Genomic DNA, 57350 nt, shown 5'->3' with positions numbered 1-57350 from the left:
GACCTCGCCGAAGCTGCCGCAGTCGCTTGGGCTTCCGTCGGTGACCAGAACGACGGCCGACTCCTCCGATGGGAACTGCGCTTTCAGCTCCTTCGCGTAGTCGATGGCGCCGGTGACGGCTGGCAAGGTCGCGGCGTTCCGCCGAGCGGCTGATGCGCGTTGAACGAGGTGATGAAGGGTCGGGTTTGGCAGCGCCGTCAGCGGCACCTCGGGCGTCTTGTAGGCCTTGGCTTCGCACCAGTCTTTCGAGCGGAAAGTATTGAGCGAGGCGCGGACGCTGCTCGAGGCGGCGTCGGCGAAGAATCGCTTCATGCCGTTGGTGATCGGATTCCAGCGCGGCTTTGGTGAAGCCAAAGATGGCGCCGTGGGCCTCGTCGCCTGCTGCCCGATTGGTCGAACATGCAGACCAGGTTCACCGGCTGAGCTTGGCTTGGTGCGCGCGTGACGCGGTCGCGAAGCCTCCCGCGTCGGCGAACGTGGAGGCTCCACCGTCGGCCTGCGCCGAGGCGGTGCGTGGCGGTTCGTCTCGTCCGCTTGAGCAGGCGGAAGGCGGTCGCGACGAGCGCGGGGAGGAGCGCGGACGAGAGCGGCTTTTCGACCCGACAGTAGACCGCGACGGCGTCCCCGCCAGTCGAGCCAGCCGCAGTATCGATGACCAGTGTCTATGCCGCGACGCGCATCAATGGTCCGCCGATCTCGCGGCGAAGTCGGGCCGGTCGACGAAGGGGTTCCGGTTCTTTTGGTAGGTCTCGATGGCGTCGTTGCGCGCCTGCTCGACGGCGTCAGGCGCATCGCTGTCGTGCCACGAGCGAAGCGCGGTCTCTTCGAAGGCCTCGATGGACTGGTCGTACCGAACGGCGAAGTAGAAGAGTGCGCGAGCCAAATCGCCGCGTCGGACGGGTCGGACCTCGAAGACCTCTTCCACGCCCGCCCAAGAGCGGTCCCTTGCGCGAGCCGCCGTTGTCGTACGCGCAGGCGCTGGTGCAGCTTGTGGCTGCGAAGGGAGGTTGCCGCGCGCGTTGTTGGCGAGCTCGTCGACGGGGGAGAGGTGGTGCAGATCGCTTCGAGCCGGCTCGCTGCCAGCGCCGAGGCTCTGCGGCCCGTGTGCTCGGTGTTGAAGCCGTTGGGCGTGCGCGTGCCGTCGGGCGCGGCCTTCTTGCCCGTGTAGACGCACTCGAGCATGCCGCCGGTGAGATCGAAGTTGCCGGTTACGCCGAGCATGACGTCGCGCGCGCCGTCGTACCCGAGTGACGTATGCCCGCTGATGAGCGTCTTGAGCGCCGTCCGAAAGGCGGGCCCCGAGAGCCCCTCGATGGCCGCGTAACCACCGCCGTCGAAGCTCGACGGTGCGTCAAACGACGAACCGTCCTTGGACGCGCTGCCGTCGCGGAGGCCACCGTCGCCAGTGCTCGCGTCAGTCGACGTCTCGCTCGGAGCTTCCTCGGCCGCGTCGACGCGTGAGGGGACGGGAGCCGGCGTGATGTCGGCGGTGCCGCACGCCACCGCCAACGCGAGCCACGCCAACGCCCCAAGGCCAATTACTGCGCGCACTCGCTCAGGCTAGCACCGTGCCCCAAACCGGCGACCGGGCATTTGGTGTTCGGTGCGTCGCTCCGCATTCCGCGCGCCCGTTGCCGCTGTGCCCTCGATGCGATCCGGGTAGGCGGTCCTTCGCGCACTCGCGCGAGTTGCCCGCAATCATCGCTGCGCAACGGTCCAGCCGGGACCGACGCCCAGCTCGTAGTCGGCGCGAAGTCTCTCTCCGTCCCGCAGCACGATGCGTTCGCAGCGGCCGAAGGATGTGCAGAGATCGTAGGTGCCCGGCTCGGCCGCGACCTCGTAGAAACCGTCGTTGCCGGAGCTGCGAATCGCGTATGGGGAGGAGCCGCCCGCCGGAGCCCTTGGCTGGAGCTCGGGCGCCAGTGGCGTGGCTGCGCAGGGCGCGCTGCAGACGTCGTCGAGGCGTGACGACGCCGTAGACGCCGTGCGCAATCGTGATTCGTGCGGCCGGATTCGTCTCAGCCTCTTTTGACTGCGGGTTGACGCCGCACCCGATGGCGAGCAGTGGGGCGAAGATCGAGGCGACGAGAAAACGTGAGGTATGCATGGTCGTCGGCTTCGCAGGACTCATGCCGGACTGGGCACACGGTATCCGCGTGTCCGTGAGAGGTGACGCAACAGATGGGTCTGATCGCGTCGTCCGACTGTGCCATGCGGCGCAACGATGGCTGCCGAGGAAAGAAGGTTGGGGGCGGTCGCGTGCCAGAGCGCTGGCTCCTCCTTGCGTCACTGGGTGCGTGGGGCGGCCACACGTCCGCGCAGAGGCGCCGACGTGCGTTGGCCCGCGTGATGAACCTTCAAATCGGCGCGCCAAGCACAAAAACCTGACGCCTTGGGAGGCTCGCCGGGCACTAGGTTGGCTAGGCCACGAACCCCCCCAGGAGGTTTCCCATGAAGACCCTCGCACCCTTTGCCCTCGCAACGTTGTCGCTCATGATCGCCGCTTGTTCTTCTGCGGACTCGGACTCAGGTCCATCGGAACCGTCGCAAGATCCGCAAATTGAGGTCGAAGGGAACGTTGCACCGCAGAGAAACCCCATCGGTCCGGGCTTCATCGAGTAGTTCGACGCCGAGACCACTGACGGCGCTCCGCGCCCCGCGCCTCGACGCGCTCCCGTCGCAAACCCAGTGGGTTAGACTCCCTCGCCCATGACGACGCCGCCGACGCCCGAACCCTTCAAGGTGTGGACCGACGGCGTTCGCGGCTCGCGCTACCTGCACGGTACGAAGGCCGACCTCAGCCGGGCGACTTGATCGAGGCGGGGCGCGCATCAAACTTCGGTGAACGAAACGCCGCCGCCTTCGTGTACCTGACGGAGACGTTGGACGCCGCCACCTGGGGCGCGGAGCTGGCGGTTGGCGATGGGCGCGGCCGCATCTACATCGTCGAACCGACGGGCCCCATCGAGGACGACCCGAACCTCACGGACAAGAAGTTCCCTGGCAACCCAACGAGGTCGTACCGCACGCGGGAACCCCTTCGCGTCACAGGAGAGCTCGCCGACTGGAAGGGACACTCGCCGAAACAAATCCAGGCGATGAAGGACGGCCTCGCGCGTCTCGCCGCGCAGGGCATCACGGCCATCGAAGACTGACGCGCATTCGCCTACGCGCGACGCGCTGCGGCGCGCGCCCATCGATCACTTGCCGCAGAAGAGCGCGACGTAAGCCTTCGCGCGCTCTTCAAAGGTCCCTTCGAGGCACACGGTCGCTGCGTCCGGTAAGTCGCCTTCCAGGCAGCGGGTTGCCGCGTCGTTGTGCGACGCACACGCGTCGTTGTCGGCTTCCGCAAAACACTCCCTCCGTGCGTTGAGGGCTTTCGAATCGTCTTTTGGCACCGGACAGTTGGCCGCGCACGCTGTGTTCGTGCACTCGCGTTGCGCTTGGAGCTTTGCGCCGCATCCGGCAGCCGACACATTGCTCGTCGCGTGCGCGATGCATCCGGACAGGTTGAGCTCCAGGAGGGAGCCTTCGCGGACCACCATCGGGCCGTAGACGCTAGGGGCTGGCTCTTGCGTTATCGCGCACGACACGCAGGTGCCGTTCTCGTTGGCGGTCAAGAACTTGTCGCAATCGGCGAGGTTGGCGCTCGGGTCGAACAGGCAAGCTGCCAGCTTGCTGATCTGGCTCGCGTCGCACACACCTTGTTTGGTTGGGCTAGGCGGGACCCACTTCGGCGTGAAGCTCGACATGTCGTCGGGCGCGCAGCTCTTCGTCGGCGACGACGTCCGCGCGTCGGGTGTCGCGGCGTTGGAAGCGCCGCCGTCCTGGTCCGCCGGCACAACCCCGGCGTCACGAGGGACATCGGCTAGCGGGTTGGAAGCGGCGCTGCACGCCGTGCCAGAGACGATCGCGCAGAGCATGGAGGCGAAACGATTGAACGTGGAGGAACTCATGCGCGCGCGGAGCGCAACGTTCGTGCCTTACGGCGATCGCGGGTTGCTCGCGGATTCGGCATCACGAGCGGTGCGCGTGGTGACGCGGTGCACGACCTCACCGTTACGAATGCGCGAATGCCGTGCGCGAACAGGGGCGATCGCGAGCGACGCACCCGGCCAGGACGGCCGACGATCTGCTCAGTCGTCCAAGGTCCAGCGCGCAGAGGTGAGGTCGGCTGCGTCGCCTCCGCCGTCGCTCACCGTGACGACCGCAGCGCAACGGAGGACGGGCGTTTCGAAGCAGCCGTCGCTCTTGCGAGCCCCTTGCCCGGGGTACTGGCAGCGAAGGCCAACGTTCGGGCAAGGCGAGCCCCAGACGGAATCCGCGTAGCCGAATGGGCACCCCGCCTCGTTCTCGATGTTCGGGTAAGCGCAGGGGCCCGGTCCACTGCCTCCACCCATGGTGCTCGAGTCGCAGTTCGGCACGGAGTCGTGGCGCCACTCGAGGCAGCCGTTGGCGTCTCGCTCTCTGCGCCAGTTGGTGGTGCACGGGAAGTCACAAGCCCGCCCGCAACTGCGCGAGCCGCCGAGGGCCATGCAGCCCGACACCGCGGGGCTGATGGGGCAGCAGCCGTTCTCGTCTTTGCCTTGGGCGTCGGGGCCGGCGTCGAGGGCCGCCGTGGACTCTGCGGCAACGGCGCCGCAGGCGGTGAGGAGAAGCGAAACGACGAGGCGGGCGACGATGTGCTGCATGCACGCGTCTCCGCAATGCTCGGACCAAGGCGACGTGCGCGGGTCTCCACACGAATCCCCCAAAGGGGGTGCCGCCATGTGCCCGACGGGATCCGGGGATCGGCGGATGGAAATCGTCACGTCCAAACGCTCCACACCGGCGCTCGCGCTGACGGACTTCGTGCGCGCCGCCAAAGTCTCGCCTGGCACACGGCGGCACACGGGGCCGCGTGGCTAAGTCCACGGGACGCCACGATCTCGCTCTGGCATCGCCTTCGCAGCGGCAGGCCCATGCACTCCGCTCGTGTCCTCACGATCCTCACATCGGTCGCGGTTAGCTTTGCCGGTGCGCTGTCCGGCTGCAGCGGGCAAGGTGGCGCCTCTCACCCGGGCGAGCCCGGCCAGCTCATGGACAACGGCTTCGAGTCTGACGACCCCACGGGCCGGAGCCAAGCGCGGGCCAGCGGTGGCGCCGACAGCGCAGATGCCAGCGCGAGCATGGCGACGGCACCCGGGGCAGCCGCAAGCGAGAGCGCCTCCAAGGACGCGAGCCGCGCCATCGAAGAGGCCGACATCATCAAGGTTGAGGGCACGCACCTCTACGCGCTCTCGCGCTACGGCGGCCTTTCCATCGTCGACGTATCGAATCCGGACGCGCTGCGAGTCGTGGGGCGCAAGCGCACCGAAGGCACGCCGTTCGAGATGTACGTCCGCGGTGGGAAGGTCCACCTCATGCTCAACGAATCGAGCCGATACGTCCGCTCCTCGGGCGGCGCGGGCGCGGCCATGGTTGGGCAGTGGATCCAGACCAGCGCCGTCAGCGTCCTCGACGTGACGAACCCGGCGGCCATCGTCGAAGTGACCCAATACGACGTGCCCGGCAGCATCGCCGACTCGCGCCTCGTCGGCGACGTGCTCTACCTCGTCACCCACGAGAACGGCTACTGCTGGAGCTGCCAGCAGCAGCCGGCGACCATCGTCTCGAGCTTCAACGTGGCCGGGCCCCAGGTCACGAGGGTCGCTTCCCTCGCCTTCCCGGGCAACACGTACACGTGGCGTCGCAGCGTGAGCGCGACGAACCAGCGCATGTACATCGCTGGCCCCGAATACACTTGGAACGGCCAGGGCCAGAGCGGTTCGGTGATTCAGGTCGTCGACATCTCCGACGCCGGCGGCAAGCTCGTGAAGGGCGCCGACGTGGCGGTCGCAGGCCAGATCAACAGTCGCTGGCAGATGGACGAGCACGCCGGGGTCTTGCGCGTCGTGAGCCAGTTCCAAAACGGCGCCGGCGGCACCGCCATCAACCCGAAGGTCCAGACCTTCACCGTCGCGAGCGCGAGCAGCGTGACGCCGCTCGGATGGACGGAGCTCGTGCTTCCGAAGCCGGAGATGCTCCAAAGCGTGCGCTTCGACGGCGAGCGCGGCTACGCCATCACCTCCGAGCGGACCGACCCGCTCTTCACCATCGACCTGTCGAATCCGGCGGCACCAAAGCAAGCCGGGGAGCTTTCCATGCCCGGGTGGATCTTCCACATGGAGCCGCGCGGCGATCGGCTTGTGGGCTTCGGCTACGACGGGCCGGGGCGCGACTCGCCGCTCGCCGTGTCGCTCTTCGACGTGTCGAAGCTCGACAAGCCCACGATGCTGAAGCGCGTCACCTTCGGCTCGGGCTGGAGCCAGCTCCCGGAGGATCAAGACCGCGTCCACAAGGCGGTGCGCGTCGTCGACGAAGAGGGGCTCATTCTCGTTCCCTTTGCGAGCTACGGCTCATGGATCGGTTCGACGTGCAGTCAGCCGGAGAGCGGGATTCAGCTCATCGACTACTCGCGCGACGGGCTCGCGCTGCGGGGCCTCGCGCCCCAATACGGCATGCCGCGGCGTGCCCTCATCCACGGCGGTCGCCTCCTCGCGATGAGCGATCGCACGGTGACGAGCTTCGACATCACGGCGCGTGACCAGCCCGTGAAGAAGCACGAGATCGACCTCTCGAACCCGTCGTATCGGTCCGTTGAGGTCGGCTCGCACGTGGCGACCGTGACGAACGACTGGTGGACCGGCGCCGTCTCGCTGGCGCTCACGCCAAAAGACAACGCCGACGACGCCCAAACGACGGGGCGCGTCTCTCTCGAGGCACTTGCGCCCAAGACGCAGGGCTACTGCGGCGGCAACCGCTCCGTGTGGACGAGCTGGTACCAGGCCCGCCTGTTCGCCAGCGGCAGCACGGTCGTGCTCACGGTGCCGGTCTACACCTACGACTACAGCTCGACGGGGGGGAGCAAGCAGTCGGCCACGCTCATCGTGGCGACGCTCGACGCGTCGAACCCAGCGGCCCCGAAGCTCACCGGCACGACCACGTTGGCGCTCCAGACCAGCAAGAACGGCTACGGCAGCTACGGCTTCTGGGACGGTTACGGGTACTACTCATATTACGGCGGGCAGTTGACGGCCGGTGGTGACGCCGTCGTGCTCGATGGGACGCGGCTCGCGTACCTCGAGGTGCAGAACGAGTGGACGCCGATCTCGCCGCGGCCCACCACGGGCGCGACGCAGTCTCTCAAGGTGAACCGCCGGCTCCACGTCGTCGACGTCGCCGACGCCACGGCGCCGACGGCGCTCGCGGCCATCGACCTCGGCGAGAGCCTTGGCTCGTCGCCGCTCGTGGTGTCGAACGGTGTGGCGATGACATCGCGCTGGCTGCCGTCGACGAAGACGCCGGGCAAGGTGCGCTTCTACGTCGACCGGGTGCGCCTCGGCGACGCCGTGCCGCAGCGGCTCTCGTCCCCCAATGTGCCGGGCTCGCTCGTCTCGGTGGACGAGCTCACGGGTCGCCTTCTCACCACCGACTACTCGGTCTCTCACGTCCCAGCGAAGGACTACGCGGATTGCCAATGGCCGGGCTCGCGCGCCTTCTTCGACTACGAGGGGAAGGCTTGCGTGACCGTAACGCGGACTTTCGCGCTCTCGGACGTCTCGGCAGCCTCGGTCACCCTGCGCAGCACGCTCACGCCGGCCGCGCAAAACTTCTCCGGCGTCACGGCGGCGGAGGATCGGCTGTACGTCGCGCGCTCCGCTTCGTATGACTACTCGACGTGCACCAGCAGCACGGGCGGCTCGCCGTGTGTCCCCACGCTCCGTGAGCCGGGGGGCCTGTGGGCCATCGGGGGCATCCGCGACGGCGCCCTCGCCATCGTAAGCTCGCTCGACGGCGACACGCGGTGGCCCGTGGCGGCGCGCGGCTCGAAGGTTGCGATGTACACGGATTCGGGCCTGACGATCTACGACACCAAGACGAAGGAGCCGACGGTCGCCGGCGCCATCACGCTCCGCGGCTACGGCTACACGTCCCACGTGCTGATGACCGACACGCAGGCCGTTTGCTCGCTCGGCGAATGGGGCCTGCAGTCGGTCACGTACTGATGAGTCACGCAGGCCTACGCCGGCGTGACGTCGACCTCGTAGGTCATCGATTCGACGTCGAACGCCTCGGGTAGGTCAAGCTTCCACACCGCTTCCCGCAAACACGCCTCCACAGCCACGTCTCGCGCTGGCGTGTGCACGATGCGCGTGACGTCGACGATCTCCACCGACGTCGTCTCGAGGGTCACGTGCATGCCGCCGCGCGCGCCACAGGACTTGGCGAGCGGCGCGAGGAGCGTCTTGAGGAGGGCTTCGTGATCGACGTCCGCACGACGGTGAACCGACGTCGCGCCCATCCGGATCGACGGGCTCTTCGTGCGGAAGCCTTCGCCCGCACCACTCTCCTCGAGGCCATCGGTCGACGGCCGGACGCCGGGCTCGATCGCCAGGTAGCTCGTCACCGGTGAGACGGCGCCCCCTTTGAACGCCAACGCCGTCATCTCTGCCGGGCGGAGCTCACCCAGGAGCGACGAGCCGAACGCGAGCGCCGCCGAGCGCCGCACCTCCGCCGGCTCAGCACCGATCCGAAATCGCGTTGGTGTCGACCAGAGCATGCCGTCGATGGTGAGCTCCTTCGCCTCGAGGGCGTCGACGGACCAAGCTTCCAGGCCCTGCCCTTCGTGCAGGGCGCCGTCCGTCAGGGGTGCGAGCGGCGTCTCCAGGCCGGAAATCGCGACGCCGTCGATAGTGACCGGACGCGCGAGCGCCTCCATGGCCGCGCGCGACGCCGCGTCGACGCGATCCGGGTGGGACGCCTGCCAATAGACACCGCCGGTCGCCTGCGGGAGGCGCGCCCACGTGGAGTCGTCATCGCGCGACAGCGCCGGCCTACCGTCGCTGACGGTTGCGACGTGGACGATGGCGTCGCTCTTGCGCTTGGTGAGGGCGAGGCGCGTCACGTCGAGCGCTGTGCGCGTTCGAAGATCAGAGACGAGGAGGAGGCGCTTGACCCGCTCCGGTCGCGCCGAGAGGAGCGCGTCCGCCTCGGCGAGCGCGTCGTCGACGCGGCTGCCGTTGGCGACGGGAATGGCCGCGTAGAGAAGCGCGATCGCTGCAGCCGTCGGCACGGGGCGCGGCGTCAGCCGGTGGACCGCGCGATCGAAGGTGAGGACGTCGACCGAGGCGTTCTTGAAGTGGGACAGGTACGCGCGCACGAGCGCGGCCTCGCTCGCGATGGTCGCTCTCGCGGATCGTGACGCGTCCAACACGACCACGACTGCCGCGCCGTCCGGTACCTCGGAAATGCGCGCCGCGACATGCACGCGCGCGTGGGTCATCACGCGGTCCTTCGCCATCGTGAACGATGCGAGGCTCCCTTCGAGCGGGCGACCGGCTCCGGGCTTCAGCTTGACCGTGAGGTCGGCGTCGAGTCGAACAGGAGCCTCCGAAGCCGGCACCCCGTTGACGAACACGCGATCGCCCGGGCGTGCGGCGCGCACGAACACGGCCGCCGTCGCCGTCGCCGTCGCTGCCGCATCGCCGGACGGCCCCGGCACCGTGAAGCCGTGGAAGCCGGATTCGTACCGCGTCGGAACGAGCATCGTGTACTCGACGACCTTCTCGCTCTTCGGGAGCACGGGAAACACCTGCAGCGCGAGCAGACTCTGCGAGCGCCACGAGAGGAGCGCCGGATCCTTCGGGGTGAAGCCGCCGAGCCCGGTCAGCTCCTTGTACTTTGCAGCGGCCGCCTCGGCCTCCATCAGCTCACCGTTGAACCACATCGGCGCGCCGCTGGACGACGCTCCGAGGGTGCGGAGACCGGTCGCCACGCCCCCCGCCGGGACGCCGAGCCAATACGTCGCCTGATCGCTGCGGGCGCCGTCGTTCTGAATCGTACGTTGGACGACGATGCGCGCGAAGCCGCGGTCGACCGTCACGGTGGCGCGGTGGGCCCTCTCGCGAAGCTCGAAACGTGTGCCTTCCAGCGAATCGCCCCGCACCGGCACCGACACCAAGACCGCCCCGATCAGGATCGCCGACGACACGAGGCGCATGGCCGAGCGACACACGCCGCGGCGCGCGAGTTCCCGAAGGGCGACGATTGGCTTGAAATAGCGCGCGAACGAAGTCTTCTAGCCTCAGCGGAGCGTCACGCCAATTCACGCAGGCGAATCGTCCGCGCCGAGCGCTGCCGGAGCACGAGCGGACACGGAGCCGGCTTCGCCTCTAGGGCTCGCTCACGCGTCAGCGTGATGGCGCCGTCGCGGGTCAGCTTGAAGAAGTGCTCGCGGTGGCCGCAGCCCGTCGACTCAACGCGAAACACCCAGCCGTCGGAGGCCGACTCGAGGTTTCGGTCTCCACATCGAAGGGGGCCGCGGTTGACCTGGAACCACGCGACGGCCTCCTCGACCGTCTCGAGCGGCGCGACCGCCACGCGGAGTTCCTCGAGGGTCGCGATGGGGACGACGGCGTCGCCACGTGTGACGAACCCGAAATCACGGTCGTGACGAAAGGCGCCCGAGTCGGGCGGGTTCCAGCCCGACGTCGCTTGGAGGGAGCGCTCCGTCACCTCTCGCTGGCAGGCGTCCCGATCCCGGGCTCCGCTGCACGGCTTGCCAGCGGCGCCCAGTGTCACGACCTCCGGCCGGTTGAGGCCCTGCGGTTCGTCGGCGTAGAAGAATGCGATCCCATCGACGCCCGACGCGGGAGTGAGTCCCGCGTAGCGGTCGAGCGATGCTGGAGAGGCAACACACGGTGCCGTCTCGGGCAGCTCGGTCGCGTCGAGGTCGCCGTTGCATCCGGGGAGCAGCAGGAGGGCAACGATGCAGGTCGTCAGGTGCTTCATGACCCCGACGCAGCAACCCGCGTGCCGCAACGAAAACGCCGCGAGCGAGCGCGCCCTCCTGATCTCGCCCTGAATTTCCTGCCCTCGGCGGCACAGTGCGGCGCAGGCCGAGGCCCCGTTACGCGGGCTCGTGCGGTCCGAGCAAAACCTCGAGCGCGTCGAAGGAGCCGGTCCAGCCGAGCGTCATCCCCGACCGCTCCTGCACGAAAGCCTCGACCTCCGCGGCCGTCGCTTCGCCATGCGGCTCCGTCGTCACGGTCACGCGCGTGCGGTCCGCCGCCTCTTCCGTCAGGAGCACCGTGGTGAGCAGCATCGCCGGCCAACAGTCCGCGCCGGGCGCGGGTGCAGGCTCCTCGCGCTCATTGACGAACTGCTGCACGTACACGACGCGCCGCGGCGGCTCGATCGCGAGGTACTCGGCGCGCACGTGCATCGTGCCGTGCGCGCCCGTGATGGCGAAGAGCGCGCTCTTGCCCACGGCGATCTCCGGGCGAAGGAAGCGCATCGTGCTCCCCGTTGGCGGGAGCCACTTCGCGAGGTGCTCGGGGTTCGTCCACATCTCGAAGACGCGAGCGATGGGCGCCTCGAAGGTGCGGTTGATGACAAAAGTCGCCTTTCCCGTCGTGCCCTCTTGGAGATGTTCCGCGAGCCGGTCCCACGTCGCGTTGCCGCCGGCCTTCTTGATGAACCTCGCGGTTTCGCGCGCGGCCTCCGGCGTCGCCAGCGTCATGCACATCTCCATCGTCGTCTTGCCGTTCGCCTCGTTGAACGTGACGTTCACGCGGAAGAGCGGCGGCGTCGTGTCGGTGGCACCGTGGTCGTAGACGAGCCTCTTGTACGGCTCGACCACGAAGTACGTTGCGATGTTCGGGTAGTCGACGCCGTCGGGGCCGTGCATCGTGTAGCGCCACGTGCCGCCGGGGCGGAGGTCCTTCTTGTGCGTGGTGAGCGTGAAGCCGCGTGGGCCCCACCACTTCTCGACTTGCTCGAGCACCGTCCACGCCTCCCACACCACGCGCACGGGAGCGTCGTAGACGCGCGTGAGCCGAATTTCGTTCGAGCTATTTCCTGAACCCATGGCGCCGTCCCTTTGTCTTCGAGGTCTTCGCTTTCGCGCGGTTGGTCTTCTTGGTCGCGGTCTCGGGGGCAAGCGCCGAGGCCTCTTTCATGACGCTCTTGAGGTGCGCATCGAGGCGGTCGAGTTGGTCTTCCCACATCGCGCGGTATCGCTCGATCCAATCCGCCGCGGGCTCGAGCGCCTTCGCTTCGAGGCGGCACGGGCGCTCGCGTCCGTCGCGGCTGCGCGAGATGAGTCCGGCGCGTTCGAGCACCTTGAGGTGCTTGGTGACCGCCGGGCCCGACAGCGCGAAGGGCGCGGCGAGCTCCTTCACCGGCGCTTCGCCGTTCGACAAGCGCGCGAGGATGGCCCTCCGGGTCGGGTCGGCTAGGGCCGAAAAAACCATCGAAAGGTCGCTCGCGAGCACGGCTCATTGTTTACCGAATGGTTAGATAACCTGCAAGTGAACTGTTGCGCCCCCCAAGGCCCCGTCGGCTCGATGATTGCTTCGCGCCGTGGCACCAGGCGACGGAGGAAACCGATGGCAGCGAAGAAAAAGGCCACCAAGGACCGAGAGCTTTTCCCGAGCGAGGTCGCTCCGCGCGTTCCTGACAAACTTCGCGAGCAATTCACGTCGACGCTCCCGCAGTACGAGGGCTGCAGCGCGTACGGGCTCCCGTACCGCTCGGCGACGGACAAGCTAGCGGTCGCGTTCGACCCGCACGGCGCGTGGGACCTCATGGACTCCTACGGTGACAGCTTGCCGGAAACGGCAACGTTCGTTCCCCTCGCCACGCTCCGCCGGGGCGACACGGAGTGCTTCGCCGTCGATCCAACGGCGGCGGGATTTCCGGTCTATTTCTTCGAGCACGAGGCGGGGTATCACCCGTTCGCCCCGTCCCTCGAGGCGTTCTTGAAGCAGCTGCTCAAGAAGGGCGAAAAGTCTCCCTTCGACAAACTCGAGAAGGCCGTCGAGAAGGCCGAAGCGCTCCTCGAAAAGGAGAAGAACAAGGAGGTCGTCGCCCTGCTCGAGCCGGCACTCGTTGGGTTGCCGCGCGTGAAGTACGGCGACAACGCCGCCGACGACGTCGCGCGGGCCTACAACCAGCTCGGCCTCGCGTATCGAGAGGTCAAAGAAGACGGCAAAGCTGCCGCGGCCTTTGAGCGCTCGAAAGAACTGGGCGAAGACAGCGCCACGTTGAACCTCGCGAGCCTCTACGAGGACAAGAAGGACTTCGCCAAGGCCATCGAGGTCGCCGAGGATCTACGCGCCCGCGCCATCGTGGGCCGCGATCCGTACGAATGGTTCTGGGCTCGCAACTACGCCGGGCGCGGCTACTTGCGCACCGGAGACGTGACGCGCGCGATGCGCGCCTACCACGAGATTCACGACAAGCTCGCCGGCAAGCACCTCAAGTACATCGCCGAGGCCAAAGAAGGTCTGGGCGAGCTCGTGGCCGAAGGTGGACCGAGCGCCGAGGTCGCGCGGTCCATCGCCGTGTGGTTGACCCGCGTGCGAACGCCCACGCCGGGCGAGGTCGAAAAGAACCGCGCTCTATGGACGGCGCTGCCAAAGTCGGTGCGCGAGGCGCTCGCCAACGGCGCCGGGCTCGAGGCGAAGCCCAGCGACCAAGATCTCGCCACCCTCGTGCGCTCCACGAGCCTCGACCTCGACGAGGCGAAGGTCTCGGACTTCTCGTTCCTCGCCGCGTTCACGCGACTCGACCACCTGAGCGCCGACAAGAGCGCCGCAGAAGACCTCTCGACGCTGCCGGCGCTGCCGAAGCTCGAGTACCTAAGCCTGGACGAGGGCAAGCTCACCTCTCTTGCGGGCATCGAGCGAGCCCCCAACCTCGAACATCTGCAGATCAACAAAAACCGGCTCACCGACATCGGCCCGCTCGCCAAGGTCCCGCGCCTTCGCGAGTTGCAAGTTTCGAACAACAAGGTCGTGGAGCTGGCGCCGCTTTCGAAACACGTCGAGCTGGAGGAGCTCGCGATTCGCGACACGGCGGTCGTCGACCTCACGCCCCTCGGTGGCTGCACGGTGCTCGAGAAGGTGGAGTTTCTCACAGCCAAGATCGCCACCGGGCTCTCGGCGCTCGTGCCGCTCACGCGGCTGCGCGAGCTCGACGGCGTCAGCTGGAAGGTGCCCGACAAGGACGCCCGAGCGTTCCTCGAAGCGCGGCCCGACGTGGAGATCGACATCGACGGATACAAGCGCTGGCCGCCGCCCGAGACGACCGACGCCGATCGCGCCTGGTGGAAGACCTTCGCGAAGAACCCAAAGTTGCGCGACGCCATTCGCAGCGATCGCATGGGGACCGATTCCGTCGACGAGCAGCTCGGGAAGCTTCACGTCGAGGACTTCCTCTCGATGAGCGACTCCGGCATCGAGTCGATCGCCGAGCTCGCGACGTTCGCGCAGCTCGAGTTCTTGGACGTTTCGCGAAATCCCGTCGCCGACCTCGCGCCGCTCGCCGAGCTCGCGCGGCTAAGGCGTATTCGTGCGGCAGGCACACGCGTCGAGATCATGGCGTGCCTCCGGAGGCTCACGCGCCTCATCGAACTTGGGCTTTCAGGCTCGCGCCTGGCTTCACTCGACGGGGTCGAAGGACTCGTCAGCCTCGAACATCTGACGCTCGACGACACCAAGGTGGCATCGCTTGAACCACTCGCGACCGTCGGGGCGCTTCGGCACGTAACCTTTAGCGGGGCGCCCATCGCGAGCCTCGCGCCGCTTTCGAAACACGCCCGCCTCGCGTATGTCGATTGCAGCGCGTCGAAGATCACGGACCTCAGCCCGCTCGCCGGCTGCACGCGCCTCACAGAGGTCCACTGCTGGGGGCTTCCGGGGCTCGCAGGGCTGATGAAGCTCGCGGGCCTGCGGCAGCTCAACGCGGTCTACAGCCGAGGCTCTTTCAGCGCGGCGGAGCTAGAAGCCTTCGCCAAAGAGCGGCCCGACGTGAACGTCGACTGAGGAGGTTAGGACCATGTCCGAAAGGTTCGTGCGGGGGTGGAAGCTCAGTGTCGCCAAGCTCGCGGGTCTCATCGGCACAGGCGCGCCCACCGCCGCCGAAGTCCTCCGCAGCGAGGCGAACGCAAAGTGCCTCGACGACGTGCTTGCGAGCCTCGGTCGTGGCCACCAGGCCGATGGCGCTGCCAAGGCAACGCAGGCCTTGGAGGACATCTTTCGAGGCGTGCCAGCGAAGGAGCGCGCCGCCGACTACGCCCGCGTGACCGAGCTCTGCCTCAATCACCTGGGCGAGCCGCTCGCCGTGGCCTACGAAACTGAGTGGCGTGAGCCGACGGACCAAATCGTCTTGCAGGTCACGTATGACCTCCCCAACGACACCCACGGGCGATGGAACCCGGTGCTCGAAGCGTGCGGTCTAACGAAACTCGCCGCGACATGGGCTCAGCCGAACCTCGACTTCCCCTGGGCCAGTGGCCAAGCTCCCGAGCGCGGAAGGTGGCCCTGGCCGGTGTGGACGGTCGTTGGCGCCTCGATGCTCGGCGAGCTTGAGGCGGAGCTTGGGGGGCTATCGCGGGCAACGGTCGATGCGCTGCCGGACGAGTGCCTCGCCGACCCGGTCTCCGCAGAGTGGGCCGCGAGCTGCCGGGAGGAGCTATGGCTGGGGCTCGACCGGCTTCGGGCGTGGGTGGTGTCGGCTCGCGCCGCGACGCTGGAGCCCACGGGGCTCGCCGTTCTGCCCTCGGCAAACGATCTCGTGCTCTTGATGGACGGCGACCAATAGCGCCTCGGCGTCGTGTGCGTCGCCCCGAAGGTCGGCGAGCTGGCGTCGCTGGCGCGAGCCTTCGGGGGTGCTCGTGACCCCGTCTACCTGCGCAACACCACGCACTTCATCTCGCCCGCGGGGATCTTGTCCCACTGCGAGGCGAACTCGACCACGAGCGTGACGCCCGTCTTCTTGTCGGTCCACTCGAGGTCGTCGTCGTCTTCTTTCGTCGGTTTGCCGAGCAAATTGATGACGTCGCCGCGGGATTGCGTGAACGCGAGCCCACGAGGTAAGGCGCCGGCGAACTCGGAGAACGAGACGTCGCGGCCGAGCGCGTAACTCCACCAGCGGTTCTTGGCGCGATGAAACCGAACGCTCGCAAAGGTGCGAACACGCGGTGCCTTGTCGTCTTCTGGCATCGGGAAGGCGAACGAGTAGCCGTGTTTCGCGACGAAGAGTCGGTTCAACTCGCTGTCGTCGGTGAGCGCGGCGAGGTCGATGCCGAGCTCGTTTGCGAAGGCCACAACGGCCGGGGCGTCCTTGGGTTGACCGAGCAGCGCCATCGTCCGCTCGGCCATGTCGGCGGGGGGCTTGCCAACGGCGCCGACCTTCTTGGATGGCGGCCTCTTGGCCTCGGCCCGGACTTTCGCGACCCATGCCGCGATGTCCGGCGCCCTTGCCGTGGAGGGCTTCGCGCGTCCTTTGACGAGCCAGTCGCGGAACGACGCGAGCGTGCCCTCGTCGCCGCCGCCTAGTTCCGCGATCCCCGTCTCGCCGCTCGCCCATGCGAGGAGGAACGTGTCGAGATCCGGTGCGACGTTGCGCCACGTCGACTCGTCGACGCGGGCGATCACCGACGGCGTGGCGCCGCTGTGCTTCCAGAGTCCCACCTCGGTCGTGACGTCGTCCACGAGGTCGCGCGCGGCCATGAAGAGCACGAGCACCTTTCGGAGCTCTGCGTCGACGGCGTCGTCGCCCGTCATGGAATGGCGGTAGCCGAAGAGAGAGAGCTCGTTTTCCGTGAGCCCGCCTTCCGGCGCCTTGGCCAACCACTTCGCGAACGGCTCGAAGCGCGGAGGGAAGGCGAATCCCTTGGGCGCTTGCGCTCTCACGGAAGCGAGGTCCACGCGGACGCGCTCCGCTTTGGCGAGCGCGGCGCTGGCGGCGCTCGCGAGCTTCTTCTTTCTCGCCGCGGGCGACGCGTCATCGACGGTCTTCTTGAACCACGACTTGAACGACGGCGCCGTCGCGCTGGACCTCTTGGCGCCCTCGGCGGCGAGCCACTTGGCGAGGGCGGGTCGGGCCGACTCGACGTCATCGTGCTCCTCGTCGAGATCGCCTATGCCGCACTTGCCGCGGCTCCACGCGAGCAAGAACGAGTCGAAATCTGGCGCGACGTTCTTGAGCTCACCTTCCGAGCCCAGGAGCACGACCGCGGGGCCCTTGCCCCCGTGGTTCCAAAGCGCGAGACGCGAGCCGTCACAGAGCGTGAGGAAGATGCCGAGGGAACGTCGGAGCACGTCGGTGGCCGCGGCGTTGTCGGTGTAGGTCACGTCGAGCGGCTCGCTCGACAACGCGTCGAAGTAGCCGAGGGCGCCGCGAGGCACCTTCCCGAGCCACTTGCCAAACGCCAAGAGCCTCGCTGGCGGTGGCATGTCTTTGGGAAAACCCTTCTTGAATGACGCGAGGTTCACGAGGACGCTCATGGCGCTGCATTGTGCGCGTGCGCGGCTCTGCGCTCAACCGGCCAGGCTCGCCTCGGACAAAATCAAGCCGCCCAGTCCCGCGCGACGCGTGCTGCTGGTCCACCCCGTTTCAGGAAGCGTAGGATCGTCGCGATGCGGTCACCATGGAGGCGCGCGCGCTTCGCAGGGGCGCTGGCGGTTGCCCTGCTCTCTGCGGGGGCGTGCCGTGCGCCGACGCAGATCACCCTTCGTCTGACGACGGATGTGGCCTGCGCCGACCTCAAGGGCACGTCGATCTACAAGGGAAGCGCGGCAGGCGACTCGACTCCGGTTACGTCGACGCGCAACTGTGAGAACGGCGCCTCGCCAATGAACATCGGCACCTTGGTGCTCGTGCCTAGCGGAAGCGACAAGAACGCGCTCGTGACCGTCTCGGCCGTGGCCGGCGTCGACATTCCGAGCGTCGACTGCGCAAAGGCCGACTTCGCGGGTTGCATCGTCGCCCGTCGAAAGCTCCGGTTTGCGAAGCATGAGCCCGTTGAGCTGCCAATCCTGCTCTCCCGCTCTTGCGTCAGCGTTGTCTGCGGCAAGGACGAGACGTGTGTACCATGCACTGAGTCGCCCTGCGCGCCGCCGCGTTGCGCGCCGGCGGAAGAGCCCAACGCGTGCGATCGGCCCGGGGGCCAGTGCAACGTGGCCAGCGCCAGCGGCAGCGTTGACGCGGGCGGCGTGGACGCTGCGGGCGACGCAACGCTGAGCGACGGCGGTGCGAAGTCGTTTCGACTGGCCATCGTCGAGGACAGAGTTGGACGAACTAGCCGTGCCCGCGGGTTGGCCGCTACGCCGTCCCGACTCTACTGGACCTACGGCACGAAGCTCCGGTCGGTGGACCTTAGCGGTGCGCTGGACGGGGGTGGTGCCACCGACGAGCAAGATCCGTTTGCCCTGCCCGCACAGCTCGGTGCAGTTGACGCGGTGGACTTAGCCGGTGGCCCATGGGTCGCCGTCAGCACGGGGGTCAGCGTGGCCTTGCGCGACCTGACGCAAGTCTCCGGCACCGACTTCGGCGATGCGGGTGCGCCCGCCGTGGCGTTCACGGACGACGACGTCGGGCGGATGTTCCTGACCGGGAACGTGCCGCGACTGTGGGAGCCGAACGGCGCCGGTGTGATCGACCTCAGTGGCATCCCGGGTAGCCCTGGCGGTTACGCGCATCGCGTCGCGCCGGGCATCGTGCTCTTCGGCGCCGGCGGCGCCGTGGGCCGCTACGCGCCAGCGATGAACCCCGCCACCGAAGACGCCGGCGCTGGGCCCGCGGGGAAGACGGTGCTGGCCGCCGCGATGAGCAACGGCAACGTTTACGTGACGACGCAGCCCTCGACGCCACCCAACGTCTTCGTGCGGCGCGGCGTCGACGGTGCGTGGAGCCCCGTGGGACTCGGCCCACAGAGCGCACCAGGATTTGTACCCGACGCTGAAGACCTCCTCGTGCTTCGCGATCTTCCGGGAGCGCCCGGCGCCCATCTCTTCGTGGCCGGCCAAGAAGGAATTTGGGTCCTGGAGGGCGTCGAGTGAGGAGCGACGGTCCTCGCTCAGGGGCCGGCTACCCCGTCGCCGGGGACGACGCCGTCTCCGGGAGAGCCTCCGGCGCCATGCTCCGGCGGTCCCGACAGCGCCGCAAAGAGCGCCATGAAGAAGCTGATAGGGAGCCCGCCACTCACCTCCGTGAGCTCCTCTGCGTCGAGCGGTTCCAACGGTTGGACGAGAGCGTTTCGATTGTTCATGCGCGATCTCCTTCGGCTCTCGTAGGTGCACGCGACACGCCACCGGCAACCCCCTGAAAAGCGCGGGGCGACGGCGACGCGCCCCACCAACGCCGCTGCACCTCCGGTGCAAAATGCACTCCGTGCGCAACGGTATTTTTCAGGATCGCGCCGCATTTTCGGGAAAAAACAAGCCGGAATCGTGGGCACGGACTCTGCTTCGTCGTCACGCAGGAGAACTGATCATGAACCAGAACCTCGTCCAGCTCGAAGAAGCCGATCTCGAAACCGTCAACGGCGGCAACATGATTGTCCGGTTCCTCCTCGAGCTGGCGGCGACCTACGCGCTCGAGGGCATCGCGAGCTCGGGGCCCGATACCAGCGGCTACAACCTCGGCGACCTCAACGCGCCCTGAGCGGAGCCGTCCCGGCGCGCCCGCGCGGCGCGGCCCGTCGTTCTCAAACAGGGATCCCCAAGAGCGCAGCGCGCCATGAAGGGGGAAGAATATCGACGGGCCCGCGCGCGGATCGGGGTGGCACGGAGAATGGAAAGAGGGGGCCATCATGCGCCGCTTGCTCCCTACCTTCGCCCTCACGCTGTTGGCCGCCTGCTCCGCCTCGACGGACGAAGACACGAGCGATGACGCCGTCTCGGACGAGGTCAAAGTCTTCTGGGCCGACGCGACCGATCTCAACCTCTCGGATCTGAGCGGCGTTCCTGGCAAGCTCGCCACCGATCAGTTCAACACGCTCTTCGATGAGGCCACCGGCGCGCGCCTCGACGAGACGAAGGTCTACGCGGCGGCGGCGGAGCCGAATCGCCTGCTGCCCGACTCGGTGGAGGTTCACGGCCTCGACACGATCGTTCCGCTTCTGGAGCGCGATCTCGGACAGCCCGAGCTTGGCACGAGGCTCAACGCGCTTCGTCTCGCGCAGCTCCGCTCGGGGGCCGCGAAGTATTACGTGGAGTCGGGCTTCGCGCTCAAGCTCGGCGTCGACCACGACTGGTCTTTCAACACGCCTGGCCTCGCCGGTGGCGCGGCCTCGGTGGGCATCACGGCCGGTACGGCCATCGAGACGCGCGTGCTTATGGCCAGCGACGATGCGCACGTCGAGGCCGCCGTCCGCGCGCCCCTCGCTGCCGCGAAGGCCCTTCGGGGCTTCGTGGCGCCTCGCTCCATCGACGACGTGCGTCGGATGTTGCCGGGCGAGGCCTTCGCGCTTCGCGGCAGCGGCAAGCTCGCCACCAACCTCGGGCTCGGGGTTCCGGTCTTTGCCGCCGGCGGGCCGCTCTTGAACTACCAGATCGCCGTTTCCGCCGGCATCGCCGCGGCCATCGAGGGGCGCGTCGACGTGCAACTGATTCGTCTCGATGGCGACGAAGTCATCGTCGACGTCGGCGTTGACCGCATCAAGAGCCTGAAGCTCCACGCGGCCGTCGAAGACGGCTTCGGCATCAAGGCGCGCTGCAAGGTCGACGGCGAAGACAACGGTGAAGACGGCAAGGGCAAGCCGTGCCTGCGCGACGTCAACCTCGGTGGTCAGGCCGTGAACCTGGCTCGCTTCGTGGAGCGCGGCGTCGAGCGCCACCTCACGAATCACTTTCAGTCGCGCGCGTCGGTCTCTTACGAAAAGGAGAACGAGCGGGTTGGGCTCACGCGCATCCACTTCCACTTGGACCGCGGCGATCGGGCCCAGGTGGCCACGGCGCTCACGCACGCGCTCAAGTTCGACCTTCGGCTCGCGGAGGCGATGGCGAACCGTGACTTGGGCCAAGCGAACGCGGCCGTCACCGTCGACTTCGACGCGGTCCGCAAGGCCTCGTCTTCGACGCTCGACTTCGGCTTCAAGCTCGCGGGGATCGACATCTACGATCGCACCGTCGCCAAGAAGACGGGGACGTTCGTGCTCCAGACGCCGGAAGGCGCCACGGTTCTCTCCTTCGACACGCTCCAGAAGAGCCGCAAGCTCTTCCAGACGGATCACGGCTACACGCGCGTCGGCGTGGGCGCGCTGTCGATCACCCCGAAGGGCTCGAGCAGCGCCACGAACCTCTTCGTGCGGACGCAGTTCGGCGACGCGCACGTGCACGACGATCGCTTCACCGACGGGCTCGACGCCGTCCTCCGGGGCGTCGGTGGCGCCGCCGCCGTTGCCTCGCTCGACGCGGCCGGCGGAGAGCTTGAACGCACCGTGTCTTCGCGTTGCGCGCCGGCCATCAACGAAGCGGGCCAGGCTGGCAATCCCGACGACGAGTGCAACGTCGCGCTGCTCGCCGACCCGAGCATCAAGGCCCTCCGCGATCGCGGCAACCAGGCGCTCTCGTCGAGCGTCAGCGCCTTGCCTGCTTCCCTGAAAGCCCTCGTGCTCGCGGCGGGCAACATGCGGCTCGGCTTGCAGTCGACGTACATCAGTCCCGGCGCCGCGAGCGTCGATGGCGTGGGGCTGTCTCTCACGGTCGACCAGCGGTTCGACGAGGGCGCGCTCGACGAGCTCACGCGGCGTCCCGGAGCCGAGTACCGAAAGGCGCTCGTGGACTACCTCGCGGCGCTCGTGGTGGAACGCGGGCGCATCGGTGAGGGAGGCATCACGCGCGAGGCGGCCATCGCCCGCGTGGAGAGCAAGTACCAAGAGCGCATCGGTCGCATGGAGCGCGCGTTCGTGGAGGGATCGGCTGGGTATCGCAAGCTCGCCGACGCCGAAACGCGCATCATCGATCGCCTCGCCGGAAAGCGCTTCGTGGCCACGCCCGTCGGGCTCCGTCTCGCGACCGACCGCGCCGCCGCCGGTGACTACGAGGGCGCGCTCTTGGCGTCGCCGGCGCACGAACGCTCAAAGGCCATCGCGGCGTTCTACGACGCGCTGGTGAAGGCCGCCGACAAGTCCGACGCGGACGTTCGCTTGTACAAGGAGCAAGCGGCGGCCCTACCGCTGCTCTCGCTGGTCTCGCCGAAGCGGCTCAAGGTTGGCCTCACGGTAGAGCTCTCGAACGTTCAAGACGAAAAGAACGCAACCCGCGACCGCTTCCGGAAGGCCCTCGCGCCCATCGATGTGACAGGCGCGGGCCCGGAGGCGTCGAGCCTCTCGCTGGGGGATTGGGATTTGGATGCGGTGCTCGGGAATCGGGCGAAGGAGAAGACGGAGTAGGGGGGACACAGGGTGCTACGCGCGACGCCGACCTCCGCGGCGATGCGCTTCGTGCCCCGGCCGGCCTCGGGCAGCAGCCGCAGTTGCCAAACTACTCCCGGCTCGACCATCGACACTTACGCGAGCCGCGGTGCCACGAGTTTCGTCGAATCCATCAATAGTTTCGATCCCTCCCCGGAACGGGACGCGGCCAGGTTTAGTGTCGCGATGTATCAGTGCTACTGACGCTCAACAGTGCGGCTGGGCTCGCCCGTGATTGCGCACCAACGCTTAGGCGAGCAGCCGCGCCGCGCAACACGGGCATTTCGAGCGTTGCATGGGGCTCCACGCCGCTTGCAGAGCCGAAGCCGCGTTTGCAGGGCGCGCGCGGCTGCGAAAAGCGCATAGCGAGGCAGCCATCAAGCCTCGCCCCGCGGCTCCGCACGGACCCTCAGCCGAGCGGCCACAGCAAGAGACGGTAGGGCTCCCACGCAAAGACGAAGTCGCGCATCACACGGACCGCTTCGACGGGGCTGGCTTCGCCGTTCGGCGCTTCGTGATGAAAGTCTGACCAGATCACGTGTTCGCCTTCCCGAGTCACGCGAGTCGTGACAGCCCCGCACCCGAGGTCCGCGCACTCGGGGCATATGTAGAGCGGCACGCGGCCCGACTCGAAGGCCGGCGGGGCTCGCAAAAGCAGTTGGCGCGCGTATCCCTGCTCATCCTTCCGGGGCAGCCAGCCGAGCACAGACACGCGATCGCCAGTCTTGATGAGATCGGCGAGCCGCCTTCGACCGATCTTGTAGTCGAGGTAGTGGCGCTCGGCGTGATGCGCTCCGCCTGCCCGCACGGCATTCGTGAGCGTGAGCACATCGCTCTGTGGGTCGCGCACGCCTCTTCCTTACACGAGAACGGAACCCCTTGCCGACCCCAGGAGCAGGTCCGCGCCCGGTTCGCCCCGCCTCACCCCTCCGCGAGAACCTCTTGCACCGACGCTGCGGTGGCGGCTCTGCGAATCCAGCGCGTCAGCACGGCATCGTCGGTGCACGTTGCGATCGTGTGTTGTTCCTCCGGCGAAACGGCGAGGCCGCGAGCCTCGAGGACCGCGATCAGATCGGCGATGCGCGCGCGACGTCCCTCGGCGAGTCCTTCCTCACGGCCCTTTGCCTGGTGCTTCTTGGCGAAGTCGCTCTTGAACTCGTACTTGCGGATGTCCATCAGCTCCTCCAGCGCAACCTTGGCAGCGGCGGTCACGGCGTTCAGAATCACGTCGGAATATAGCACCTGGGTCTCATCGGCCAACGTGGCCACGGCCAGGAGCGCCACCTCTCCGAGGCGCACGCCGTCGCGCTCGCGGCCATGCGCCAAGACCGACAGCACCGACAGCTCGGGCGCCCGCTTCGCCTCGTCCTCGCCCGTAATGCGCGGAATCGCTGCGGGCCCCAGGACCAGCGGCACGAACGTGAAGCCGGGCCCGAGCGGCACCGGCCTGAGGCACCACGTTGCGAGCGACTCCCGGGGCGCAACTACGAGGACGCAGACGGGACAGCGAAGTCTCGCGCGGAGCGTCGCCGCGTACACGGGCCACGAGTAGCGCTTCGCGACGTCTCGATCGAGTTGAACCTCGACGACGATGCCGAGCGCGGCTCGGCCAGCACGTTCGAGCACCACGACGAGATCCGCTCGGTATTCCGTTGGCGCGACTTGGGTTAGATCCGCTGACTCTGTCCGCACCGTCCGGTGCGCGGGCACCGCCACCCCGAGGAGCTGAAGGAGCTCCGCGGCCAACGCCGGGCGCGTTTGGAAGAGCGACAAGAGCACCTCGTGCTCCAGGGAAGGCATGACGTGTCCATCGGCCGCCCGCAGCGGGAAGTTGCGGGGAACGTCAGAATTTGCGTCGTCGAGGCCTTCAGTCGTGGCGGCCCCGTCCCGCGCACCGCGCGCAAGAAATCCCCGTGAACGCGTCCGTCGCCCGTGGTCGAATGCGGGGCATGCGTTCCTCGTCTTCGCTCGCCCGCGGTACCACGGTCGCGCTTGTCACGGCGCTCGTGACGGCGCTCGCGGCGTGCCGAAGGCCCCCGCCGCCGGAACTCCCGGCTGCACGTAGTGAGCTCGCCTCCCGCGCGGCGGCCGTCTGTGTGGCGCCCGCGTCGAGGCCTCCACATCGGCCTTCGTCCGCGAACGTGAAGCCGTCGGACGTCGCCCTGCGCGAAGCGCTCCTCGCCGTGTGCGAACAAGCACGCGGGGAGGGGGAGCGCGCGTGCGACGGCGCCGCTGCGACGAGCGAGCCGTGCCGCGCCGTGGTCGCCGCCGCGGACAAGTACGTGCAGAGCGCACGCGAACGTCTCGCGGACGATCGCCCGGTGGTTGCCTTGCTGCGCCGGAGCGAGCTGCTCGTCTCGGCCCCGGCGGTCAACATGGAGAAGCCCTCTTTCGACGGTGCCGTCGCGGTCGTGGCCGCGGCGTCCTCGCGTCCGTGCGAGCTGTCGAGGCTTGGCCTGGAGAAGCTCATGCTCGCCGCTGCCCGACAAGCGAGCGCGGCGCGCGATGACGCCACCGCCATGGCGCTCTGCGCGGACGTCGCGGCCCTTGAACGAGACCGATTTCTGGTTGGCGACATGACCGACGCGATGATGGGCGTCGCGGCTCTAGGGCTCCTCGACCAGACCTGCCGCCCGCTGGCAGAGGCAGCGCCCGACGCCGCCGTCGCGCCGCTCCGCGCGGCGACGGCAGTCATCCGCAAGGGTTGCCCTGCGGCACTCGACGACGCGATGCAGCGCGATCTCGACGAGGTGTTCTTGGTCACGCTCGGCGTGTTGCGCGGCGAGAGCGTTCTTCCGCCGTGCGATCGGGCCAAACGCCTGCTCGAGCGCTCACCGCGCGCGACCACCAACGCTGAGCTCCAGTCCCACGCAGACGCGTACCGCGCGTACAAGAACGCGCCGCGCCCAGACCGCGCGAAGTACGACGCCGAGTACGCCAAGGCGCTCGGCATTCTGGACCGATTCGTCATGGTGAGAGGGCGCTAGCGTGAGACCGCTCGCCCGCTGGGCCAGCGTCGCTGCCTGTCTCGCCTCGCTCGCGGCGTGCAAGCGGGCAGGCGCTCCCGCACCGGCTCAGTCGGACGCGGCGCCCTTGCCAACGTCCGCCGCGGCGAAGCTCGACGGGCGTGCCATCGACCACGCGGCGTGGCTCGACGATGAACGCGTCGTCGCAGCCGCCGGCAAGGAGCTCTTTCGCATCGCCGTCGAAACGGGGAACTCGGAACACATCGGTTCACTGCCGAGCGACGTCGAGCAGCTACGCGTTGCCGGCGGCGTCGACGTCCTGGCTCTGACCAAGGACCGGCACGTGCACGTCCTCGGGCGAGGGCCATTGCCCGTCGACGTCGTGGCGTTCTTCCAGGTCTCCGCGAACGGCAAGGTTGTCTTCGTGACGCGTGCCGACGGGCGCGACAACACGTTGGTCTTTGACCTCGTGGCGTACGCAGAGAGGGCCACCATCCGTGGCGTGCCGTACGCCGACTTCCTCGGCTTCGAGGGGCGCTACGCCATCGCGATAGGGGGCGTCTACGACACGCAAACGGGGGCGCGGCTCGACGGCATTGAAGGTGGCACCACGTGGGCGAGTGTTGGCGAGCGCGCCGTGTTCTTGAACGACGAAGGCCTCCAGCGTCTTCGACGTGAAGACCGCCAAGAGCATCCACCTTCGCGCGCCTTGTCCCGAGCGCGGGGGGTACACAGTTGTTGAAGACGCCGTCGACCCTGTAACGCGGCGCGCTGTCTGCTGGTGCCACGATCGCGTGATCGTCGTGGCCATCGACACGTTCGCACGTGTGGACTTGCGCATTCCGAAAGCGCCGCCTGTGTACGACCGCGACAAGTTCCCGTGGTCCACCCTGCGAGAGATTCACTTCGCGCCCGACGGCAAGAGCCTCGCCCTCGTGGGCCGAGGCACGGAGCCTCGCTCCTTTCGCGTCACCCTCGAGGGTCGACCAACGGTTGTCGAGGACCAGGAGGCGCCGCAACTGCCATTGCCGCCGCCGGAGCGCTCACCAAACGGACGTTATGGGCTCGTCGTGGAGAAGGGACAGTTGACCATCCTGGCTCGGGGCGGCGCGACGTTGCGCACGCTCGGCGTCCCACGACGATGATCGGCGCGATCACCACAAGACGTCGTCGCGCGACGCTGTGGTCGGCGGGGCCCCCGGGGGGGGCCTCTTTTTCTCCCCCCCCGGGGGGGGGGGCCGGGGGGGCTGGTTCATGGCGGCTCCTGATGGCCCCTCCCCCCCCCCCCCCCCACCCGCCCCCCCCCCCCCCCCCCCCCCCCCCCCCCCCCCCCCCCCCCCCCCCCCCCCCCCCCCCCCCCCCCCCCCCCGCCCCCCCCCCCCCGCCCCCCCCCCCCCCCCCCCCCCCCCCCCCCCCCCCCCCCCCCCCCCCCCCCCCCCCCCCCCCCCCCCCCCCCCCCCCCCCCCCCCCCCCCCCCCCCCCCCGCCCCCCCCCCCCCCCCCCCCCCCCCCCCCCCCCCCCCCCCCCCCCCGCCCCCGGGGGGAAAAGCCCCCCCCGCCCCGACCCCCCCGGGCCGGAAGCCCCCGGTGGGGGTCGCCCCGCCGGCCCGCCCCCCGGGCGGGCCCCCCCCCCCGCCCCCCCCCCCCCCCCCCCCCCCCCCCCCCCCCCCCCCCCCCCGCGGACGGGACCTTTGCGTACAACTTGTCCGGGGCTGGCCAATTGAGCCGGGGAGGCGCAATGCAGCCAGCCGGGGCGCTGCGCGCTCGCCGGTTGGTTCGTTCAACGTGACTCGCCTCGCGCTAATCAAACGCTCTGACGCGGCCGATCGCGCCACGTTCGCAGAGCCCTTCTCCAGCGCCGCCGACGGGTTGCACAGTGGCGACGCCTGGCCATACTCACGGGCGTGAAGCCGGCGCGCGCAAAGGTATTCGTGAGTGGTGGCAGCCCGGCCGGCCGGACGACTTCCTCAGGCGCGCCGCGCACGGAGGGGAAGACGGCCGCGCTCGCCCGTGGGGTTGGGCGTCGACTCGTCCTCGAGCCGCAAGGCGAATGGCCGGAGAGCTTCCTCCGGTGCCTTGGGTCCGTGTCGGGGGAACTCGAACGTCCGCCCCGCCCCAGCGTCAAGAGCCTCCGCGACCCGTTCGCCTAGCTCCTTCTTCCTCGAGACCGCTACGGTCAACTTCGCGCTGCGTGGCCGTGGGCTCGAGTTTGCGCGCCGCTTACCGTCAGACCTTGCGTGAGCGCGCTCACGCTCGCCGCCGCTCTCGCCAGTAGTGAGCAGACCCGACTAAGGCGCAAGGATGACCTGCGCCCACGTCGTCCTTCCTCCCTTGCGTAGCGACGCGCTGGGCGCTGGATCGAATCGGCACGCCGTGATGTCCTCGTGTTGGGGGGCTGACATGGCGAAGCTTGCGCTGGCGTTGATTGCACTGGCTGCGGGATGCACGAGCCGAAGCGACGAGGCTACATCGGGCTCATCGGGGAACCTCTCCGCAAGCGAGCAGACAGCGACCGCGCGCGCCACGCGTGATCACCTTCGCGTGGCGTTTCCGACGCTCTTTGCCAAGGCGACCGAACGTCCAAGGACCGCCGCAGCGCCGGTCGTCGGCGGCTGGTCGACGCGCAGCGACAGTAGCGTTGTGGCGGGGGGCGGCGGGGGGCGGCTTCAAACCTCGTCGTTCGTTCCTAGTCTCGCGGCCGTGCCGTTTGCCGTTGAAGGCGATGGTGTAGCGATTCGCGTCCGCCTTCGCGAACTCGCGAGTTCGCCCGGCGCACTTGTCGACGACGAGGTCTATTACCCGGCGACCTTCGCGGGCAAGGCCTCGACGTACGTGCAACGCGTCACGAAGGAAGGGACCGAGGACTTCCTCGTTCTCGACAGCCCGCCCGCGCAGCCGCAGGTCGAATACGACGTCTTCTTGGACCGCGGCGTTGAGGGCCTCCGGCTTGTCGATGGCGTGCTCGAGTTCGTGGGGACGAAGGGCACCCCGCGAATGAGAATGTCGCGACCGGTTCTCGAGACCGCCGACGGCAAGTTTGTCGAGCCGCGCGTGAGCCTCTTGGGCTGCGCCGCCGACACCGACGCGCGGCCACCGTGGGGTCGCGCGCCCGTTGCGCCGGGCGCAACGGAGTGTCGCGTGCGCCTCGACTGGTCCGATATGCCCGTCACGTATCCGGTACTCGTGGACCCCGAGTGGGTGAACACGGCGGCGATGGTGGCCTCGGGTCGAAAGGAGCACGCGATGAGCCTGCTCGACGACGGCCGCGTCCTCGTCACGGGCGGCGGCCTCAGCGCGGCACACTACTTCACGAGCAACGAACTCTACGATCCGGCGACCCGCACCTGGGCCGTCACGGGTAGCTTCTCAAAGAGGCAATCGCACACCCAGAGCAAGCTCCTCGACGGCCGCGTCGCAGCGATTGGTGGCGGCTCGCCGATCACCAGTGGAAGCGCGTGGAATCGCCTCTCGCTCTACACGCCGGCAACGGGCACCTGGGTGGACGGCACACCGCTCATCACGTCCAGGATCCTGCATACTGCAACGGTGCTGGCCGATGGCAAGGTGTTCGTGACGGGAGGTCAGAATTGGCCGACGTCGCTCACAGCGACGGAGGCCTACGACCCCGTGGCCAACACGTGGACCGCGCGCGCCGCGATGTCGACGGGCCGAAGCTCTCACGCGGCCGAACGACTTCACAACGATCGCGTGCTTGTCGCCGGCGGCTGGACCGGCGCGGCGGCGACCGCGAGCGCGCAAGTCTACGATCCAGTGGCCAACACCTGGGCCACGACGGGTAGCCTCGCGACGGCGCGGTACGGGCACAGCTTGACGCGGATGTCGTTCGATCTGGTTGTGGCTGCCGGCGGCACCGGGGCGGCCGGGGACCTCGCCACCGCGGAGCTCTACACGCCGATCACCGGGTTCTTCACGCCAACATTGCCCGCGATGGCGAGCGCTCGCACGCGCCACACGGCGGTGGCGCTCGAGGGCGATCTCTTGCTTGTCGGTGGCAAGAACGGTGCGACCACGCTGAACACGGTCACCCGCTATGGCAGCGTGACCAACACCTGGGGCGCGGAAGAGAACCTGCCGCTGGCCAAAGAGGGGCACCGCTCGTTGAAGTTGAACACCGGCGAAGTCCTCACGGCCGGCGCGGGAAGCGCGGAAACGTGGGGGTCACCGTTCAATCCGGAGCAGCCGAGCGCGCTCCCCGTGAAGGTCGAGTGGCTCACGGGACCGGGCGTTCGCTCCGCCAGCGACCTGCTAAGCGTGCGGCTGACGAACTCGTCGGGCGCCGACAAGACCGTCACGGTGCAGCTCACCGGTCGCGGCCTCGACGAACGCTCGGCGACGCGTCTCATCGGAACCTACACGGTTGGCACGACGCCGCTCACAGTGACGTTCCCTGCGGGCAACCTGCCGGTGCAAAGCGTGGGCACGCAGGCCCAGGCGGAGGTGCGTGTAGAGCTCACCCAGCCGAGCGGGGTCGTGCACATCCCGAGCCCGCCGATGCACTACGAGTTCGCCAACGGCTACGCCACGGTCACCCTCTTTGGCTCGACGCGCAAGGCGGTTCCGGCGAACTTCGACCCGCGAAACTACTTCACGCTGACCGCCGGCGAGCTTGTGGTGACCCAGGCGTCGATGATGGCGCTGCTCAAGACGTCCACGGAAGCCGCCTTCACGAACACCGGGCGCGTGTGGAACGGCACGAGCTACACCGAGATGGCCTCCTTGCCGCCGAACGGAGGCGATGGCGGTACGGTCACGGGCATGGTGCCGCTCGACTTGGATCTGTCGGACCTCTTGGCGAACACGAGCAGCATTTTCGTGGCGAGCGCGGAGACGGGGACGGTGCAGCCCTACACGGTCTGCAACAACTGGCGCGGCGTCTTCATCGACTCGGGTTTCTCCGAGAGCTACGGGGCCAACAAGGAGAGAACCCTCACCGCTGCGCAATACGCGACGTTCATGATCACGCGCCGCTCCGACGGAGCGCTCGTGGCGAACGGCAACTTCACGGTGCTCGGCTGCTCCGTGGTGAACCTCAGGTCGAACACCGACTACGTGGTGTCGCTGATTCCAAAGCTGAAGCGGCTCGATGGTGCCGAGCTTCGAGCCAACTACGGCGACCTCAAGCTGACGACGACGTCGGCTCCATTTACCATCTATCCCGTGGCGGTCCCGGCAGGGAGCTACAAGGGGATTAAGCGAGGAACTTCGCTCGTTGTCTCGACCGGGGTGCGAACGAAGGTCGGTTCGAGCGTCGGGATCAACGCGGAGTATCAAGACTCGCTGACACGGGCGATGGCGGCCGCAACCTTAGTCTTTGGTGACTCCGCGGTCATGCCCGCCGGCGGGAAGCCCCTGCGCGTGCTGACCGAGCGAAATTGCGCAGATGTGGATACGCTTGGGTCGATTAGCTGTGGAGCCGACCCCACTCTCTACATCGGGCCCGGCCACAGCCTCTGGAAGTTCATCGTCGCCCACGAAATCGGGCACGTCGCGCAGAGACGCCTGGGCGGCCTCGTAGGGCGCGACTACTACGATCACACGCCGCTTCCGGCCCTTTGCACGTGCGCCCATGCGTCGCCCGCCACCTTTCACTGTCTATCGGGCGTTAGCTTCACCGACAACGCGCAAGACGAGGGCTTTGCGCACTTCATCGCGGCACGCGCGTGGAACGATCTGTCGGCCAACAAGGTATTTGTGTACTACAAGCAATCGTATCGAGCCGCCGATCCCCTTGGCGTCGGCGGACTCGAGTCCCCGCCGGCGGCGCGGTACTGCGGCGACGGCCTGAAGTGGGAGGAGACGAACTGCGCCCCGACGCTCTCCTCTGACTTGGGCGTTGAGTGGGATTGGTTGAACTTCTTCGTCGGAACGGCGACGGGCGTTGACGCGATCACGCCGACTCAGATCGGGGCGGTTTACCGGAGGGCGTGCGGCGGCAATTGCAACGACGAGGATAGACCCACGTGGTCGACGTTGAAAGCCGCGGCGGTGGACCCATTGGCGGACGGAGGCGCTCCCGTGCTTCCGACCCTCCAACAACGCGCCAAGTTCACCACGCAGGGAGACGTCCAGGGTGTTGACCATTAGGCGAGTGGTGGCTGCGGCCTGGCTGTTGCTTGCAGCGAGTTGCTCGCGGGAAGCTGCGGCACCTCAGGAGCGCGCGGCGACACCCACGGACGGCGGATCGATACGTCCTGACGGCTCGAGCACGGTGACCGAAGCTGGACCTGTTCGCGACCCCTGCGCTGGCCTCGAGCCCAGCCCGACGTGCGTTCATCCACCCGTCACCCGGTCCTGCGCGGACGGCTGGTGCCTCATCCCCGCTGGATGCTTCATTATGGGGTCGCCGCCATGCGAGTGGGGCCGCGGGCGCAACAGCGAGACGGAATCCGAGACGACCCTTACCCACGCGTTCTACATGCAGGAGAAGGAGCTCACGATCGGCGAGTGGGCGGCAACCGGCGAGCTCAACGTGACGCTGGCGCGAGCCGGCGCCGAGCAATGCACGGAGCCGTCGTGTCCTGTTGCGCAGGTCAACTGGTACGAGGCTCTCCGATTTGCGAATCGGTACTCGGCTTGGAAGGGCAAGCCGGAGTGCTACACGCTTCAAGGCTGCGGGCCCGACGCCGGCCCCGGACCGTTTGGTTGCACCAACGTGTCGGCGGTGAACACCTCGGTCTACGACTGCGATGGTTACCGATTGCCGACGGAGGCAGAATGGGAGTACGCGGTGCGAGCGGGCACGAGGTCGCCGACCTTCGCGGGGCCGCTGACCCCGATTCCGCCGCCGGCCGATCCCACGGACTGCAGCACGCAGCCCATCATTGAGCCCTTCGCCTGGTATTGCGCGAACTCGGGTGGACGCACGCACCCCGTTGGTCAAAAGTCGCCGAACCCGTGGGGGCTCCTGGATTTGCTGGGCAATGTTCTGGAACACACATCGGACATGTACACCGGCATTGGGCACAAGCCCGCGCGTCGGGTCGACCCCGGGGCGCTCATCGTGCCGGGCGATTCGACGCCGCTCCGTGGCGGGAGCGCGCTCCTGGCGCCGCGCAACACGCGGTCGGCGGGTCACATCGGTTTCACGCGTCTCGCCACAGATGGCGGTCTGCGCCTCGTGCGCACGGCGAAGTAGTCATAGTCTAAGGGAGTGGTGTCGCGCGTGAGGTGGGCGGTCGTCGCTCTCGCGCTGGCGAGTTGCTCGAGCGGCAAGCAAGCGCCATCGATCCAAGAGCCGCCGGACGCGTCGGTCAGCCCGCGGCTCCCGGATGCTGGACCTGCGCCCGCGACGACCGAAGCTGGGCCTGTTCGTGACCCCTGCGCTGGTCTCGAGCCCAGCCCGACGTGCGTTCATCCGGTGGTCGCGCCGTCGTGTAACGACGGCTGGTGTCTGATTCGCGCTGGATGCTTCATCATGGGCTCGCCCCCCTGTGAATGGGGTAGGGGTCGATTCTCAGAGACCGAGTCGGAGACCACCCTGACACATGCGTTTTACATGCAAGAGAAGGAACTTACGATCGCCGAATGGGGCGCGACGGGGGAACCAAACGTCACGCTGATGCGGGACGCGGGAGTAGCCCAGTGCGTGGAGGCGTCCTGTCCCGTGGCGCAGGTCAACTGGTACGAGGCGCTTCGCTTCGCAAACAAGTACTCGGCTTGGAAGGGATTGCCAGAGTGCTACCGCGTGGAGGGTTGCACGAGCGACGCGGGGACCGGGGTTTATGGGCCTACGTGCGCCAACGTTTCGGTGATCGGCCCGTCCGTTTACGACTGCACCGGCTACCGTCTCCCAACCGAGGCGGAATGGGAGTACGCCGCGCGCGCCGGCTCGCGAACGGCGACCTACGCCGGGTCGCTCGCCCCAACGCCGCCACCGGCCTCGCCCAGCGACTGCAGCGTCCAGAACGTACTTGAGCCTATCTCGTGGTACTGCGCGAACGCCGGCGGCGTCACTCATCCGGGCGGCCAGAAGGCTCCCAATGCCTGGGGCCTCTTCGACATGGCAGGGAACGTAGGCGAGTACACCTCCGACCTCTTCGTGGGTATCGCCTACGCGCCAGCGCGTCGAGTCGATCCCGGGGGCACGCTCATCGACGGCGCGGCTTCCCCGATGCGGGGCGGCGGTGCGATCGGTACGCCGCGCGGCATGCGGTCTGCGAATCGCTATGACATACCGCGGATTGGGGCCCTCGGCGGCCTCCGCCTCGTGCGCACGGCGAAGTAATCGTAGGGTAGGCGGGTGCGCTCACTCCGGAAGGCCGCGCTGATCGCAAGTGCGCTCGCGAGCTGCTCGCGCGGCGAGCAAGCGACGTCGACCCAGGAGCCGGCGGACCCGTCAGCGAGCCTGCAGCCACCGGATGCTGGACCTGCGCCCGCGACCACCGAAGGTGGGCCTGTTCGTGACCCCTGCGCGGGCCTCGAGCCAAGCCCGACCTGCCTTCACCCCGCGGTCACGCCGTCCTGCAAAGACGGCTGGTGCCTCATTCCGGCGGGTTGCTTCATCATGGGGTCGCCGCCATGCGAGTGGGCGCGTGGCCGAAACAGCGAGACGGAGTCGGAGACGACGCTGACGCATGCGTTCTACATGCAGGAAAAGGAGCTCACGATCGGGGAGTGGGTGGCGACCGGCGAGCCGAACGTGACCCTGCTACGCGACGCAGGCATCGTGCAATGCACCGATCCCTCGTGCCCGGTGGCGCAGGTGAACTGGTACGAGGCCCTTCGGTTTGCCAACGCCTTCTCGAAGGCTCGTGGTGTGCCCGAATGCTACCGCCTTGAGGGGTGCGAGTTGGACGCGGGGACCGGCCCAGTGGGCCCGTCTTGCGCGACCGCAACTACGGTGAATGCGTCGGTCTACGAATGCGAGGGCTACCGTCTTCCGACGGAGGCCGAGTGGGAGTACGCCGCGCGTGCGGGCACGCGAACGGCCACCTTTGCGGGGCCGCTCACGCCTTCGGAACCGGCGGCCGGTCCAGCGGATTGCAGCGCGCAGCCCGTCCTTGATGCCATCGGTTGGTATTGCGGCAACTCGACGGGCACTACGCACCCGGTGGGCGAGAAAGCACCGAACCCTTGGGGCCTCTTCGACATCGCCGGGAACGTCCCCGAGCACAACACGGACGTCTACGTCGGCATTGGCTACAGTCCCGCCGTTCGCGTGGACCCGGGCGCAGCGATCCTTCCGGGAACGGACCCCTTCGTGGCGGAGGCGCCATCAGCGTCCCTCGAAGCCTCCGCTCCGCGGGACATCTTGGGTTTCCACGCTTCTCGCCGCAAGGTGGCCTGCGCCTCGTGCGCACGGCGAAGTAGGTCGTGGTGCAAGCGACCGCGCGAGGCGTCGTCGCCGATGCGCTCGCAGGTCGCTCAGCCTCGAAACGAGTCAGTTCGTCCGTCGCGAAGGCGGCACGCTGCGCGGTCGCTTCGTCACGCTCTTCTCCGGCGCCTTCTCCAGCACCGCCTTCTCAGCCGGCGTCTTCTCCGCTGCCGTCGCCGTCTTCGCGCCGCCGCTCGGCGCGTTCTCAACGCCCGCCGTCGTCGCCACCGCTTCGCCGTCGCGTGCGGCCCAGAAGTCGCTGATCTTCGGCCACAGGCCCTTGGCCGCGCTCTTCGACACGACGGCGCCGACGTGGCCGCCGGGCAGGTGCAAGAGCTCCTTGTCCTTGGACGACACGAGGTCCATGAGGATCTGCGCGCCCTTCGCCGGCACGATGTTGTCGTGCTCGAAGGTCACCGCGAGCAACGGACAGCGGATGTTTCGAAGCTCCACGCGCTCGCCGGCCAGCGAGAGCTCGCCCGTGAGGAGCGCGTTCTTTTGGTAGAGCTCCTCGATGTACTTGCGGAACGCCTCGCCGGGGAACGAGATGTTGTCGTTGCCCCACGTCTCTAGGGCGATGAAGCCGTTCAAGAACTCGTCGTCCCACGCGCGGTCGAGCATGTAGACGCCCTTGGCGAGGTTGAGCGTGGGCCGCAACATCAAGAACGTCGCCTGCATGAGCTGCCAAGGCACGTTGCCGAACGCGTCGAGGATGACGCCCACGTCGAACTCCTTGCGACGCGTCCATTGCGAAAGAAGGCCGCCGTCGTCGAAGTCGATGGGCGCCGCGATGTCGACGAGCGACGCGATCTTCTCGGGACAGGCCGCCGCGTAGATCGTCGCGAGCGTTCCGCCGAGGCAATAGCCGAGGACGTGCACGTCTTCGCCGCCGGAGCGCTCCGACGTCTTGCGGATCGCGCGGCCCATGTAGCCGTGGCAAATCGCATCAAACGACAGGTAGCGATCTTCTGCGCCGGGCGTGCCCCAGTCGATGACGTAGACGTCGTGACCACGCGCCACGAGCCACTCGACGAAGCTCTTCTGCGGCATCAAGTCGAGCACGTAGTGCCGGTTGATGAGCGACGGCGCGAGGAGCACGGGGCGCTTGTAACGAACGCCCTCGGGCCGCGGCCGGTAGCGGAGGAGCTTCCACTTGTTCTCAGCGAAGACCACGTCGGACGGCGTTTGGCCGACGGCGGGCTTCTCGCGCTTGGCGAGACGCGCGAGGTTCATCAGGCGCTTCACGAGCTTGTTCGGTTGCGGCTCAACGTTCGCCATAGACGTCTCTTCTGCCTTCGGTTGCGACTCGGTCCGAGCCTTCGGCTACTTCGCGCCGCCCGACACGTTGCCGGCGTTGGGGAGCGCCTTCATGGCGGCTTCGTCGTAGAGCGCTTCGAATTGCTCTTGGAAGCGCCCGTAAACTTGCTTGCGACGCACCTTCATCGACGCCGTGAGCAGGCCCGACTCGACGGTGAGCGGCGAGCTGAAGGCGACGTACTTTCGCAGCGTCTCGTGGTGCGCGACCTCGCTGTTGACCTTCTCGACGGCGGCCTTCACGTGCGCGTGGAAGTCGCCCGTCAGCTCTGTCTCGACGTGCGGCCAGACGCCGCAGACGAGGTAACGCTTCGCGTCGCCGTAGACGACGACGTGTCCGATCTTGGCGTCGTCGCGGAAGCGAATCTCGATGTTCGCGGGGGGCACGTTCTTGCCGCCGGCGGTCACCAGGATGTCCTTCTTGCGATCGATGATCTGGAGGAAGCCGTCTTCCGTGTAGCGGCCCACGTCGCCGGTCTTGAACCAACCGTCGGTCGTGAAGCACTCCTTCGTGGCCTCTTCGTCCTTGTGGTAGCCGCGGAAGATGTTCGGCCCGCGCGCGAGGATCTCGCCGTCTTCGGCGAGCTTGAGCTCGACCGACGGGAGCGCTTTGCCGACGGAGTCGAAGCGGAAGCCGTTGGGGCGGTTGAGCGTCAGCGTGGGCGAACACTCCGTGAGGCCGTAGCCCTCGATGATGAGGACACCGCTCTTGTAGAAGAGCTCCTTGACCTCACGCTTCAGGCCGGCGCCGCCGGAGAGGCAGAAGCGCAAGTTGCCGCCGGTCAGCTCGGCGAGCTTGGACTTGATGGTCGACTCGTCGCCGTTCGCCCCATCGGAGGCCATGATGGCCATTTTTTCCCAGTGCGACGGCACGCTCATGAAGACGCTCGGCTTGAGCTCCGGCATGCGCGCCATGACCGACTGCGGATCCGACAGGTACGTCGTGAAGCCGAGCGTGTTGCCGAGGCACATCTCGCCGAAGCCGAAGATGTGGCTCATGGGCAACCACAAGATGTCGACCATGCCCTCGTCTAAGAGCATCGCGTTGCACTCGAGCCAATCGCGGCCGTTGATGCCCACGTTCTTGTGCGTGAGGGGAACGCCCTTGGGGTTGCCCGAGGTGCCGCTCGTGTAGAGCATGATGCCGGGCTGATCGAGCGAGACCGACGTCATGGTCCGCTCGAAGAGCTCGTTGTCGCGGGCGTGGAGCGCCTTGCCCTTGGCGATGGCGTCGCTGAACGTCGTGATCTTCTTTTCGACGTCCGCGAGGCTCGGGAGAGGTTGCCGCTTTCCCGCGGCGGGGGTGGTGCTCGCGAGCACCTTGGCCACGTCGAGACGGGAGTCCATGAGGACCACCTTCTCGAGCGTCGGCATGTCGAACCACGCATCAAAGACGCGCGCCAAAAGCGCGGGCGTGTCTACAAAGAGCACTCGCGCGTCTGCGTGGTTGACGATGTAAGCCGCCTGCTCGGCCGTGCTCGCCGGGTAGATAGGAACCATCACGCATCCCGCGGATTCGATGCCTAGGGCTGCCGACGCCCATTCGACTCGATTGGGAGCAAAGATGGCCACCCGGTCCGCGCTCTTGAGCTCGGAGGCGACAAGAAAGAGAGCTACGTTGCGGATCTCCTCCGCGAAAGTGTTCCAAGTGACAGGGCGCCAGCCGGTCGGCTGCGTCTTGTCAGAAAGCATGAAGCGAGGCTTGTCGCCGTGGGTCGCGAGGCGATCGAAGACGGCCCGCGGGGCGATGCGAAGTTCGAGAAACGGCGTGATGTCCAAGGTGCCCGTCCTTTCAATACTGCACTGGGGCGCGGTTGTTCTTCCCTTGGTCTCACGACCGAGCGTCGTGGCCTTTGTTCTTGCCGCGAGGCGCGCCCTTTTGGTCGGCGCCTTGGTCGGCGAGCTCGGCGAGCTTCTCTTCGAGATCGAGGATGCGACTCTCAAGCTTGTTCAACACGTGAAGCGAGCGCTCTTGATCGTGGCGCGTGGGCAAACCCCAAGCCGACCACCAGTTTGCCGCCGCCTTCTCGTAGGCGGCCTTGCCCTTCATGGCGGCCGTCAGCATGGCGCCCGACGACCCGAGGACCATGGGGTTCTTAAGCACCGACTCCATGTACTTGGCGGTGGTGTTCTCCCAGGCGTCGAAACCCTTCTTCCACGTTTCCCAGAGCATGCGTGCTTCTCCTTGCCTGGCGGAGCGGTGGCTTAGCAGGCCGCCCCGCGAAATCACGTTTGTCGTCTACGGTTTGTCGTTTCGTCTGGTGCGGGCACAAAAGTGCGCGAAATCTGGGGCCTTTCGCCTCAGGGACCGAGCCCCAGACGTCGAAATTCTGCCGCCTCGGTGAAGTCTTCCGCTGGCTCGTTGTTTGCGGAGGCGATGCGGGCCACCTCCCCGAAACACTCGAAAAAGTACGAGACCTGCCGGCGCGTCGTTTTGGCCCCCGCGATGGGCTCCACCGTCACGAGCGTCTTCACCCGCAAGGTCTGCGAGAACGTGATGTCCGGGAGCGCGAGTCGCCCCGTCGCGTCGACCTTCGTCTCGTAGGTGTCCTTGCCCGCGTACGGTTGCCCGCGGAGCGTTCCGTTGCGAACGGTACCCGTCGACGACATCGTCGCGCCGGCCACGAGCGGCAGCTTGTAAAGGACGACCGGTGGCTCGTAGACGAGCAGCGTCTTTCCGTCTGCGCCGTTCTGGTCGACCGACGCGACGCCGAGGATTTTGATCTCGCTCTCGCTGCGCGCATAGACGGCGACGTTGCGCGCGGCGAGCTCCAGCGGCGCGACGAACTCGGCGGCGGGGAACGAGCCGGCGTACCACTTGTCTTCGATGTGCTGCGCCGTGATGGTCGCGAGCCGATCGTCGCGGAAGGGGACCGAGTAGTCCCAAAGACGTTGGCCGTTCGCCTCGACTCGGCCCGCGAGATCGACCTGGCGCGTCTGCCCGTCGGGGTTCACGAGGAAGCGCGCCGGTACGTCGAAGCTGGGCGCGAGCTCCTTCGATTCGATCTTGCCGTCGAGGTTCGGCACGCACGCGAGCGGCGCCGGCGCTCCGGCCTCGTAGCTCGCGTTCTGCGGAAGCGTCGTTTGGTTCTCGCCGCACGCTGCTGCGTGCAAGACGAAGAGCGCGCCGAGCGCGGCGGTACAGGTCAAACGATAGGTCGAGCGAAAGGCGGATTCGAGGCGGGAGAGACTCATGGTTCGACCTTCCTAGAAGACGTATGCGAGGCGCAGGCGCCAGAGCTGCGCGGGACGTGCGGAGAGCCCCGCGCGCGGGTTGTCGAGCCCGGCCAAGGGAAAGAGCGTGGCCTGCTCGACGGCCACGCGGAAACCGAGCCGGTCTTCGTACGTGAGCGTCGGGTCGACCTCGATGCCGAGGGGCGCTTTTTCGCCGGGAGCTGACGCCTTTTGCACGGCCCACGAGGCCACCGCCGCCACGTCGAAGGCGAACTCGCCGGAGGCGGTGCGACCGATGCGAAGGCGGCCGTGGGGACGCACGTAGACGGCGTCGGTGACGGTACCGATGATCTCGCGAAAGAGAATGCGATCGACGCGGTAGTCGGGGTGGAAGCGGAAGTTGTCGACGCGCATGTCGTAAGGCGGAATCGCCTGGGGACCGTCGAGATCGCCGGCGCGGGGCGGCGCCGCGTTCGTACTCGCGCGAGCGCCGAAGCCCGGTGCGTTGTCTCCGCTCGCATAACCGAGGTCGACGCCGCCGCGCGCTCCCGCGTCGGCTTCGCCGATCTCGCTGATGAGCGCAGCGCCGAGCTGCCGCGAGGTGGCCGGCGTGCGCAAGAGCGCGCCTGGCAAGAGTGAGCTCTGCTCGACCTCCGCGAAGAGGTACGCCGCCTCGCCCTCGACGCGCACGTATTGCGACGTGATGCGCGCCCACGCGTCGATGGCGCCGGCGCGAAAGCCCCGCTGCATGATCTGGGACGCCGTGATGGGTGGCGGCGCCGCGGCCGCGAGGTAGGTGCTCGGCACGTCCTTGTCTTGCCAGCGGTACGAGACGTACGAGCCGTATTCGACGGTCGCCTTGCCGGCGCGCGTGCGGCGCTCGCGCGCGAGATCGTCCTTGAAGTTCAGGACCGCGAGCGTGGCCGACTGGACGCTCGCCGCCGGCTCGAAGGCGATGCTGCGGCCTTGAATTCCGCGCGGCGTGAGCGGCCCGATGGCGGAGACGTCGTACGCGAGGGCGAAGACGTGGCCCGCCGAGGGCACGATGAGGGCGAGCCGATCGGCCGCATCGCCGCTGTCGCAGTCGGCGCAATCGCCGCCGTTCACCGTCATGCCGAGGCCCCAGTGGGCGCCCATGCGGCCAGCCGTGACGACGCCGAAGGGCAAGAGCGCTTCGCCGTACGCGCGCTTGAGGCGCATCGCCGCCTCGGTCGGTGAGCGCTGCGTCGTCGACGCCGAAGGGATCCCCTCGGGGACGCTGCCCCACGCGAGGTTGTCGAGGACATCGATGCGCGCCTTCACGGCGACCATGCCGCCGGGCGCGTAGATCGCGACGTCGGTGCGGAGGCGCGTGTCGAAGAGCGTGAAGGTCTGACGCTTCGGCTCCGAGAGCGAGACGGGAAAGAGCAGCTGCCCCGACGGCGTCGCGCCGCGATCGAGATCGAGGTTGGTGAGCGCTTCGCCGCGGGTGCGCAGGTACCCCGAGACCTTCACCTCGGCGCTCTCGCGCGGCGTGATGTCTTGTCCGATGTCGGTGAAGCCCGTGGCGCGCGCGCTGGTCGTGGCCGCCAGAAGCGCGGCAAAGACGCCGAGCGCGGCCCAGCGAAAACGCGACGTGCGACAGGCGCCGTCGTTCACGGCGCGTCTTCTCCCGGCGCTTCGCGCGTCGCCGGGGCGCTCTTCGCGGGCTCGGCGTCGCGCGCGCCGGCGTCCAAGAACGCCAGCAGATCGCGGTTCGAGGCCTCGCGCGCTTCGATCATGGGGAAGTGCCCGCAGCGCGGGTAGACGACGAGCCGCGACGACGGAAGGTCGCGCGACAAGCGCTCGCCGAAGGTGACCGGCGTCACCACGTCTTCGCGGCCCCACATGAGGAGCGTCGGTTGTGCGATGCGGCGGTATTCGCGCTGCACCGCGGCAAAGCGCTGCCCGCGCACGGCCGCCAGCGCCGCCGCCACCGTCCCGGGGCGCTCCAAGGCGCGCTCCACCGCTTCGATGAAGTCTTCCGTGACGTACTTCTTGTCGTAGAAGGCCAGCGCGATGCGCTCGTCGGTGCGCTCCTTGTAGAACATGCTGAAGAACATCTCGCCGACGCCCTCCGCACGCGACCAGTGAAAGAACGGCGGGAGCTGCTCCTCGTAGACCCAGGCGTCGTAGAGCGCGAGGCGCGTCACGCGTGAGGGCGCCTTGAGCGCGACGGCGAGCGCAACGCTGCTGCCCCACGAGTGGGCCACGAAGGCCGCCTTCTGGATGCCGCGGGCGTCCATGAGCGCGAGCACGAGATCGGCCTGCGCCTGCGGCGAGTAGTCGCCGGGCGGACGGTCGGTCCAACCGAAACCCTTGAGGTCCAACGCGAGGACGCGATGCGTCTTGTCGAGGGCGGGGATGACCGGCGCCCAGTTCTCGAGGGCCGACGCGAAGCCGTGGAGCATCACGACGGCGGGGCCGGTCCCCGTGTCGCTGAAGCGGACGCGCGCGCCGCTGACGTCTGCGAAGGTGGCCCCTTTGGGCTCTCCGGGCATCGAGCCAGTGTGAAAATGCATGCAACCTGCAATGGAAAAGAGGAGCCCCACCCCAAACGCAAACCGGAGGAAGCGCAAACAGGCGGCCTTTGCCGTAGCCGTCACGGAGAGAGCCTCTGCACTTCGGCGGCGTCCACGAAGTCGGCCGGCGGCTCGGTGAACTGATCGGCCGCTGAGACGACCTTGGCCACGGCGCCGTAACACTCGGCCACGTAGATGTACGAGCGCGTGTAGGTGCTCACCACGGAGCCCGTCAGCGTCTTCTTGAGCAGCGAGTTGATGCGGAAGACCTTGAAGGAGCCGAGCGACGTGGACGTCTTGAGCTCGCCTTCGGCGTCGACCTCGAAAGTGTACTTCTCGGTGTAGGGCACGTTGAGCGTCAGCGGGATGTCGCCGCTCGCGGTGGCCGTGACCTCCCACTTCTTTCCCTTCTCGAGGGGGAAGGCCAACGTCGGCACCGTCGGGTTGTAGGTCGTCTTGTACGAGCCGCTCCCGCTCGCCGGCGAGACGACGCCGCGGAGCTCGAGGGCGCCGGCGGTCACCGCGAAGACACCCAAGAGATCTTTCGCGTCGGAGAGGCGCACCGCGTAGGTCGCGCCGGGGTACGTGCTCTCGAACCACTGGCCCGTGAGCGGCATCGTCTCGAGCACGAGCGTGTGATCGCCGGTGAGCGCCGCAGAAAAGTCCCACGTTCGCGCGGCGCCGCCTTCGGCGCCGGTCCCCGCCGTGCTCACTTTGACGCCCGAGGTCGTCACCTTGAAGGTGCCTTTGAGGCCGGCGCGAAGCGGCACCTCGGCGGCGGTGATGACGCCGTCGGCGTTTGCCGTGCAAAGCCCCGAGTCGACCACGGGCGCCGGCGCGTCCGTCGTTGCGCTGTCACTGACGCTACCGTCAGTCTCCGGCGTCGAGGTCCCCGCATCGGCCGTCGTCGGCGAGGCGCACGTTCCGTCGGCTCGGCACTGCCCCGACGCGCAGTCGGCGTTGACGGTGCAGCTCCGGGTGACGTCGTCTTCGCCGCATGCGCTGGGCAAGAGCAGAAGGACGCTCAGGCCCAGCCCCACCATGGCGACGAAAGGGGAGCGGCGAAGGGCGGTGAAAAGCGCGTTCATGAGACCTCGAGTCCTTCGCCGGCAAGCCCGCCACCCCGCCCGAGGTGCCCGCGTGCCGCTCTTCGTAGACGGCCGCGGGCGCTTCGGCAAGGCACCGCGTCACCCGGTTGTTGCTGCAACGCAGCATCCGTGTGACGCAGGCACCGTAGTCGCGCTGGCTTCGACGTCAAGCGCTCATGTGCGTCGCAGCATTTGAGGCCCCTAGGGGCGGCGCCGCGGTGCCTTTCGGGGCGCGGCGACCTCGGGCCGGCGGAGCGCGCTCTTCAGCTCCTCCAGCTCGCGCCTCAAATCCGCTACGTCGTCGTTGGAGGGCGGAGGCGGCGGGGGCGGGGCAGCCGGCGCTGACACCGCTGGACCCACGACCGCGTCGAAGCCGAGGCCCGGGCCACCGCCGAAGAGGAGGCGCGCCAAGGGGTTGGTCTGCATCGCCAGACTCGCCAGCGGACTCATCGTCGTCGCGCTCTTCATGCCCTGCTTCGTGTGGTTGTAGAGCTCGAGGGCCCAGGTGACGTATCGACCGAAAAACTCGGTCAATGCGTCGTCTTTCATCCGAATGAGTGAAAGGAGGAGCGGCACCGGCAAGAGCAGCGCGCCACGGCGGCTCTCCAAGATGATTTGCGTAAGCGTAAGCTGCGTCAGATCGGCGCCGGTCTTGGCGTCCACCACGCGTGCGTCGGAGCCCGATTGGATCTTCTGCGCGAGCTCTTCGAGCGTGATGTAGCGACTCGACTCGGTGTCGTAGAGGCGTCGGTTCGAATACTTCTTCACGAGCATGGGCGGGCATGGGCCGTACTCGACGGGCCGGCGGCCGGCAAAGGGAAAGCGCGCAGAAAGCGGCGAGCCCGCCCTCAATTGTTGCGGTGCACAAAAAGATCCTTGACGGTGCCCACGTCGGGCCTTAGTTTCCTGCTCGTCCGAGGCCCAAAACTGGGGAATCGGGCCTTCAAACGGAGATTCCCATGGTTGAGAACATGACTTCGCAGGTGCAGCAGGGCTTCGGCATGTGGAAGAAGGCGTGGGAAGACCACGTGAGCCGCGTCAGCTCGATCTTCACGGAAGTGAACAAGCTCGAGCAGAAGAACGTTGAGCAGTTCACCACCGCCGTCGACGAGTTCGCCAAGCTCACGCGCGAGAACCTCGCGTACGCCACGCAGCTCGCGGCCGAGTGGCGCAAGGTCTCCCTCGAGGCGACCAAGAAGGCCACGCAAATGGTCGGCGGTCAGGGCTGATCATGAAGCTCTGAAGCTCGGCGCGCCTCGGGTTTCCGAGGCGCGCTTGTTCATTTTCTGAGGCCGCCATGGAAAACCTCCTGACCCAGCTCGGGCTCCCCGAACCGCAGCTCGCGCCCACCCCGAAAGACGTCGTCTTCGAAGACGGCATCGCGAAGCTCTATCGCGTTCGGCCAACGGCGAAGCGCGCCGGGTACCCGCTCCTCTTGGTGCCCTCGCTCATCAACCGTTGGTACGTGCTCGACCTCAGGCCCGGAACGAGCCTCGCCCACGTGGTGCAGGACGCGTGCTCCGAGCTCTTCATCCTCGATTGGGGCACGCCCCGCGACGAGGATCGATACCTCTCGTGGGAAGACGTGCTCGATCGCCTCGCGCGGACCATCCGCGCCGTGAAGCGTCGCACCGGCGCTCCCAAGGTCGGCCTCCTCGGGTATTGCATGGGCGGAACGCTCGCGGCCATCCACGCCGCGCTCCACCCAAACGACATCGCCGCGCTGGTGAACCTCGTCGGGCCCATCGACTTCTCGAAGGCCGGCAAGCTGGCCAACATGGTCGATCGTCGCTGGTTCGACGCCGAGGCCATCGCCGCCGCCGGCAACGTGAGCGCCGATCAGATGCAGAGCGGCTTTCAGGCGCTCCACCCCACCGGCTCCATCAGCAAGTGGGTCACGCTCGCCGATCGCTACCCCGATCACGACTACCGGGAGGCGTTCTCAGCCCTCGAGACGTGGGCCAGCGACAACATCCCGTTCCCCGGTGCCGCGTACGTCACGTACATCGAGCAGCTCTACCAAAAGAACGCCCTCGTTCACGGCGAGCACTTCGTCAAAGGCGAGCGCGTCGACCTCGCGAACATCCAAGCTCCGACCATGGTCATCACGGCGGAGAAGGACGCGATCTGTCCGCCCGACGCCGCAGCGGCGTTGCTCGACAAAGTCAGCTCCGCTGACAAGAAACTTCTCGCGGTACCCGGCGGTCACGTCGGCGCCGTGGTCGGCAGCAAGGCCGGCACCCATCTCTACCCTGCCATTGCCGATTGGCTGAAGGACCACCTATGCAAATCAATCAACTGAAGATCATCGTGACCGGCGGCGCCCAAGGTATGGGCGCGCATTTCGCCAAGCGCCTCGCCGAAGGCGGCGCGCAAGTCGCCTGTGGCGACGTCAACGAAGCCATGCTCGCGGAGCTGCCGAAGGGCATCCACCGCCGTCGCCTCGACGTCTCGAATGAGAGCGACTGCGAGTCCTTCGTGCATTGGGCGCACGAGGTCATGGGCGGCCTGAACGGTCTCATCAACAACGCAGGCATCATCCGCGACGGCCTGCTCGTCAAGAAGGACAAGACGACGGGCGAGATCAAGAAGTTCTCCACGGCCGACTGGAACGCCGTCATCGGCGTGAACCTCACGGGCGCGACCATGATGGTCCGCGAAACCGTCGCGAAGATGGCGCAGACGGGCCAAAAGCCCGGCGTCATCGTCAACATGTCCTCGATCTCGCGCCACGGTAACCGCGGCCAGTCGAACTACGTGGCCGCCAAGTCCGCCCTCGCGGCGAACACGGTCACCTGGTCGAAGGAGTTCGCGCAATACGGCATCCGCGTCTGCGCCATCGCCCCCGGAATGGTCGAGACGCCCATGACGGCGGGCATGAACCAGAAGGCCCTCGACGCCTTCGTCCAGACGATCCCCGTCGGCCGCATCGGCACGCCAGAAGACCTCTGGCTCGCCGTGAAGTTCGCTCTCGAGTGCGACTACTTCAACGGTCGCACCATCGACGTCGACGGCGGCTCGGGCTTCTGAGACGCGTTGGCCCGGTGTGCCGCCGCCCCGCTTGCGTGACGGCGCCGCGACTGGATGTGAAAGGCGTGGCCCTCGCGGGTCACGCCTTTTCGCTTTGGGGGCGTCGCCCGGTTGAGAGATGACGTTCTAGGGGCAGTCGATGATCTTGGTCGCGGACACGGAAGGCGGACTCTCGACGCCAGCGTCGTCGTAGGCCGTGACCGTGAAGGTCCACGTGCCATCCACGAGCGCGCCAACGCGCGCGGAGCACGAGGGCATCGCGACCATTTTTCCCGCGTCGCCGCAGGCCACCAGGACCCCGGGCACGCACGGGTTACCTACGTCGTTGACGAGGCTCGTCGCTGCGTCGGCCGCGTCCGCGCCTCCGTCGCGACTGCCGTAGAGCTTGAAGCCGGCGAGCGTCTCGACGCACCGGCCGTCGGCGTAGGTTGTCGGCCCGTCCCACGAGAGCACGGCCTCGTCGCACGCGGCTTTTCGCACGCAGCCCGTACCCGCGCAGACATTCCCGCAGGTGCAGTCGAGGTCTTTGCTGCAGGCCGCCCCGATGCCCGCGTCGCCGCCGCTGCACGCGTCGGGCGTCGCCGCCTCGGCTGAAGCCTCCGGGAGCGGTTTCGCATCCGCGGTGCTCGAGGCATCGCTCTCTGCGCCGCCCTCGTTCGTCGCGCTGGCGTCGGCCCCCGTGCCGGGGGTTGCACCTTCGGGGCTCTCCTCGTCGCCACACGCAGCGGCCAAGAACGACGCCGCGAGACAAGAAAGGCCCAGCGCCCACGCGAGACGTCGCTTCATGACGCGAGGTATAGACGACCTGGGAGGCGGTGCAGCCGGACCGGCGAAAAACGCCGCGAGCCGCTGCGGTTTTCACGCTTCAATTTGCGAAGGCCTCAATCTCACCGATGCCCGGGCCCGTGTTGTCCGTCTGCATCGTCAGTGGAATGACGCGGACCTTCTTAATGCAGGGCAACGCGTTCACAAAGCTCACTTCGGCGTTGCCGTTCGGGTCAGCACCGCGCGTGGTCGTCACGTCGGCGGTCCCGACGACATTCCCCCCGCCATCGATGAGTTGAATCCTCGCCGTAAGCACGTCGTAGCCGTCTTGGTAGCTGTCGCCGTTGCCGTAGAGCTTCACGCGGCGCACGGCACGCGGCGCGTTGAACTCAACCTCTGCGTAGAGCGTGTTCGCGCACACTCCCGCCGGGCATTCGTCGACCGCCGAGTACCAGCTCGTGTCGAGGAGGCCGTCGTTCAGGTGGGCCTCCGGCCAACTCGCCGAGTAGACGCTCGACGCGGCAGCGGTTCCACAGCGCGCCAAGTTGCCTGCTGGCACCGCACAAGTCGGGTTGACGATGGTTCCGGGGCAAGCGCCTCCGTCGGGCAGCTTCGAGACGGGGGGCACGACGCTCGCGTCGCTCGCACCCAACGCACCGTCTGGCGGTGAGCCGTCCGAGGCCGTTCCTGTATCGGGCTTCGTCGCGTCCACCACCACGGTGGCGTCTGTTACGACATTGGCGTCTTGGGCCGACGCATCGAGTGCCGTGGCGTCGAGCGCCGTAGCGTCGCCCTTGCCCCCGTCGTTGGTCGAGGCGTCGGGTGCTTCCGCGTCCTCGGTGCTCGTTGCGCCATCGGTTGTCTTCGCGTCGGGCTTCGTGCTCGCACCGTCCACCGCCGCGTCCGCCGGCTCATCGCCGCCACCGACGCCCTCAGTGGTCTCGGCGCACGCCTCGGCAAGGAGCGCCACGGCGAAGGTCAACCCGAGGATGTGTCGAAGGCGCATCCGGCCATTGGATGCGCTCTCGGTCTCCTCGTCAATGTGGGCTCGTCGGGGAGGTGGGCGAGCCCTCGCCGTTCAGCGGCCGAAGATGTCGTTGCGGAAGCTCACGACCACCAGCAACGCGAGCAGCATGATGAGCCCGACGGCGTGGATTTGCGCCTCGACCTTGGCGTCAGGCTTGCGCCTCGCCGCTGCCTCGAAGCCGAGGAACAAGAGTCGACCCCCGTCGAGCGCGGGGAAGGGCAGCAGGTTGAAGCCGCACAGGTAGGCGCTGAGCGCTCCTAAGAAGCGCAACGCGTCGGCAGGGCCGCGGCTGATGGCGCGCGCCGTCTCCTTCACGATGCCAACGGGACCGCTCAGGTCGTCCATCTTGACGCTCGTGAGACCCTTGATGACGGCGACGATGACGAGCGGTGGATCGCGAACGCTCAACCACGCAGCCTCGCGGAACGTGACGGGGACCTTCTTGGTCTCCGGGCTAACTTGAATGCGCCCCGCCGACTCGCCGCCCTTCGGGCCCGGCGTCGCGAACTTGTGAATCGTCTCTCCCTTGCGCTCCACCGTGAGGTCGACCTTCTCGCCGGGGTGCGCGCTGATGGCTTTGCGCAGCTCTTCCCAGGTGCCGACCTTCTGTTCGTTGACCGCGAGGATTCGATCGCCGTCGATGAGCTCGGCCTTCGCCGCCGGTCCACCGGGAATGATCTCGACGCGCGTGGAGGCTTCGTCGACGATGAATTTTCCGCCCAACACGTAGGCGAAGAAGATGAAGATCGACGCGAAGAAGTAGTTGGCGAGGGGGCCTGCCGCGATGGTGACGACGCGGCCCCAGAGCGACGCGTTCGCGTAGCTCCCCTTGTCTTTCGGATCGTTCTCCTCCCAAGGGTTCATGCCTGCGATCTGCACGTAGGCCAAGAAGGGAATGATGCCGATCTGGTAGACCGTGGGGCTCCCCGGCGGCTGGTGCTTGTAGATCGTGGGCCCGAAGCCGATGGAGAACCGAAGGACGCGCATGCCGAAGTGGCGCGCCGCCAAGTAGTGTCCACCCTCGTGGACGATCATCAGGACCGCGAGCCCGAGGATCGCGAGGAGGATGCGCGCTGTCGACATGGAGTCCGAAGAGGATAGGGGAGCCGGGCGGGATCTGAAAGCCGAGGGCGGGCGGAACCGCGCAGGCCGCGTCTTTTTGCGACGTTCGCGGCGGTCTGAGTCGCCCGATACGGCTATGCTCCGCGCGCCGTCCGGGCGATCCCATGGCGTTCTTTGCTCGTCCCGTCGCCGGCGCGCGTCCGATGCAAACGTGGGCTAGGCATGAAACGTGCGCGCGACTCCTGGGGGCTGTGGTCGCCGGCGCGGTCTCCTCCGTCGCCGCCCACGCGTGGGCCGATGAGCCAGCGCCTGACGACGAGGTCCGCGTTCGCGGCGGTCAAGCGGCGGGCTTTGTGGCGCGCGCTCGCGAGGGAGACACGCCGCGCGAGACCACCGACGCCGCAAGCCTCGTCGAGAGCTTGCCGGGCGTGCACGTGCGTCGTCTCGGCGCCGACGACGGCTTCGCCACGCTGTCGATTCGCGGTTCGAGTTCGAGCCAGGTGGCCGTCGTGCTCGCCGGCGTTCCTTTGACGGGCGGCAGCGATCCGACGCTCGACCTCGGGTCCTTGCCCGTGTGGCCCGGCGTCCAGGTGCGCGCCTTTCGGAGCTTTGCCCCAGCGAGCCTAGGGCCCGGTTCCCTCGGAGGCACGCTCGTCCTCTCGCCGCCGCGCCCCATGGGCCACGCCGTCACCGACGTCTACGGAGCCTACGGCTCGCTAGGCGCCGCGCGCATGCGCGTCGCCGATGCGCGGCCCCTCTCGGTGGGCGAGCTCACCACGGCGGTCTCCGCGTCGCGCAGCGACGACGAGTTCGACGCGCTCGCTCCCGACGGGACGGGCCGCACCTTCGCGCGCCGCAGAAATGGCGGGCACGCACAAGCCAGCGGGCTCGTCTCCTACGTGAGGCCCGTCGCATGGTCACCGAACCACCGCGGCTCCCTGCGAATGACGCTCATCGGTCAGGCGAGGCGGCAAGAGCTCCCCGGCACGCTCCTCGACCCGACGCCTTTCGATCAGCTCTCGACGAGCCGCCTTCTGCCCGTCATGGAACTCGCGAGCGAGGTAGGCGGTGGCACGCTGCTCTTGCGCGGTTACGGTCGCCGTGATGAGCAGTCGCTCCGCTCGCGAGGGACCTTCAGCGCCACGCACGAGGGCGACGCCTTCATCCTGGCCGGCGGCGCGCTGAGCTATCGCCGCGCGCTCGGCGAGCGCGCGCGCCTCGAGGTCGTCGGCGACGGAAGCGGGGAGCGCTACGCGCCAGGGCGCACCAACGGTGGCGCGCCGCTCGGGGCTCGGCGCTCGCGGATGGGCCTCGGCGCCGATCTCGAGGTGCCGCTCTCGCGGGGCCTCACCTTCGCGGGCGCCGCCCGCGTCGATGGCTGGTCCGACGACGGTCGCGAAGGGGGAACGCGGACCGAGCTTCGGCCGACGGCTCACGGCGGCCTCGAGGCGGTGACGTCGCTCGTCTCCTTTGCGGCGCACGGTGGAACGACCGCGCGCGCGCCGGCCTTCGTCGAGCTGTTCGGAAACCGCGGCGCCTTCTTGCCGAACGCGGAGCTTCTGCCAGAGACGGCGAAGACGCTCGACGCGGGCTTTCGCGTCACGCCTCGCATCGGCGCACTTCGCCTCGCGCTCGCGCTCACCGGCTTTGCGACCTTCGCCGAGAACCTCATCACGTTCGTTCCCGTGGGCGCCTTCGGTCGAGCCAAGGCGGAGAACATCGGCAAAGCGACGCTGCTGGGGGCCGAGGGCGAAGTGTCGGCGAAGCTCTCGCCGTTCGAGATGCGTGCGGTGTACACGTGGCTATCCGCCAAGAACCTCGGTGAAGGCGCCTGCGCTGCGCGCGTCGGTGAGTGCGAACGGCCGCGCCTGCCGGGGCGTCCCGAACACGACGTCGTCTTCGACGTCGCGGCGGTATTGGGCCCGCTACGCGTCCGCTACGGCGTCGACGTCGTCGCCGGTATCGCGGCGGACCTCCAAGGCACGGTCCTCGTGCCCACGCGTGCGCTCTCGTCCGCGGGCGTGCGGCTCGCCGTCCCCGGCGCGCCGGGCCTCGACGCGGGGCTCGAGGCGAAGAACCTCTTCGACCTCCGCGTCGTGACCTACGACGGCGCGACGGGCCCGGTACCGCTCCCGGCCTCCGACGCGTGGACGTATCCGCTCCCGGGGCGAACGCTGATGGCGTCGCTTCGGTACCGCGCCGGTGGGCGTATCAGCGCCCCGTGAAGCTCAGCGCGAACTGGTGCGTGGCGCTCGGCGCTGTGCCGTGGGCCGCGACGAAGCTGTAGCCAAGCTCGCCGCCGGGGCTCACGAGGGCAGCCGTGAACATCGGCGCGAAGCCATGCGAAGCGCGCTCTTCGGTGATCGCGTCGAGCGTGGGCGCGCAGCCGACGCAGGTCGTTTGTACGACGAAGCGGCGCGAGGTCTCTCGGTCGTCGGCGTACGCGGCGCCGCCGCCGAGCGTGACGTAGAAGCCGCGCTTCGGCCACACGAGGAGTCTCGCCCGCGCCTCCAACGACGCGAAGAGCCGGCGCCTGCCGTCGGTGATGACGGGCCCGCTGTCCGTCGCCACACCAAAGAGGTAGGCGCCACGCAGCATCACGTCGGCGCGGTCCAGGATGGTGGCGCCCAGGCCGATGCCGAGGCCGAATACGGCCGCTCGCTCGAGGCGTGCGCCAAGAACGAGAGCCTCCCGCTCCCGTCCATCGGCCCCAATAGGGGCGTCGCCTCTGTTGCCCCAAGCGATCCAGGTACTCGCTGCGGATCGCGAACCCGAGGTTGTCGCCGCTGGCGATCTTCCACGAGGCGATCCCGACGACGCGGCCTGTGCAGTCGACCAGCGGACCTCCGCTGTTGCCGGGGTTGATGGACGCATCGGTCTGAATCTGCTCGCCGTTGCTTGCGCTGACGATGCCGCGTGCCGCCGACCAGCCGAGGAGGCCGTCCAGCGAAAGGCCGGCGCGCTCGGATGGGCCGGCGTACGGATGCCCGACAGCCATGATTTCGGACCCGACGACCGGACTCCTTTCGGCGGGCAAAAGCGGTCCCGGCGAGACGGGGGCGTCGAGCTCGACGATGGCGAGATCGTGGAGCGCATCGAAGGCGACGACGGTGCCTTCTCGAACGACCGGCGCGAGGAGCTTTTCCGGCGCGAAGCGCACCGTGATGGCGCGCCCTAGCTCGACGACGTGGAACGCGGTCGCGACGTGTCGGGAGTCGCCGTAGAGAAACCCCGCGCCGACGCGTCCGGCGGTCTCTAGGCGAACGACCGACTGGCGCACGCGCGGGTAGACCTTGGCGGGCCAGTCCGGCTCGCACGACGGACTCGCGCTCGCGATGGGCGTCGTCGTGGCAGGGGCCTGCGCCTCCTCGGCCCCGGCCTCGGTTGGCGCACCGGCAACGAGCGCGAACGCTAGCGCGGGTGCTGTTGCCAGGCGCATCAAAGCTCGATCGACAAGCCCTCTTGGGCGGCCACGGTGTTGGCAAACCACTCGCGCGTGCGTCGTTCCTTCTCACGCACGGCGGCGTCGCTCTGGCCGGGATCGTGGTGGAACAGGACGAGCTTCTTCACGCCTGCCGCGTTGGCCAGCTTGGCGGCTTCGTCGATGGTGCTGTGACCCCAGCCGAGCTTTGGTCCGCCGCCGCTCTGGCCCGCGTATTCCTCGGGCGTGTACATGGCGTCGTAGATCAACACGTCGACGTCCTTCGAGAGCAGGGCGAGCTTCGGATCGATGGTCGAGTAGTGCTCGGTGTCGGTCGCGTAGACCACCGCGTGGCCCTTGTGCTCGATGCGGTAGGCCATGACCCCGTTCGGGTGGTTGCCGTGCGCCGACGTGATGCGGACGCGATCGCCAGCGCCGTCGTCGATCTCGACGAGCTCACCTTCGCGAAGGTCGCGGAAGCTCATGCGGGCTCCCATCTCCGTCAGATGAACAGGGAAGCTCGGGTTCTCCATTTGGCCAGCGAGCGTCTCCTCGAGCGTGCGCGTGACGTTGCCGCCGCCGCCGTAGAGGAGAAACGTGTTGCCGCGAATGAACGCGGGGGCAAAAAACGGAAATCCCTGGATGTGATCCCAGTGGACGTGGCTGAAGAAGATGTGGGCGGTGAGAGGCATCTCTGCGAGGAGCTTCTGCCCCAGCAGACGGAGTCCCGTGCCTCCGTCGAAGATGACGATGGCGTTTCCCGCGCGGACTTCCACGCAGCTCGTGTTGCCGCCGATTTCGACGGTTTGGGGCCCCGGCGTCGGGATGCTTCCGCGCACTCCCCAGAAGGTGATCCGCATGGCAGTTGCTCGTGATACGGCCCAAAAGCGCATGGCGTCAACGGGCATCGACACCGCTCGCTGTTCGCGTTCGCGAACGGAACCGAGAATGGAAGCAGGGCCTCCCGCCGGACCCAATGCCAGGTAACCTTCCACCGCCCGGCGTTGGGTCGTGGCCCCCGCTCTCAGGGACGGCTCCCTTGAAGACACCCCTCGTCGTCCTCGGTTGTCGCCTGACGGTCCGTGGCAACCCGCCGCGGCTCGCGGGGGTCGCCCGCCGTCGTTGCGACCGCGCCCTTGAGCGATACCTCGCGGCCGAACCACGGATGGTGTTCGTCGCGGGCGGCCGCGCCTGGGACGGCGTCGTCGAGGCCGATGCCTTCGCAGACGAGCTATGTCACGGCGGCGTCTCGCGTACCGACATCGTGCGCGAGCGCTGCTCGCATTCGACGGGAGAAAACGCGCGCTACGCCGCCGAACTCCTGCGCCGTCACGGCACCCGCGCCATCGAGCTGGTGACCTCCGCGAGCCACATGCCTCGCGCTGTCATGTGGTTCGAACGCGAGGGCCTTCGTGTCTCCCCATGCGCCGCGGAGGAGCCGGCTTCGGGGCTCTTGAGTGGCCTCTACGCAGCGCTGCGAGAGCGGGGCGCGTCGTGGGTCGATGCGCGAGCGCTGGCCGCAACCCATCACGTCGCGACCGCACACCAGGGAGAGGCCAGATCGTGAGCAGCACTCGCGCGGCGAGGTGGCGGCTCGCGTGTGGGCTGCTCGCGGCCGCGAGCACCAGCGCTTGTCGTCGCCCGCCCACAAGCGCCGTCCCCGACGCCGGCCCGATGGCGACGCCTGCGCCGGTCGTTGACCTTCGCGAGCTCGCACGCGCAGAAGACCGACGGAGCGCGAAGGAGCTCGCCGCGGCGCTGGCAGGTGAGCCCCCGGCGGATGTCGCGGTGCGTCGCCTCGCCACGCGGGGCCTCGCCCGCATCGGCGATGAGGCGGCCGCCGCGGCGCTCCGCGCGCGTCTCGCCGACGAGGATCCCGAGATCGTCATGTGGTCAGCCTACGGGCTGGGTTATGTGTGCAAACTGCAACCTGACGTCCACGTTCGCGCGCTCGTCGCGCGCGCGACAACCTTGGAAGGCGCGGACGCGGGCGCCGCCGCGGCCGACGCGCGTTTCGCCATCGCGCGTGCCCTTGGTCGCTGCGGGACCGAGCTCGCCGAGCGGACCTTGGCCAGTTGGCGAAAGAGCGACGGCGCCATGGCCGAGGCGTCGGGGTACGCGCTCGGCGACATCGCCGCGCGGCGCACGCTTTCCGACGAGTCGATGACCGTGCTGCTCGAGGCGGCCACGACGTCACCGGTGCGGCAAGGCGACCGCGGGGCGCTCTTCCCGTGGAGCCGCATGACGCCGGTTCCGGAGACCTTCCGACCGCGCCTCCGCGAGGTCGCGCGAGCCGCGCTCGCGGGCCCGGGCGAAACGCGCATCTTTGCCGTGCGCGCCCTCGCGAAGGCCCAGGCGACCGACGAGCTTCGCGCCGTCGCGTTGGACGGTGCTTCCACGCTTGCGGAGCGCATCGAGGCCGCCCGAGGTCTTGAAAAGAGCGGAACTCCGGGCCGCGCCGCGGCGCTCTTCGCGCTCGAGCGGCTGTCGCCGTACCGCGAGTTGGCGAGCGGCGCGGGGCATCATCTCCTCGTCGCGTTGCTCGCGGCCCTCGGCAAGGTAGAAGGCAAGGAAGGCAAGGCCGACGGCGCCGCGCAAAAGACGCTCTTTGCGCTCGCGTCGCTGCCGCTTCCGGAGGACCCAAAGTCGCCCGTCGCGCGCGGCATCGTGGCGGTCCGATGCGAGGCCGCCCTCGGACTCGCGCACGGTGACGACGCCGCCGAGGTGCTCGTGCGCTGCGGCCCCGACGGTGACGCGACGCGTGAGCGCGCGGTTCTTCGTTCGCTCGTGAGTGGAGGCCTCGTCGGCGCCCGTCGCGGGCGCTTCCTCGCGCTGGCAAAGAACAGCCCTCACTTGCGCGTTCGTGAGGCCGCCTTGGAGGCCACGGCGACTCACCCCGAGCTAGGGGGCGACGTGATCGGTCCGGTGCGGGACGCGCTGCTCTCAAAGAAGGCGGGGCTCGTGGCCACCGCCGCCGACCTCATCAAATCGAACCCGTCGCGATTCTTCGCGCCAGGGCCGCGGGCGAAGCTCGCTCCCGAAATCGAGGAGGCCCTCAAGAGCGCCGCCGAGACGCCGTGGAGCGAAGATCTCGTCGAGACCAAGGGCGCCCTCCTCGACGCGTCCGTCGCTTCGCTCCATCCCCTGGCGAAGGCGCTCGCGCTCGCGGCCTGCGCCGACTCGAACACGACGCTAAGGCAGAAGGGAAAACAAGCCCTCGCGTCCCTTTCGGAGCCGGCCACCACGAAGTGCGACGGGAAGGAGGCGGCGGCCGCGCCGGAGCTCGATTCGCTCCTCGCGCGACCCACGAAGGTGATTTTCTCCGTCTCTGGCGCGGAGCTCACCGTCGCCTTCGACCCTAGCCTCGCGCCCGTGACTGCGACGCGAATGGTGTCGCTCGCCAAGAGCGGCTTCTTCCGCGGGGTCGTCGTGCATCGCGTCGTTCCCGCCTTCGTGGTGCAACTCGGCGATCCCGGCGGCGACGGCTACGGCGGCTCGGGCAAGCTGCTCCGGTGCGAGACGTCGCCCGCGGCCTTCCGACCCCTCGACGTAGGCATGGCGCTCGCGGGCCGCGACACGGGGTCGTCGCAGTTTTTCGTGACCCTTTCCCGCGTGCCGCACCTGGATGGCGACTACGCCCACGTTGGTCGCGCCTCCGGCCCCTGGGACGCCGTCGCCGAAGGCGACGTGGTCGCCGACGTCAAGGTTCAAGACGGTCCGTGACGCGTCGACGGGGGCAAGACGTCGCGCACTTCCGCCGTGGTCAGGCTGCGAGCTTTGCTCTAAGCATGGGGAATGCTCCTCGCCATCGACGTCGGGAACACGAACATCGTCTACGGCATCTACGACGGCGAGACGCTGCTGCATCAGTTTCGCGTTGAGTCGAGCCGGGCGCGCACGTCTGACGAATACATGGTCGTGCTCCACGAGCTGCTCGACCACGCCGGCGTTCGCGCCGACAAGGTCGACGCGGTCATCGTCGCGAGTGTCGTGCCGTCGTTGACGGAGCCGATGGTCGCGCTTGCGCGTCGGGGATTTTCCCGCGAAGTGCTTGTGGTGGGGCCCGGCATCAAGAGCGGTATGCCGATCCTCGTCGACAATCCGCGCGAGGTGGGCGCCGACCGCATCGTGAACTCGGTGGCGGCCTTCGACAAGGTGAAGGCCGGCGTGATCGTGGTCGACTTCGGCACGGCGACGACCTTCGACTGCGTGACGCCCAAGGGCGAATACCTCGGCGGCGTCATCGCGCCGGGGATTCAAATCAGCGCCGATGCGCTCTTCGCGCGCGCCGCCAAGCTGCCGCGCGTCGAGATCGCGCAGCCGCCCAAGGTCGTGGGCCGCAACACCATCCACTCGATGCAGTCGGGCATCGTCTACGGCTACGTCGGTCTCGTCGACGGCGTCGTCGCGCGTATCCGAGGCGAGCTCGACTTTTCTTGCGATGTCATCGCCACCGGCGGCCTCGCGTCTCGCATTGGGCCGCTCTCTCAGAGCATCCGCGTCGTCGACGACGACCTGACCCTTCGCGGCCTGCGACTGCTCTACGAGCGGAACCGCGACCCGGCGCCGTGACGAGCCCGCTCCAAGCGCTAGCGTTCGTCGCCGCGTTCGCTGCGGCGGGGTGTCGTCGGCCCTCCGCCGTGGACGCTGCCGTGGGTGACGCCGCCGCGGCCTCCGCGTCGAACAACGCCAGCCCTTCGGTCTCTCCGCCTCCTCGTCTTGCCGAAACACCGCCGCGGCCCACGCGCGCGGGTCTCGCGGGGCCGCTTGTGGGAGAGCCGCCGTTCTCCCGGGCGAGCGAGGGTGAAGACGAGCCGGCCCTGCGACCCTTCATGTCGAAGGTGCGCGCGCATTTCAAAGCGTCACCGCCAGCGTCAGCGTCAGCGTCAGCGTCACCGCTCGCCGTGCAGCGGGCGAGTCTGCTCGGCGGCGGCGCGGCGACCTTGGTGCAGCGTCCCGGTGAAGTCGACTCCTTGCCTCTCCTCATCGTCGAGGATCGGGAGCGCAAGCTTCTTTGGGAGAAGACGCACCCGACGGTCGCGATGCTTACGCCGGTTCGCGAGCCGGTCATCGTGGGGCGCTCCGGCGGCGGTGTCATGCTCCTCGCGTACGACGTGCCGGCGCGCGTCGTGGCGGGCCGTCTCCTCGATGCTGACGGAACGCCCTTCACCGACCTCGTCGTGCTTCGAAGCGACGATTGTCAGTTCGTGTCGGCCGCCTACGCGCGGCGCGGCACCGCCGTCGTCTGCTCGCGCATCCAAGGCAGTCGCCTCCAGTTCGTGCGGCACGATGCGACCATCGCGCTGCCTCGCGAAGGCGTCCCCGTCGGCGCCGTGTCGACGCTG

General features: G+C 68.1%; 48 protein-coding genes and 2 pseudogenes (2 of these 50 cut by a window edge). 24 read left to right on the top strand and 26 right to left on the bottom strand.

The window, feature by feature from the left end:
* The 3 genes from IPG50_30675 to IPG50_30665 form a co-directional block, all read right to left on the bottom strand.
* Window positions 1-312, bottom strand: the 5' portion of a protein-coding gene (locus IPG50_30675; protein MBK6696522.1) for a hypothetical protein. 255 nt of this gene lie to the left of the window's left edge; 312 of the gene's 567 nt are visible here — the first part of the coding sequence; the start codon lies at window positions 310-312; its stop codon lies off the left edge, out of view.
* A 367-nt stretch (window positions 313-679) separates the two neighbouring features.
* The gene (locus tag IPG50_30670; protein ID MBK6696521.1) at window positions 680-1174 is read right to left on the bottom strand and encodes an endonuclease; all 495 of its coding nucleotides are present in this window, start codon (window positions 1172-1174) and stop codon (window positions 680-682) included.
* A 524-nt stretch (window positions 1175-1698) separates the two neighbouring features.
* On the bottom strand, window positions 1699-1869 hold the full coding sequence (locus IPG50_30665; protein MBK6696520.1) for a carboxypeptidase regulatory-like domain-containing protein: 171 nt from the start codon (window positions 1867-1869) through the stop codon (window positions 1699-1701).
* A 582-nt stretch (window positions 1870-2451) separates the two neighbouring features.
* Here IPG50_30665 and IPG50_30660 point away from each other — a divergent pair.
* The gene (locus IPG50_30660; protein MBK6696519.1) at window positions 2452-2622 is read left to right on the top strand and encodes a hypothetical protein; all 171 of its coding nucleotides are present in this window, start codon (window positions 2452-2454) and stop codon (window positions 2620-2622) included.
* 87 nt (window positions 2623-2709) lie between these two features.
* Window positions 2710-3155 (top strand): annotated as a pseudogene (gene arr / locus IPG50_30655) (NAD(+)--rifampin ADP-ribosyltransferase).
* A 45-nt stretch (window positions 3156-3200) separates the two neighbouring features.
* Here arr and IPG50_30650 read toward each other — a convergent pair.
* Window positions 3201-3956 carry a hypothetical protein gene (locus IPG50_30650; GenBank protein ID MBK6696518.1) on the bottom strand — a complete coding sequence of 252 codons (756 nt, stop codon included), beginning with the start codon at window positions 3954-3956 and terminating at the stop codon, window positions 3201-3203.
* 180 nt (window positions 3957-4136) lie between these two features.
* Window positions 4137-4691, bottom strand: coding sequence for a hypothetical protein (locus tag IPG50_30645; protein MBK6696517.1), 555 nt, complete (start codon window positions 4689-4691; stop codon window positions 4137-4139).
* A 270-nt stretch (window positions 4692-4961) separates the two neighbouring features.
* On the opposite strand from IPG50_30645, the gene IPG50_30640 reads away from it, so the two are divergent.
* Window positions 4962-8087, top strand: coding sequence for a beta-propeller domain-containing protein (locus IPG50_30640; GenBank protein MBK6696516.1), 3126 nt, complete (start codon window positions 4962-4964; stop codon window positions 8085-8087).
* A gap of 14 nt (window positions 8088-8101) precedes the next feature.
* Here the strand turns inward: IPG50_30640 and IPG50_30635 are convergent, their stop codons facing one another.
* The 4 genes from IPG50_30635 to IPG50_30620 form a co-directional block, all read right to left on the bottom strand.
* Window positions 8102-10081 (bottom strand): hypothetical protein, encoded by a 1980-nt coding sequence (locus IPG50_30635; protein ID MBK6696515.1) that lies wholly within the window; start codon window positions 10079-10081, stop codon window positions 8102-8104.
* Between the two features lie 95 nt (window positions 10082-10176).
* Window positions 10177-10872, bottom strand: coding sequence for a hypothetical protein (locus IPG50_30630; GenBank protein ID MBK6696514.1), 696 nt, complete (start codon window positions 10870-10872; stop codon window positions 10177-10179).
* 118 nt (window positions 10873-10990) lie between these two features.
* A complete protein-coding gene (locus IPG50_30625; protein ID MBK6696513.1) occupies window positions 10991-11950 on the bottom strand; it encodes an SRPBCC domain-containing protein in 960 nt (319 codons plus the stop codon).
* Window positions 11934-12335, bottom strand: a complete 402-nt coding sequence (locus IPG50_30620) for a winged helix-turn-helix transcriptional regulator (GenBank protein ID MBK6696512.1) — start codon at window positions 12333-12335, stop codon at window positions 11934-11936. Before IPG50_30620 ends, IPG50_30625 begins: the two co-directional genes overlap by 17 nt.
* Window positions 12336-12470: 135 nt before the next feature.
* On the opposite strand from IPG50_30620, the gene IPG50_30615 reads away from it, so the two are divergent.
* Complete coding sequence (locus tag IPG50_30615; protein MBK6696511.1) at window positions 12471-14909, top strand: leucine-rich repeat domain-containing protein; 2439 nt, start codon at window positions 12471-12473, stop codon at window positions 14907-14909.
* Between the two features lie 13 nt (window positions 14910-14922).
* Window positions 14923-15687: a hypothetical protein gene (locus tag IPG50_30610; GenBank protein ID MBK6696510.1), complete on the top strand. Its 765-nt coding sequence runs from the start codon at window positions 14923-14925 to the stop codon at window positions 15685-15687.
* An 83-nt stretch (window positions 15688-15770) separates the two neighbouring features.
* Here the strand turns inward: IPG50_30610 and IPG50_30605 are convergent, their stop codons facing one another.
* A complete protein-coding gene (locus IPG50_30605) occupies window positions 15771-17375 on the bottom strand; it encodes a hypothetical protein (GenBank protein ID MBK6696509.1) in 1605 nt (534 codons plus the stop codon).
* A 132-nt stretch (window positions 17376-17507) separates the two neighbouring features.
* Here IPG50_30605 and IPG50_30600 point away from each other — a divergent pair, with 132 nt between their 5' ends.
* Window positions 17508-18929 (top strand): hypothetical protein, encoded by a 1422-nt coding sequence (locus tag IPG50_30600; protein ID MBK6696508.1) that lies wholly within the window; start codon window positions 17508-17510, stop codon window positions 18927-18929.
* Window positions 18930-18946: 17 nt separating this feature from the next.
* Here IPG50_30600 and IPG50_30595 read toward each other — a convergent pair whose 3' ends face one another.
* Entirely contained in the window at window positions 18947-19138 is a 192-nt protein-coding gene (locus IPG50_30595; GenBank protein MBK6696507.1) for a hypothetical protein, read from the bottom strand.
* Between the two features lie 224 nt (window positions 19139-19362).
* Here IPG50_30595 and IPG50_30590 point away from each other — a divergent pair, with 224 nt between their 5' ends.
* Window positions 19363-19533 (top strand): hypothetical protein, encoded by a 171-nt coding sequence (locus IPG50_30590; GenBank protein ID MBK6696506.1) that lies wholly within the window; start codon window positions 19363-19365, stop codon window positions 19531-19533.
* 148 nt (window positions 19534-19681) lie between these two features.
* The gene (locus IPG50_30585) at window positions 19682-22264 is read left to right on the top strand and encodes a hypothetical protein (GenBank protein MBK6696505.1); all 2583 of its coding nucleotides are present in this window, start codon (window positions 19682-19684) and stop codon (window positions 22262-22264) included.
* Between the two features lie 430 nt (window positions 22265-22694).
* Here IPG50_30585 and IPG50_30580 read toward each other — a convergent pair whose 3' ends face one another.
* Window positions 22695-23135 carry a hypothetical protein gene (locus IPG50_30580; protein MBK6696504.1) on the bottom strand — a complete coding sequence of 147 codons (441 nt, stop codon included), beginning with the start codon at window positions 23133-23135 and terminating at the stop codon, window positions 22695-22697.
* Between the two features lie 71 nt (window positions 23136-23206).
* A complete protein-coding gene (locus tag IPG50_30575; GenBank protein ID MBK6696503.1) occupies window positions 23207-24085 on the bottom strand; it encodes a hypothetical protein in 879 nt (292 codons plus the stop codon).
* Window positions 24086-24234: 149 nt separating this feature from the next.
* On the opposite strand from IPG50_30575, the gene IPG50_30570 reads away from it, so the two are divergent.
* From IPG50_30570 to IPG50_30540, 7 genes and pseudogenes are all read left to right on the top strand, one after another.
* A complete protein-coding gene (locus IPG50_30570; protein ID MBK6696502.1) occupies window positions 24235-25272 on the top strand; it encodes a hypothetical protein in 1038 nt (345 codons plus the stop codon).
* A 1-nt stretch (window position 25273) separates the two neighbouring features.
* Window positions 25274-25993, top strand: a complete 720-nt coding sequence (locus IPG50_30565; GenBank protein MBK6696501.1) for a hypothetical protein — start codon at window positions 25274-25276, stop codon at window positions 25991-25993.
* Window positions 25926-26396, top strand: coding sequence for a hypothetical protein (locus IPG50_30560; protein ID MBK6696500.1), 471 nt, complete (start codon window positions 25926-25928; stop codon window positions 26394-26396). Before IPG50_30565 ends, IPG50_30560 begins: the two co-directional genes overlap by 68 nt.
* A gap of 1554 nt (window positions 26397-27950) precedes the next feature.
* Entirely contained in the window at window positions 27951-31355 is a 3405-nt protein-coding gene (locus IPG50_30555) for a hypothetical protein (protein MBK6696499.1), read from the top strand.
* Window positions 31356-31605: 250 nt separating this feature from the next.
* Window positions 31606-32406: a formylglycine-generating enzyme family protein gene (locus tag IPG50_30550; GenBank protein MBK6696498.1), complete on the top strand. Its 801-nt coding sequence runs from the start codon at window positions 31606-31608 to the stop codon at window positions 32404-32406.
* A gap of 279 nt (window positions 32407-32685) precedes the next feature.
* Window positions 32686-33495, top strand: a complete 810-nt coding sequence (locus tag IPG50_30545; GenBank protein ID MBK6696497.1) for a formylglycine-generating enzyme family protein — start codon at window positions 32686-32688, stop codon at window positions 33493-33495.
* A gap of 279 nt (window positions 33496-33774) precedes the next feature.
* Window positions 33775-34347, top strand: a pseudogene (locus IPG50_30540) (SUMF1/EgtB/PvdO family nonheme iron enzyme).
* 303 nt (window positions 34348-34650) lie between these two features.
* On the opposite strand, the gene IPG50_30535 reads toward IPG50_30540, so the two are convergent.
* The 8 genes from IPG50_30535 to IPG50_30500 all read right to left on the bottom strand — a co-directional run bounded on the left by IPG50_30535 (window position 34651) and on the right by IPG50_30500 (window position 43474).
* Complete coding sequence (locus tag IPG50_30535) at window positions 34651-35862, bottom strand: alpha/beta fold hydrolase (GenBank protein MBK6696496.1); 1212 nt, start codon at window positions 35860-35862, stop codon at window positions 34651-34653.
* A 45-nt stretch (window positions 35863-35907) separates the two neighbouring features.
* Window positions 35908-37677 carry a long-chain fatty acid--CoA ligase gene (locus IPG50_30530; GenBank protein MBK6696495.1) on the bottom strand — a complete coding sequence of 590 codons (1770 nt, stop codon included), beginning with the start codon at window positions 37675-37677 and terminating at the stop codon, window positions 35908-35910.
* 52 nt (window positions 37678-37729) lie between these two features.
* Entirely contained in the window at window positions 37730-38071 is a 342-nt protein-coding gene (locus tag IPG50_30525; GenBank protein ID MBK6696494.1) for a hypothetical protein, read from the bottom strand.
* 128 nt (window positions 38072-38199) lie between these two features.
* Entirely contained in the window at window positions 38200-39093 is an 894-nt protein-coding gene (locus IPG50_30520) for a hypothetical protein (GenBank protein ID MBK6696493.1), read from the bottom strand.
* A gap of 12 nt (window positions 39094-39105) precedes the next feature.
* The gene (locus IPG50_30515; protein MBK6696492.1) at window positions 39106-40710 is read right to left on the bottom strand and encodes a hypothetical protein; all 1605 of its coding nucleotides are present in this window, start codon (window positions 40708-40710) and stop codon (window positions 39106-39108) included.
* Window positions 40707-41696 (bottom strand): alpha/beta fold hydrolase, encoded by a 990-nt coding sequence (locus tag IPG50_30510; GenBank protein MBK6696491.1) that lies wholly within the window; start codon window positions 41694-41696, stop codon window positions 40707-40709. The genes IPG50_30515 and IPG50_30510 overlap by 4 nt, the downstream gene beginning before the upstream one ends.
* Window positions 41693-42700, bottom strand: coding sequence for a hypothetical protein (locus IPG50_30505; protein ID MBK6696490.1), 1008 nt, complete (start codon window positions 42698-42700; stop codon window positions 41693-41695). Before IPG50_30505 ends, IPG50_30510 begins: the two co-directional genes overlap by 4 nt.
* Window positions 42701-42901: 201 nt before the next feature.
* The gene (locus IPG50_30500; protein MBK6696489.1) at window positions 42902-43474 is read right to left on the bottom strand and encodes a polyhydroxyalkanoate synthesis regulator DNA-binding domain-containing protein; all 573 of its coding nucleotides are present in this window, start codon (window positions 43472-43474) and stop codon (window positions 42902-42904) included.
* 185 nt (window positions 43475-43659) lie between these two features.
* Between IPG50_30500 and IPG50_30495 the strand changes: the two genes are divergently transcribed.
* From IPG50_30495 to IPG50_30485, 3 genes are all read left to right on the top strand, one after another.
* Window positions 43660-43929 (top strand): hypothetical protein, encoded by a 270-nt coding sequence (locus IPG50_30495; protein ID MBK6696488.1) that lies wholly within the window; start codon window positions 43660-43662, stop codon window positions 43927-43929.
* 68 nt (window positions 43930-43997) lie between these two features.
* The gene (locus IPG50_30490) at window positions 43998-45002 is read left to right on the top strand and encodes an alpha/beta fold hydrolase (GenBank protein ID MBK6696487.1); all 1005 of its coding nucleotides are present in this window, start codon (window positions 43998-44000) and stop codon (window positions 45000-45002) included.
* The gene (locus tag IPG50_30485) at window positions 44984-45730 is read left to right on the top strand and encodes an SDR family oxidoreductase (protein ID MBK6696486.1); all 747 of its coding nucleotides are present in this window, start codon (window positions 44984-44986) and stop codon (window positions 45728-45730) included. Before IPG50_30490 ends, IPG50_30485 begins: the two co-directional genes overlap by 19 nt.
* A gap of 126 nt (window positions 45731-45856) precedes the next feature.
* Here the strand turns inward: IPG50_30485 and IPG50_30480 are convergent, their stop codons facing one another.
* The 3 genes from IPG50_30480 to IPG50_30470 form a co-directional block, all read right to left on the bottom strand.
* Window positions 45857-46516, bottom strand: a complete 660-nt coding sequence (locus IPG50_30480; protein MBK6696485.1) for a hypothetical protein — start codon at window positions 46514-46516, stop codon at window positions 45857-45859.
* Window positions 46517-46595: 79 nt separating this feature from the next.
* Window positions 46596-47501 (bottom strand): discoidin domain-containing protein, encoded by a 906-nt coding sequence (locus IPG50_30475; GenBank protein ID MBK6696484.1) that lies wholly within the window; start codon window positions 47499-47501, stop codon window positions 46596-46598.
* 72 nt (window positions 47502-47573) lie between these two features.
* Window positions 47574-48605, bottom strand: a complete 1032-nt coding sequence (locus IPG50_30470) for a site-2 protease family protein (protein ID MBK6696483.1) — start codon at window positions 48603-48605, stop codon at window positions 47574-47576.
* A 143-nt stretch (window positions 48606-48748) separates the two neighbouring features.
* Between IPG50_30470 and IPG50_30465 the strand changes: the two genes are divergently transcribed.
* Window positions 48749-50809, top strand: a complete 2061-nt coding sequence (locus IPG50_30465; protein ID MBK6696482.1) for a TonB-dependent receptor — start codon at window positions 48749-48751, stop codon at window positions 50807-50809.
* On the opposite strand, the gene IPG50_30460 is transcribed toward IPG50_30465, so the two are convergent.
* On the bottom strand, window positions 50796-51185 hold the full coding sequence (locus tag IPG50_30460; GenBank protein MBK6696481.1) for a hypothetical protein: 390 nt from the start codon (window positions 51183-51185) through the stop codon (window positions 50796-50798). The genes IPG50_30465 and IPG50_30460 overlap by 14 nt on opposite strands.
* 382 nt (window positions 51186-51567) lie before the next feature.
* Between IPG50_30460 and IPG50_30455 the strand changes: the two genes are divergently transcribed.
* Window positions 51568-51762, top strand: coding sequence for a hypothetical protein (locus IPG50_30455; GenBank protein ID MBK6696480.1), 195 nt, complete (start codon window positions 51568-51570; stop codon window positions 51760-51762).
* 260 nt (window positions 51763-52022) lie between these two features.
* On the opposite strand, the gene IPG50_30450 is transcribed toward IPG50_30455, so the two are convergent.
* Complete coding sequence (locus IPG50_30450; protein MBK6696479.1) at window positions 52023-52865, bottom strand: MBL fold metallo-hydrolase; 843 nt, start codon at window positions 52863-52865, stop codon at window positions 52023-52025.
* Between the two features lie 179 nt (window positions 52866-53044).
* Here IPG50_30450 and IPG50_30445 point away from each other — a divergent pair, with 179 nt between their 5' ends.
* From IPG50_30445 to IPG50_30430, 4 genes are all read left to right on the top strand, one after another.
* A complete protein-coding gene (locus IPG50_30445; protein ID MBK6696478.1) occupies window positions 53045-53572 on the top strand; it encodes a YdcF family protein in 528 nt (175 codons plus the stop codon).
* Entirely contained in the window at window positions 53569-55728 is a 2160-nt protein-coding gene (locus IPG50_30440; protein ID MBK6696477.1) for a peptidylprolyl isomerase, read from the top strand. Before IPG50_30445 ends, IPG50_30440 begins: the two co-directional genes overlap by 4 nt.
* A 72-nt stretch (window positions 55729-55800) precedes the next feature.
* Complete coding sequence (locus IPG50_30435) at window positions 55801-56577, top strand: type III pantothenate kinase (GenBank protein ID MBK6696476.1); 777 nt, start codon at window positions 55801-55803, stop codon at window positions 56575-56577.
* A 260-nt stretch (window positions 56578-56837) separates the two neighbouring features.
* On the top strand, window positions 56838-57350 hold the 5' portion of the coding sequence (locus IPG50_30430) for a hypothetical protein (GenBank protein MBK6696475.1). It continues 315 nt past the right edge of the window; only the first 513 of its 828 coding nucleotides appear in the window; its start codon is at window positions 56838-56840; the stop codon falls past the right edge of the window.

It is taken from the genome of Myxococcales bacterium (assembly GCA_016703425.1).
In the GTDB taxonomy this organism is placed as follows: Bacteria; Myxococcota_A; Polyangia; order Polyangiales; family Polyangiaceae; genus JADJCA01.
The sequence above is the reverse complement of the archived record's forward strand: the minus strand, read 5'-3'. Positions and strand labels throughout refer to the sequence as shown.

Bases quoted from the DNA above. Each gene is read 5' to 3' on its own strand.
- IPG50_30660 (MBK6696519.1), top strand. From the start codon at position 2,452: ATGAAGACCCTCGCACCCTTTGCCCTCGCAACGTTGTCGCTCATGATC.
- IPG50_30650 (MBK6696518.1), bottom strand. From the start codon at position 3,956: ATGAGTTCCTCCACGTTCAATCGTTTCGCCTCCATGCTCTGCGCGATC.
- IPG50_30645 (MBK6696517.1), bottom strand. From the start codon at position 4,691: ATGCAGCACATCGTCGCCCGCCTCGTCGTTTCGCTTCTCCTCACCGCC.
- IPG50_30640 (MBK6696516.1), top strand. From the start codon at position 4,962: ATGCACTCCGCTCGTGTCCTCACGATCCTCACATCGGTCGCGGTTAGC.
- IPG50_30635 (MBK6696515.1), bottom strand. From the start codon at position 10,081: ATGCGCCTCGTGTCGTCGGCGATCCTGATCGGGGCGGTCTTGGTGTCG.
- IPG50_30630 (MBK6696514.1), bottom strand. From the start codon at position 10,872: ATGAAGCACCTGACGACCTGCATCGTTGCCCTCCTGCTGCTCCCCGGA.
- IPG50_30625 (MBK6696513.1), bottom strand. From the start codon at position 11,950: ATGGGTTCAGGAAATAGCTCGAACGAAATTCGGCTCACGCGCGTCTAC.
- IPG50_30620 (MBK6696512.1), bottom strand. From the start codon at position 12,335: ATGGTTTTTTCGGCCCTAGCCGACCCGACCCGGAGGGCCATCCTCGCG.
- IPG50_30615 (MBK6696511.1), top strand. From the start codon at position 12,471: ATGGCAGCGAAGAAAAAGGCCACCAAGGACCGAGAGCTTTTCCCGAGC.
- IPG50_30610 (MBK6696510.1), top strand. From the start codon at position 14,923: ATGTCCGAAAGGTTCGTGCGGGGGTGGAAGCTCAGTGTCGCCAAGCTC.
- IPG50_30605 (MBK6696509.1), bottom strand. From the start codon at position 17,375: ATGAGCGTCCTCGTGAACCTCGCGTCATTCAAGAAGGGTTTTCCCAAA.
- IPG50_30600 (MBK6696508.1), top strand. From the start codon at position 17,508: ATGCGGTCACCATGGAGGCGCGCGCGCTTCGCAGGGGCGCTGGCGGTT.
- IPG50_30595 (MBK6696507.1), bottom strand. From the start codon at position 19,138: ATGAACAATCGAAACGCTCTCGTCCAACCGTTGGAACCGCTCGACGCA.
- IPG50_30590 (MBK6696506.1), top strand. From the start codon at position 19,363: ATGAACCAGAACCTCGTCCAGCTCGAAGAAGCCGATCTCGAAACCGTC.
- IPG50_30585 (MBK6696505.1), top strand. From the start codon at position 19,682: ATGCGCCGCTTGCTCCCTACCTTCGCCCTCACGCTGTTGGCCGCCTGC.
- IPG50_30575 (MBK6696503.1), bottom strand. From the start codon at position 24,085: ATGCCTTCCCTGGAGCACGAGGTGCTCTTGTCGCTCTTCCAAACGCGC.
- IPG50_30570 (MBK6696502.1), top strand. From the start codon at position 24,235: ATGCGTTCCTCGTCTTCGCTCGCCCGCGGTACCACGGTCGCGCTTGTC.
- IPG50_30550 (MBK6696498.1), top strand. From the start codon at position 31,606: ATGGGGTCGCCGCCATGCGAGTGGGGCCGCGGGCGCAACAGCGAGACG.
- IPG50_30545 (MBK6696497.1), top strand. From the start codon at position 32,686: ATGGGCTCGCCCCCCTGTGAATGGGGTAGGGGTCGATTCTCAGAGACC.
- IPG50_30535 (MBK6696496.1), bottom strand. From the start codon at position 35,862: ATGGCGAACGTTGAGCCGCAACCGAACAAGCTCGTGAAGCGCCTGATG.
- IPG50_30525 (MBK6696494.1), bottom strand. From the start codon at position 38,071: ATGCTCTGGGAAACGTGGAAGAAGGGTTTCGACGCCTGGGAGAACACC.
- IPG50_30520 (MBK6696493.1), bottom strand. From the start codon at position 39,093: ATGAGTCTCTCCCGCCTCGAATCCGCCTTTCGCTCGACCTATCGTTTG.
- IPG50_30505 (MBK6696490.1), bottom strand. From the start codon at position 42,700: ATGAACGCGCTTTTCACCGCCCTTCGCCGCTCCCCTTTCGTCGCCATG.
- IPG50_30500 (MBK6696489.1), bottom strand. From the start codon at position 43,474: ATGCTCGTGAAGAAGTATTCGAACCGACGCCTCTACGACACCGAGTCG.
- IPG50_30495 (MBK6696488.1), top strand. From the start codon at position 43,660: ATGGTTGAGAACATGACTTCGCAGGTGCAGCAGGGCTTCGGCATGTGG.
- IPG50_30490 (MBK6696487.1), top strand. From the start codon at position 43,998: ATGGAAAACCTCCTGACCCAGCTCGGGCTCCCCGAACCGCAGCTCGCG.
- IPG50_30485 (MBK6696486.1), top strand. From the start codon at position 44,984: ATGCAAATCAATCAACTGAAGATCATCGTGACCGGCGGCGCCCAAGGT.
- IPG50_30480 (MBK6696485.1), bottom strand. From the start codon at position 46,516: ATGAAGCGACGTCTCGCGTGGGCGCTGGGCCTTTCTTGTCTCGCGGCG.
- IPG50_30475 (MBK6696484.1), bottom strand. From the start codon at position 47,501: ATGCGCCTTCGACACATCCTCGGGTTGACCTTCGCCGTGGCGCTCCTT.
- IPG50_30470 (MBK6696483.1), bottom strand. From the start codon at position 48,605: ATGTCGACAGCGCGCATCCTCCTCGCGATCCTCGGGCTCGCGGTCCTG.
- IPG50_30465 (MBK6696482.1), top strand. From the start codon at position 48,749: ATGGCGTTCTTTGCTCGTCCCGTCGCCGGCGCGCGTCCGATGCAAACG.
- IPG50_30455 (MBK6696480.1), top strand. From the start codon at position 51,568: ATGCCCGACAGCCATGATTTCGGACCCGACGACCGGACTCCTTTCGGC.
- IPG50_30450 (MBK6696479.1), bottom strand. From the start codon at position 52,865: ATGCGGATCACCTTCTGGGGAGTGCGCGGAAGCATCCCGACGCCGGGG.
- IPG50_30435 (MBK6696476.1), top strand. From the start codon at position 55,801: ATGCTCCTCGCCATCGACGTCGGGAACACGAACATCGTCTACGGCATC.